Source organism: Cytobacillus firmus (assembly GCF_023715565.1).
Taxonomy (GTDB): domain Bacteria; phylum Bacillota; class Bacilli; order Bacillales; family Cytobacillaceae; genus Cytobacillus; species Cytobacillus firmus_C.
The window spans coordinates 1-57,671 of record NZ_JAMBOJ010000005.1; the positions used below are offsets into that span (position 1 = coordinate 1).

General features: G+C 39.0%; 47 protein-coding genes (1 of these 47 running past the window's edge). 8 read left to right on the forward strand and 39 right to left on the reverse strand.

Translation table 11 applies throughout. From position 1 onward, the window contains the following. Both M3205_RS02820 and M3205_RS02825 read left to right on the forward strand, forming a co-directional pair. The coding region (locus tag M3205_RS02820; protein WP_251168627.1) for a transposase at positions 1-146 on the forward strand (146 nt) is incomplete at its 5' end. 783 nt (positions 147-929) lie between these two features. Beyond that, positions 930-1,727 carry a carbonic anhydrase gene (locus M3205_RS02825; protein WP_251168545.1) on the forward strand — a complete coding sequence of 266 codons (798 nt, stop codon included), beginning with the start codon at positions 930-932 and terminating at the stop codon, positions 1,725-1,727. Between the two features lie 962 nt (positions 1,728-2,689). Here the strand turns inward: M3205_RS02825 and M3205_RS02830 are convergent. The 5 genes from M3205_RS02830 to M3205_RS02850 all read right to left on the reverse strand — a co-directional run bounded on the left by M3205_RS02830 (position 2,690) and on the right by M3205_RS02850 (position 12,022). Beyond that, entirely contained in the window at positions 2,690-6,703 is a 4,014-nt protein-coding gene (locus M3205_RS02830; protein ID WP_251168546.1) for a S8 family serine peptidase, read from the reverse strand. Between the two features lie 414 nt (positions 6,704-7,117). Further along, positions 7,118-8,005 (reverse strand): LysR family transcriptional regulator, encoded by an 888-nt coding sequence (locus M3205_RS02835; protein WP_251168547.1) that lies wholly within the window; start codon positions 8,003-8,005, stop codon positions 7,118-7,120. 286 nt (positions 8,006-8,291) lie between these two features. Then, complete coding sequence (locus M3205_RS02840; RefSeq protein WP_251168548.1) at positions 8,292-9,392, reverse strand: GerAB/ArcD/ProY family transporter; 1,101 nt, start codon at positions 9,390-9,392, stop codon at positions 8,292-8,294. Positions 9,393-9,413: 21 nt separating this feature from the next. After that, entirely contained in the window at positions 9,414-10,580 is a 1,167-nt protein-coding gene (locus tag M3205_RS02845; protein ID WP_251168549.1) for a Ger(x)C family spore germination protein, read from the reverse strand. Next, positions 10,577-12,022, reverse strand: a complete 1,446-nt coding sequence (locus M3205_RS02850) for a spore germination protein (protein ID WP_251168550.1) — start codon at positions 12,020-12,022, stop codon at positions 10,577-10,579. Before M3205_RS02850 ends, M3205_RS02845 begins: the two co-directional genes overlap by 4 nt. Before the next feature lie 255 nt (positions 12,023-12,277). Between M3205_RS02850 and sigJ the strand changes: the two genes are divergently transcribed. After that, entirely contained in the window at positions 12,278-13,135 is an 858-nt protein-coding gene (gene sigJ / locus M3205_RS02855; RefSeq protein ID WP_251168551.1) for an RNA polymerase sigma factor SigJ, read from the forward strand. 136 nt (positions 13,136-13,271) lie between these two features. On the opposite strand, the gene M3205_RS02860 is transcribed toward sigJ, so the two are convergent. After that, positions 13,272-13,748: a carboxymuconolactone decarboxylase family protein gene (locus M3205_RS02860; RefSeq protein ID WP_095245136.1), complete on the reverse strand. Its 477-nt coding sequence runs from the start codon at positions 13,746-13,748 to the stop codon at positions 13,272-13,274. 364 nt (positions 13,749-14,112) lie between these two features. Here M3205_RS02860 and M3205_RS02865 point away from each other — a divergent pair, with 364 nt between their 5' ends. Further along, on the forward strand, positions 14,113-14,577 hold the full coding sequence (locus M3205_RS02865) for a hypothetical protein (protein WP_095245137.1): 465 nt from the start codon (positions 14,113-14,115) through the stop codon (positions 14,575-14,577). 10 nt (positions 14,578-14,587) lie between these two features. Here M3205_RS02865 and M3205_RS02870 read toward each other — a convergent pair whose 3' ends face one another. The 3 genes from M3205_RS02870 to M3205_RS02880 form a co-directional block, all read right to left on the reverse strand. After that, the gene (locus M3205_RS02870) at positions 14,588-15,709 is read right to left on the reverse strand and encodes a hypothetical protein (RefSeq protein ID WP_095245138.1); all 1,122 of its coding nucleotides are present in this window, start codon (positions 15,707-15,709) and stop codon (positions 14,588-14,590) included. A 17-nt stretch (positions 15,710-15,726) separates the two neighbouring features. Continuing rightward, complete coding sequence (locus M3205_RS02875) at positions 15,727-16,749, reverse strand: Nif3-like dinuclear metal center hexameric protein (protein WP_095245139.1); 1,023 nt, start codon at positions 16,747-16,749, stop codon at positions 15,727-15,729. A gap of 377 nt (positions 16,750-17,126) precedes the next feature. Further along, positions 17,127-17,489, reverse strand: coding sequence for a Na-translocating system protein MpsC family protein (locus tag M3205_RS02880; protein WP_095245140.1), 363 nt, complete (start codon positions 17,487-17,489; stop codon positions 17,127-17,129). 318 nt (positions 17,490-17,807) lie between these two features. On the opposite strand from M3205_RS02880, the gene M3205_RS02885 reads away from it, so the two are divergent. Then, positions 17,808-18,278: a DinB family protein gene (locus M3205_RS02885; protein ID WP_095245141.1), complete on the forward strand. Its 471-nt coding sequence runs from the start codon at positions 17,808-17,810 to the stop codon at positions 18,276-18,278. Positions 18,279-18,368: 90 nt separating this feature from the next. Here the strand turns inward: M3205_RS02885 and M3205_RS02890 are convergent, their stop codons facing one another. The 13 genes from M3205_RS02890 to M3205_RS02950 all read right to left on the reverse strand — a co-directional run bounded on the left by M3205_RS02890 (position 18,369) and on the right by M3205_RS02950 (position 33,589). Further along, positions 18,369-18,662, reverse strand: a complete 294-nt coding sequence (locus M3205_RS02890) for a DinB family protein (RefSeq protein WP_251168552.1) — start codon at positions 18,660-18,662, stop codon at positions 18,369-18,371. A gap of 343 nt (positions 18,663-19,005) precedes the next feature. Beyond that, positions 19,006-19,905, reverse strand: a complete 900-nt coding sequence (gene purU, locus M3205_RS02895) for a formyltetrahydrofolate deformylase (RefSeq protein ID WP_095245142.1) — start codon at positions 19,903-19,905, stop codon at positions 19,006-19,008. 622 nt (positions 19,906-20,527) lie between these two features. Continuing rightward, entirely contained in the window at positions 20,528-21,619 is a 1,092-nt protein-coding gene (locus M3205_RS02900; protein ID WP_095245144.1) for a Gfo/Idh/MocA family protein, read from the reverse strand. A 17-nt stretch (positions 21,620-21,636) separates the two neighbouring features. Then, complete coding sequence (locus tag M3205_RS02905) at positions 21,637-22,620, reverse strand: ABC transporter permease (RefSeq protein WP_095245145.1); 984 nt, start codon at positions 22,618-22,620, stop codon at positions 21,637-21,639. Positions 22,621-22,635: 15 nt separating this feature from the next. Further along, positions 22,636-24,138 carry a sugar ABC transporter ATP-binding protein gene (locus M3205_RS02910; RefSeq protein WP_095245146.1) on the reverse strand — a complete coding sequence of 501 codons (1,503 nt, stop codon included), beginning with the start codon at positions 24,136-24,138 and terminating at the stop codon, positions 22,636-22,638. A 39-nt stretch (positions 24,139-24,177) separates the two neighbouring features. Then, on the reverse strand, positions 24,178-25,212 hold the full coding sequence (locus M3205_RS02915; RefSeq protein WP_095245147.1) for a sugar ABC transporter substrate-binding protein: 1,035 nt from the start codon (positions 25,210-25,212) through the stop codon (positions 24,178-24,180). Positions 25,213-25,231: 19 nt separating this feature from the next. Further along, complete coding sequence (locus M3205_RS02920; protein ID WP_251168553.1) at positions 25,232-26,896, reverse strand: IlvD/Edd family dehydratase; 1,665 nt, start codon at positions 26,894-26,896, stop codon at positions 25,232-25,234. After that, on the reverse strand, positions 26,896-28,338 hold the full coding sequence (locus tag M3205_RS02925; protein WP_095245149.1) for an NAD-dependent succinate-semialdehyde dehydrogenase: 1,443 nt from the start codon (positions 28,336-28,338) through the stop codon (positions 26,896-26,898). The genes M3205_RS02920 and M3205_RS02925 overlap by 1 nt, the downstream gene beginning before the upstream one ends. A 30-nt stretch (positions 28,339-28,368) precedes the next feature. Beyond that, positions 28,369-30,183: a thiamine pyrophosphate-binding protein gene (locus M3205_RS02930; protein ID WP_179289057.1), complete on the reverse strand. Its 1,815-nt coding sequence runs from the start codon at positions 30,181-30,183 to the stop codon at positions 28,369-28,371. 84 nt (positions 30,184-30,267) lie between these two features. Beyond that, entirely contained in the window at positions 30,268-31,053 is a 786-nt protein-coding gene (locus M3205_RS02935; RefSeq protein WP_095245151.1) for an IclR family transcriptional regulator, read from the reverse strand. A gap of 302 nt (positions 31,054-31,355) precedes the next feature. Beyond that, positions 31,356-32,360, reverse strand: coding sequence for an HNH endonuclease (locus tag M3205_RS02940; protein WP_251168554.1), 1,005 nt, complete (start codon positions 32,358-32,360; stop codon positions 31,356-31,358). A gap of 36 nt (positions 32,361-32,396) precedes the next feature. Further along, complete coding sequence (locus M3205_RS02945) at positions 32,397-32,720, reverse strand: nucleoside triphosphate pyrophosphohydrolase (protein WP_251168555.1); 324 nt, start codon at positions 32,718-32,720, stop codon at positions 32,397-32,399. A gap of 26 nt (positions 32,721-32,746) precedes the next feature. Then, on the reverse strand, positions 32,747-33,589 hold the full coding sequence (locus tag M3205_RS02950; protein ID WP_251168556.1) for a nuclease-related domain-containing protein: 843 nt from the start codon (positions 33,587-33,589) through the stop codon (positions 32,747-32,749). A 118-nt stretch (positions 33,590-33,707) separates the two neighbouring features. On the opposite strand from M3205_RS02950, the gene M3205_RS02955 reads away from it, so the two are divergent. Then, positions 33,708-34,103 carry a (deoxy)nucleoside triphosphate pyrophosphohydrolase gene (locus M3205_RS02955; protein WP_251168557.1) on the forward strand — a complete coding sequence of 132 codons (396 nt, stop codon included), beginning with the start codon at positions 33,708-33,710 and terminating at the stop codon, positions 34,101-34,103. 40 nt (positions 34,104-34,143) lie between these two features. Here M3205_RS02955 and M3205_RS02960 read toward each other — a convergent pair whose 3' ends face one another. The 3 genes from M3205_RS02960 to M3205_RS02970 all read right to left on the reverse strand — a co-directional run bounded on the left by M3205_RS02960 (position 34,144) and on the right by M3205_RS02970 (position 41,222). After that, positions 34,144-37,296, reverse strand: coding sequence for a DEAD/DEAH box helicase (locus M3205_RS02960; protein WP_251168558.1), 3,153 nt, complete (start codon positions 37,294-37,296; stop codon positions 34,144-34,146). A 445-nt stretch (positions 37,297-37,741) separates the two neighbouring features. Next, a complete protein-coding gene (gene mcrC / locus M3205_RS02965; RefSeq protein WP_251168559.1) occupies positions 37,742-38,779 on the reverse strand; it encodes a 5-methylcytosine-specific restriction endonuclease system specificity protein McrC in 1,038 nt (345 codons plus the stop codon). Then, the gene (locus tag M3205_RS02970) at positions 38,757-41,222 is read right to left on the reverse strand and encodes an AAA family ATPase (RefSeq protein WP_251168560.1); all 2,466 of its coding nucleotides are present in this window, start codon (positions 41,220-41,222) and stop codon (positions 38,757-38,759) included. The genes mcrC and M3205_RS02970 overlap by 23 nt, the downstream gene beginning before the upstream one ends. A 471-nt stretch (positions 41,223-41,693) precedes the next feature. Here M3205_RS02970 and M3205_RS02975 point away from each other — a divergent pair, with 471 nt between their 5' ends. Then, positions 41,694-42,140, forward strand: coding sequence for a YaiI/YqxD family protein (locus tag M3205_RS02975; RefSeq protein ID WP_251168561.1), 447 nt, complete (start codon positions 41,694-41,696; stop codon positions 42,138-42,140). Between the two features lie 35 nt (positions 42,141-42,175). Beyond that, positions 42,176-42,367 carry a hypothetical protein gene (locus M3205_RS02980; RefSeq protein ID WP_251168562.1) on the forward strand — a complete coding sequence of 64 codons (192 nt, stop codon included), beginning with the start codon at positions 42,176-42,178 and terminating at the stop codon, positions 42,365-42,367. 177 nt (positions 42,368-42,544) lie between these two features. Here M3205_RS02980 and M3205_RS02985 read toward each other — a convergent pair whose 3' ends face one another. From M3205_RS02985 to M3205_RS03050, 14 genes are all read right to left on the reverse strand, one after another. After that, on the reverse strand, positions 42,545-43,843 hold the full coding sequence (locus tag M3205_RS02985) for a (Fe-S)-binding protein (protein WP_251168563.1): 1,299 nt from the start codon (positions 43,841-43,843) through the stop codon (positions 42,545-42,547). Further along, positions 43,840-45,240: an FAD-binding oxidoreductase gene (locus tag M3205_RS02990; RefSeq protein ID WP_251168564.1), complete on the reverse strand. Its 1,401-nt coding sequence runs from the start codon at positions 45,238-45,240 to the stop codon at positions 43,840-43,842. The genes M3205_RS02985 and M3205_RS02990 overlap by 4 nt, the downstream gene beginning before the upstream one ends. A 17-nt stretch (positions 45,241-45,257) precedes the next feature. After that, a complete protein-coding gene (locus M3205_RS02995) occupies positions 45,258-46,682 on the reverse strand; it encodes an NAD-dependent succinate-semialdehyde dehydrogenase (RefSeq protein WP_251168565.1) in 1,425 nt (474 codons plus the stop codon). Continuing rightward, a complete protein-coding gene (locus M3205_RS03000; RefSeq protein WP_251168566.1) occupies positions 46,669-47,976 on the reverse strand; it encodes an aspartate aminotransferase family protein in 1,308 nt (435 codons plus the stop codon). Before M3205_RS03000 ends, M3205_RS02995 begins: the two co-directional genes overlap by 14 nt. Next, positions 47,973-48,500: a gamma carbonic anhydrase family protein gene (locus tag M3205_RS03005; RefSeq protein ID WP_251168567.1), complete on the reverse strand. Its 528-nt coding sequence runs from the start codon at positions 48,498-48,500 to the stop codon at positions 47,973-47,975. The genes M3205_RS03000 and M3205_RS03005 overlap by 4 nt, the downstream gene beginning before the upstream one ends. A 38-nt stretch (positions 48,501-48,538) precedes the next feature. Further along, positions 48,539-49,684 carry a CaiB/BaiF CoA transferase family protein gene (locus M3205_RS03010; RefSeq protein WP_251168568.1) on the reverse strand — a complete coding sequence of 382 codons (1,146 nt, stop codon included), beginning with the start codon at positions 49,682-49,684 and terminating at the stop codon, positions 48,539-48,541. Positions 49,685-49,721: 37 nt separating this feature from the next. Continuing rightward, complete coding sequence (locus M3205_RS03015) at positions 49,722-50,717, reverse strand: aminopeptidase (protein ID WP_251168569.1); 996 nt, start codon at positions 50,715-50,717, stop codon at positions 49,722-49,724. A 37-nt stretch (positions 50,718-50,754) separates the two neighbouring features. After that, a complete protein-coding gene (locus M3205_RS03020; protein WP_251168570.1) occupies positions 50,755-51,528 on the reverse strand; it encodes an enoyl-CoA hydratase/isomerase family protein in 774 nt (257 codons plus the stop codon). A 7-nt stretch (positions 51,529-51,535) separates the two neighbouring features. After that, complete coding sequence (locus tag M3205_RS03025) at positions 51,536-52,660, reverse strand: 2-keto-3-deoxygluconate permease (protein WP_251168628.1); 1,125 nt, start codon at positions 52,658-52,660, stop codon at positions 51,536-51,538. A 114-nt stretch (positions 52,661-52,774) separates the two neighbouring features. Further along, the gene (locus M3205_RS03030) at positions 52,775-53,221 is read right to left on the reverse strand and encodes a tripartite tricarboxylate transporter TctB family protein (protein WP_251168571.1); all 447 of its coding nucleotides are present in this window, start codon (positions 53,219-53,221) and stop codon (positions 52,775-52,777) included. A 15-nt stretch (positions 53,222-53,236) separates the two neighbouring features. Further along, positions 53,237-54,280 (reverse strand): tripartite tricarboxylate transporter substrate binding protein, encoded by a 1,044-nt coding sequence (locus tag M3205_RS03035; protein ID WP_251168572.1) that lies wholly within the window; start codon positions 54,278-54,280, stop codon positions 53,237-53,239. After that, positions 54,277-55,794, reverse strand: coding sequence for a tripartite tricarboxylate transporter permease (locus M3205_RS03040; RefSeq protein ID WP_251168573.1), 1,518 nt, complete (start codon positions 55,792-55,794; stop codon positions 54,277-54,279). The genes M3205_RS03035 and M3205_RS03040 overlap by 4 nt, the downstream gene beginning before the upstream one ends. Before the next feature lie 13 nt (positions 55,795-55,807). Then, complete coding sequence (locus M3205_RS03045; protein WP_251168574.1) at positions 55,808-56,788, reverse strand: aminopeptidase; 981 nt, start codon at positions 56,786-56,788, stop codon at positions 55,808-55,810. 243 nt (positions 56,789-57,031) lie between these two features. Beyond that, on the reverse strand, positions 57,032-57,671 hold the 3' portion of the coding sequence (locus M3205_RS03050) for a sigma-54 interaction domain-containing protein (RefSeq protein ID WP_251168575.1). 1,145 nt of this gene lie beyond the right edge of the window; the window shows 640 of its 1,785 coding nt (coding positions 1,146-1,785); its start codon lies off the right edge, out of view — the gene reads right to left on this strand; its stop codon occupies positions 57,032-57,034.

The following is a 57,671-nucleotide window of genomic DNA, read 5'->3' on the forward strand; positions in this document are numbered from 1 at the left end:
AAATCGATGTGGAACCAGTTTTTGGATTCTTGAAGGCTAATTTGCGTTTCACCCGGTTTTCTGTACGCGGAAAATTGAAGGCGGAAAACGAAATGGGTCTCGCGTTAATGGCAGTGAATTTAAGGAAATTCACTGCCAAAAAATAAGAATTTAAAGAATTAATACCCTGAAATAAGAGAAAGGTGAATTTGAGCGCACTCAAATTCACCTTTCTTACTATCTGAAGCTAGTTTTGTCCCAGCCCCATTTATATTAAAGAGTGTCCCCCATCACTTTTTCTGACATATAATCATCGAGAGGATTCGGTTAATTATCCTTATGCGGGATCAGGCCCTGTTTCCATTCACTAGTCCCCCTCAAAAAAAATACTGTCCAACCATGAGAAAAGCTCTAGCTATAGTACTAGAGCTTTTCTCATGTCAGCCAATCCGCCATTAAGTCATTTACTTCCATACGGGCAAAAAACTCCTGCCGCTTTTACGCAAAGGCTCTTTTCGTATAAATTGTTGTTTTTTCGCTTATCAATGTTGTCCGTTGATTGGAGTGAGAGGATGCTCAGCGAACCACGGGGCGGGCGGTGAGCATCCTCGACGCTACGAGTCTGGTGGGGTCTCACCTGTCCCGCTACTCCCGTAGGACGTTGAATAGGCTACCTTGAGTAGACACCGCACGAAGAAAATGCGAATGCATTTTCGAGGATCTCGCACCTTCCACTCCAATCAACTCTGTAAATATAATATAAATAGCAACAAACTTTGCGAAAACAGCCTACGCAAATATATAAAAAGACACCAAGTAGGCATATTGTCATTCAATTAATTATACTGAAAAAATTAAGTATAAAGTAATGTTCCATTTTATTCTAAATTTTACAATAATAAACCTAGGAAATTTTTTAGACGCATACCCGAAATTTGAAAGGAGAATATATGAAAAATAATATATTTACAAAATTATTTCTTGGAACTGTCTTACTATTCATGACTTCCTGTACTTCTGCTACACAAACGCTGCCCGAGAAAAAGGATTCGGATAAGAGTGAGACCCATTGGTCTTACAATGGAGATACAGGTCCGGAACATTGGGGAAGAATCGATGCATTTTCTGCCTGCGCAGACGGTACAGAACAGTCACCAATCGACATTGAACTAACTAATGAACAGACCGGTAAAACTTTAAGTGAAATTAAAATCAACTATAGCCCCACAGCTTTTACACTTATGAACAATGGCCATACTATACAAGCTAATGATGCTTCCGGCAGAAATAACATAATTGTAAATGATGAAGAGTATATACTGAAGCAAATGCACTTTCATAATCCCAGTGAACACCAGCTTAACGGAAATAATTTTGAAATGGAAGGACATTTAGTTCATCAAAACAAAGAAGGACAGTTGGCTGTTCTTGGATTTCTTATTAATGCTGGAAATGAAAATAAAGTACTTGAAGAAATCTGGGCTGCACTTCCACAAGAGAAAACGGAGAAGGATGTTATTTTGGACAAGACTATAAACCTTGAAAACTTATTGCCGAAGGAGAAAAAACTCTTTAGCTATAACGGATCATTAACTACACCGCCTTGTTCTGAGGGAGTAAAATGGTTCGTTTTAGAGCAGTCTATTGAGCTGTCGAAAGAACAAATTAATGATTTTGGTTCTATCTTCCCTAATAATAGCAGGCCAATTCAGCCTCTTAATGAAAGAACAGTTTCTGAATTAGAGTGAAAGGTTTGCCTTGCACCGGTTAAAAGCGAGGAACGTAAATTTGCCTGAAATACTCATCAATCTGCACATTGGACGAGAATCTTTGAATAATGGTTTTTTCGATAAATCTAGCTACGAGCTCCAGTCAGTCCATCATTAAAAAGAACAGATAACAATTTTAAGGGTGTCAATCCGTTTATCGGAGGTTAATGCTGCCATGACAAAACACGCATGGATTCCTTTACCCATGCGTGTTTCCATTCAGCCAATATTTGTATTTTTATTCAGTATTGTCTCAATACTATCTCCTTGCAAAACCAAACGACTATTTTGGAGTTCCTCGTAAAATAGGCAATAACTTTTTTCTGTATTATTACACCACACCCATACGATTACGATAACTGTATACAATTGTTGAGCCGCAGCTCAGAAATTTACAATAATAGGATTATTAGTCACTTATCCAAAAGGTAACATTGAATAATTATAAAAAATAAATCGTTTTTATACATTTTTGTGTTTAATTTATATTTTGAATCAGTTATAATGAAATTGGTCGAACTATTCAAACAGTTGACCCCCTATTTTTGAGCTTAGAGCAATCTAAGCTCTCTTTTTTCCAAATACAGTCTACAATAAAATAAGAAGGACTTAGTCAGTTTTATATCGCGAAGAGGCAACTGTAATTGAGTCTTTTCATTCGAATCATAATCAGAGGAATTTCAGTATGTTAGTCTTTAGATGAAGTAAGAGAACGTGTACATCAATTTGTGATGTTTTATAACAGAGAGTATCCGATGAAAATTAGGCTACCGCACACCAATAGAATTTGGTGATATGGCAGCCTAAGCTTATGTCTTATTATTACTGTCTCGTATAACTAGGTCAGTCTAGGAATATAGTTTTTCATTTCATACACACTCTTACTTACAGCGAGCACTTTTTGCACTTATTTGGCTTGCTCTGCTTTTCTTTCATCAAGACTATTTGGCTTTAATGGTAATTATTTTACTTGCCGTGTTATCAGCTTTATCAGCAGCCTGAACGATAATTGTATTAATTCCTTTTTTTAATTCAACTTGATGATGGAAATTTCCTTTTGAATCTACTTCAACATTTTCTCCTTGTAAGAGGACTTCCTCCAGATAATCGTCTTTTACGGTACCCTGAATAGTCACACTTTGACCTATTTCTTTCTTGCCGTTAACTTTAACATCTCTTATTATAGGATTTTTTTCATCTAAAATAATGTTAACCGGTGAGGAAACATCCGTGCTTCCATCTTTTGTCCATCCTGTTGCAGTTATCCTATTCCCTCCATCCTTTAATTTGAGGGATAGATGGAAGGTACCATCCTTTTTGCTTGCCCCAGATGCTGCTTCTTTGCCATTGTTTTGTATTTTCACAGTGTGTGAAGAGAAGACAGTTCCTTTTACCTGTACAGTTGCTTTATTGGTAAACGTATTATCTAACGGCGTCTCGATTACAGGAGCTGGAATCGCATTGTTCACGATCGCTCTTATCATCATATTCCCATATTCAGGTTCCAAATTATTCGTCCATTTTCCATTAAACAGATCCCAATTCCGGTCATGAAAAGGACCATCATGGTCACTATAAAGACTTGGCGAGGTACCTGCGGACGATGCATCAGGCTGTATATAGACTAGAAAGAAATCTCCTGTAACAAAAATATTTTTATCCGTTAAATCTACATGCGTCCACTCTCCATCTGTCCGTGCATCAGCATTAAATGGGCCTGCGATTCTTATTCCAGGAGCTCCATTTGGACCAGAGGAATCGTATACAGCAACTTGAAACCGAGTTGATCCTTCAGAAGGAAAATTGGTATTAATTTTGAATAGTCCACCTGTTACCCACGATTTTGTAATTCCTTTTTCCAGAGACATTCTAATACCAAAGCCATTATTAGCACCTCTCCAAAACCAGGAATTTTCTCCAGTTCCATCATCATAACCGACTTCTCCAGGAAAGCCTATATATCTCTTCAGTTCAATATTCTTTTTCGTTTTTTTCCTAGGCGATATTGTAACAGAAAGCTCTTTATATACATAATTGTTTTTGAACACATGTAACGTATAGCTGCCTTCAAAAGCAGTCAGCGTAAATCGGCCTTTACTGTCTGTTTTCACCGGGGTGATGGATGCATCCTCAACTAATGAAAGAACAGCGTCCTTAAGAGGCTTCCCAGTAGCTATGTCTTTGACAATCCCCTGGATCGTTCCGTTTGCTAAGGGCTGCAAATTGAAGTCTGATTGGACGATACCATTCTCTGGAATTGAAACGAGCTGTTCTTTGGAATGAAAACCATATGCTTCTGCACGTATCTTGAAATCCCCTGGATTATGCATCATTACATACGTGCCATTAGCGGGATTAGTCGCTACAGAATACCCTGAATCTAGTAGTGTTACTTTTCCCCCGATTGGCAATACATTGGAATGAATTGTTGTATTTTCAACATATGCAGCATTCGGGGCCAATACAGTGTTGTCAGCACTCTCTTTCACATGGACCTCAATATTTTTGTTATTTTCATCTATCGTCTGTTCTTCGGTTATTATGCCTGTTTTTTCAGATAACCCGATATCATCTAAATACCAACCTAAATACTCTCTTGTTTCAAAGCCTGTTAGGATAGCATTCATATAAAAACTGATATAAATCCGCTTTCCAGCGTAAGCAGTAAGATCTACCTCCGCATCAGTCCAGTCTTCTGTTGAGTACTCTATCGGAATCTCATGATGAGACTTAGTTGGTTCCGTTCTATAAAGCCTTTCCCAATTCTCACCATCTAAAGAGACTAGAACTGCACCAAAGTCTGTAGATTCTCCCACTCCATCCGGACTAAAGTCATACCATTGCTTAAACTGCAAGTATGAATTCTTGCCATCCGGGAGGTCTATTGGAGGCATGTGAAGAAGAGAAGCCGAATTAATCGCATGCGCTCCATCCACATTTGTACCATATACCCTTTGTCCGGAATAAGCCTTATCTGGTCGTTCTACAGGAGCTCCCCATTCCCAATCGTTATGAATCCCCTCAGAATACCAGCCTTCTGGAAAGGATTCAAAATCATGAGAATACCCAATGGTGATTGCAGGCTTAACTTCTATTTCATAGGTGGAGGAGGTGACTTCATTTTCTCCATAATCTACTATTCTCCATTTATACAAAAATGTACCATTCCTTATATCTTCACCTGGTATAACTGCCTGATAGGTTCCCTTTCTATAGTCTCCAGCCGTTCTATCCGCTATTATTTTTTTCCACTTCTGATCTACTAAATACTGAATTTCTACAGACCTTACACTTATGTTATCTTGCGCTTCAATAGTTAATGGTAAATCGACCTGGTCGAATATAAATTCTCGTGATGTATGCTGATAAGTAGGATTGACTGCATCTTTTCCGTCATAGACAACTTCGCCTTGAATCATTCCGGTTCCAGAATTTATTGATGTAATTGCATTATATGCATTGACAAATCCGTGCCCAAATCCATAGTTTGGAGAAGCGGAATAATCTGAGTCTGTTAATGGTATTGCTGTTTCCATCATAATTTTTTCTAGCTGCTCAATTGTCAGAGAGGCATTTGCTTGTTTTAATAATGCCACAACTCCTGCAATATGAGGCGTCGCCATAGATGTACCACTCATAAGCTCGTAGTCATTAGTAGGTACAGCTGAACGAATAGACACACCTGGAGCAGAAACATCCGGTTTAATATCGTCATATGGAGATGGCCCTCGAGATGAAAACCAAGCAAGTGAATTCTGTTCATCTGTTGCTGCAACAGCAAAAGACTCGGGATAATTTGCTGGATTGGAAATCGTCCCCTCAACTGGACCGCTATTGCCAGCCGCAAATACTGGGAATATATTAGCAGACCTCCAATTTTGCACCATAGGAAGATACCATTCATCCAGATTTGCCCCTCCACCCCATGAGTTGTTTACTATATCTGGGGCCAATTCAGGATGTGGATTACCTTCCGCATCTTTTGGAGCCAATATCCATTCCCCAGCCTCGAGCAAGTCGATATCTTTACCGCCTACCTCAGAGAATGCTTTAACCGCAATCCATTTTGCAGCAGGCGCAACACCAATTTGGTTGCTTCCATCAGATTCCGAACCAAGAATTGTCCCAACCGTATGGGTACCATGTTTTAAATCATCATATGGAGCTTCTTCTCCATCAATAGCATCAAACCAGTTCACTTGATGTTCCGGCTGACTTGGCTGCATTGAATTATAACCCCGGTACTTTTCCTTTAATGCGGGATGATCCCATTGAACTCCTGTATCAATGCTCGCGACCACAATGCCAGAGCCGTCGATTCCCATATCCCATACTTGTGGTGCACCGACTCTTTTCACTCCCCATTCCACAGTGGATGCGGTTTTATTGGAAGGTATCACCTTAGGAGTAATAGGTGCGAACAGTTGACGTGTTTCATTTGGGAGCACTTTTGCTACCTCAGGATACTTTGCGAGTTTCTCCATCACATTTTCCGTTGCTGTCACTGCGATAGCATTCACAATATAGAAGGATTGGAAGTTATTTACATTGCCTTCTGATTTTGATTGCTCCAGGAAATTCATGATCTCAGCCTGTGTCTCTGTTGCCTTATTTCTTAATGAGGATACAATGGCAGAGCGAACATGAAGGGTTGCAGCTGCAGGGGTTTGTTTCTGTTTATTCGCTTTTTCAGCTTCAATCATTGCAACCTTATTCGTATCCACTTGATCCTTTAACTTAATTAGGAAGGTCACTTTATCTTGTTCCTGAAATTGTTTGGTTACTTTTGAATTAATCTTATTAGTCTCTGAAGTAATATCAAAAGCAGACCTTGGTAATCTTTCTTCATATTTAACTCCTGCTTTTGTGTTAGTTGGTAGAGCAAGGTTTAATAAAAGAATGAAAGATAATAGGGAAATTAAAGTGATTTGAATTATGCGGAATCGTCTTTTCAAAATGACTGATTCTCCTCTCAATATTTTTTAGTTGCAAAATCTGCTAAAGTAACAGGCTCAATAAAAAAACCATGATTCATTCCTCCTTTAGATACACTCAAACACTAGACATAATAGTAGATAAATTCTGAAATTTAAACAATACAATATTTTTAATGAAAATCATTCAAAAATTAGATGATTCCCTATAATTAGCCATAAAAAAAGAATGGATTTGACACATCTGGTGATAAATTAACATGAAATACAGAAATCCCCTGACATTAGTTGTCAGGGGTAAGTATTTTTTCCTTGCATAGTATTAAGACGCTTCTAGGAGCTCAGCTTACCGAGTCTGAGATGCCCTCCTACTACTCTAGGGACAATTGAACGAACAACTACTCATATAATGAGAAATGCTGCCGCGCTAGATTTTCATGACGGATTTTTTTCCTTAATATACTTCATAAATAATTCGATAAAACCTCTTGCAGCTGTACCTAAATACTTTTGTTTATGGTGAACAATAGTGATTTCTCTTTTAATCGTAGGATTGATAATTTTTATTACTTTTAGTCCTTCATCTTCCTGAGAGATGAGGGTACATGAAATAATAGCGGCACCAATTCCTCGCTTCACTACACTTAACATCGATCCTGAGTCGGTTGATTCAATGACTGGCCTGAGTTCCATTCCAAAAGATATACAATCATCCTCAAGGGATTGCCTAAACAAGTGACTTTTAGGGTTTAAAATGAGGGGGATATCTTTTAACTCCCTAAAATCTATTTCTTTTTTTTCATTCCACTCATGGCCTGCCCGGACTGCTAAAAAATACTCATCCTCATATAATGGAATATATGTCAAGCTTTCATCTGAGGATTGCTTCAGAGTCAGAGCCAGGTCTAATTCGTTTTGTTTTACCCTCTCCGTCACATCATTAAATGAAATTATTTTAACCCGAATGTCCGGATACTTGGCATGAAATGCGATTGCAACCATTGATGCAAGGTGATTTAAATCTCCTGGAAGGGTACCGATAACTAATTTTCCTCTTTTATTTTTTTGAAGCTCTTCTATCTGTTCATTCGCACAATTTAAATTCTGGAATACTTTTATACAATGTTCATGAAGGATTTTACCTGCTTCTGTAATTGCGATTTTTTTCCCCAAACGGTCAAATAATCGAACACCCAATTCATTTTCCAAAGCTTTAATTTGATAGCTTAAAGTAGGTTGTCCAATTCGAAGTTTATCAGCAGTCCTAGTAAAATGCATTTCTTCACAAATTGCCATAAAGTATTCTAATTGCCTTAATTCCAAAATATTTTCACCAACTTTGCGCTAGCAATTTTATCGGGGTATTAATGTAAAACTGATCGGAAGCAAGACTAAAATTCTTGCATAACTCAAGTTGTATTCCATTTAATCTATAAATAAATTGGGATCAGTCTTTGTTGCTGTTGTTGTATGTATTCATCCCTCGCACTTACGATTTTTATCTGCATATCATCTCCTCATCTGCAAACTTAACGCCAATATAACGACTTCATGCTTCCTTTTGTGACAAGGAAGCATGAAAAATAAAATAAATTTAAATCCAACTGGCTTACTTGACGCTGGAAAGTTTTCGGAGATGCTTTATACTTCCTAACACCCATAACAAAATCGGAACGAAAATATAGATCATTGGATAAAGGAAACCAATTAAATACATTGTTTTAAATTCGTATCCAATGCGAATATCATATGTACTATAAATAACAAATGCCATCAATACCAGCACCGTGACGCAAGCGATGAGCTTCCAATTCCTATATCCGGTCCACTCGGCTAATCCATAGCTAAGGATGAACAAGACTACTGATAACTTTATAAATGCACCCAAGACCCAGAAGGTAATATAAAGGGCATCGATATTTTGAATAAAATCCAGAATGGATACAAGCTTCGTAATCGAGTATACTGGAACGACCATTTCAGCGGTAATATTTGGTCCGGTTATAAACAGGAGAGACAGTGTGGTCAGTAACCCCCAAAGCATAGCCACCGCAGTTCCCCAAAAAATCCCTCTTGCTGCAGTGCGTTTATTTTCAGCAAAGAAAAAGAGCATGAGAATGATCGAAGGATCGATCATATAGTTGAATGAATATAAAGTACCCTTCAAAATATTTCCCCAGCCCGAATCCACAAAGACTGGCAATATTCGATTTAAGTCCATCTCCTGTGGACTTAATATTAACTGGATGAAATACAAAAAGATAAAAAAAGGGCCAATCACCTCTGCGCAGCGGCTAATCGCTATAATCCCACCCTTAAACATGACATAGACAATCAAAAACAACATGCACAGTAAAATAATGGTCATCGGCATCTCGTGCAGCAGTACTAGGTTTTGAAATTCAGTGATACCTCTTGTTATGGTAGACATTTGTATAAACCAATGTATGAAATAAAAAGTGACTAGTGTTTTTCCAAGGAAGGTGCCTAAAAGATCCTTCATAAACTCTACTAACGTTTTGTCTTTATTTTGATTGCATACTTGAAGCATGATCCATGTAATAGCCATCATAATCATGCCTCCAAGGAAAATGGAAATCCATGCATCCTGGAACGTATGTTCAGCAGCCAGCTTGATAGGGACATAGGAAAATAAGATGATGGAAGAGATACTAATCATCCAAAATAATTGATAACCGGATACCTTCATCCTTCTATTCCCTCCGTATACTCATTTACTGAATCTTTTTCCACTCGTTCCAAGCGACCTTATCCTAATTTTTGCCTTTACTGTAACGTTCGTTTCCTTAAAGTTATCATCCCATTCGTCCTTTTGTGATTTCCACCAATATGGAAATTCACGATGCAGGTGTTCTCCTATACCAAAAACATCAGGCCCTAATTCCTGCACTTTATCTACAGTTTGCTGTAATTCCTTTTGAACTTGCTCGTTAAGGTACTTCTGTACTTCTACAATGTTTTCTACTTCGTACAAATCCAATGGTGTTGTATTTTCAAGCAGATAGGCCTGCGCCTTTACGGTTAAAATAATGTGATTCGGATCTTCGCCTTTTACAGAATGTATTTGCCGTTTGAGCCTGCTAAACCTAAATGATAAAGCGCCTTTTCCGTCCTTCCAGGGAATCGTGATGCCCTGAAATGTTCTTTTCCCTGCCATCCAGGCCGCTTCTGAACCTTCCACATCATCCAGAATTCCACTGACTTTAAGATCCTTGTTCATAACAGCAAAGCCTGACAGTAATCCTATTGACTGCTTCTTATTACTGCTCACTTGAATTTCTTCAACATTGAATACCGGAATCAAGGGTCTGTATCCATCTGAAAGTATGTCAATAGCAAGCTGTTTGGATGTGAATTTACTCATTCTGCTCAACTTCATTTCTTTACCAGCTGCGACGCTGGACAGATGATCCATCGGGTGTCCTTGCATAAGAAAGTCCCTTGCATTTCCGCCTTTTATCATAATCGTAATGTCTCTTAGATTGTTTGCAGGATCCCTGTTTAGCTTATCAAATAATTGGCTTACATCATGCTTTTCAAATAGTTCTTCACTAAGAGCAATAAGGATGCGATGATTTTCCATTAATCTGCGGGACATCTTTCTCTGAATCTTCCGGTTGGCTTCAATAATATCTTTGCCTTTGGCCGATAAGACAATAAAACTTTCTGAGCCGCTGGAACTGCCTCCCCCTTCACTTCCACTGATCTGTGAAGGAATGACAATTTGATGGCTAACCTCGATTACACCGCTTTCATCATGGTCCAATGCCGTGCCGATAACGAAAGCTAATTGGTTCGGTTCAACAAAATTCTCACAGCCAGAGGCTAAAATGAGTAGAAAAAACGATATAAAAGTGAATATAATCCGTCGTCTCATTTTACACTCTCTTTCTTCTGTCTGTTCTTACTCCATAGTGGTGAGCGGATTACGAGGTTTTTAATTTTTTTGCCATCAAACGGGGCTACCGGACTGAAATAGGGAGTTCCAAAAGACTCAAGTGTAACAAGATGAATCAATAAGATAATAATGCCAAAGGCAAATCCGAAGAAACCGAGTGCACCTGTAATAAACAACATAAGGTAGCGAATGATTCGAAAAGGAAGTGTCGCACTATATCTAGCAATAGTGTATCCCGCTACGCCCGTTAAAGAAATCACAATGATAATTGGCGTCGATATGATGCCAGCTTCTACAGCTGCCTGTCCAATAATGAGAGCCCCTATTATGCTCATTACGGGACCGAGCCGGTTTGGAAGATGAACGCCGGCCTCTTGCAATCCGTCAAATACGACCATCATAAGAAATACCTCAAAGAAGGTCGGGAAGGGTGAATTCTCTCTGGCTGCAGCAATACTGAACATTAGCTGTCGCGGTACCATCTCAGGGTGGAATGTCGTTAGCGCGACATAAATAGCAGGTAAAGCGAAAGAAATGAAGGTCATCAAGTACCGTATGATTCTCGTCAAAGTAATGAACACAAATCTCTCAAAAAAGTCGTCTGCTGATTGCAGTCCCTCCCAAAAAGTAAAGGGAAGAATAAGGACAAATGGCGTTCCATTTGTAATGATGGCGACCTTTCCTTCTAATAAACAAGCTGTAACAATATCCGGCCTTTCCGTATTCTGAATTTGTGAGAACATGGATAAAGGATTATTTTCAATCCACTCCTCTATATAAGCTGAGTCGATTACTCCGTCAGCATCAATCTTTTCAAGCCTGGTTCTAACTTGTGATATGACACTCTCATCGGCGTGCCCTTGTATGTAGGCAAGGACAACTTCCGTTTGCGTATAAGTTCCTATCGTAGAGGATTCCATCTTTAATTGCGGATGAATGATCCTTCGCCTAATCAGTGAAGTATTTGTTCGAATACTCTCGACGAAAGCCTCCTTTGTTCCGCGCAAGGTTGATTCCTTTTGTGATTCTTGAATGCTTCTCTTCTCGAAATCCTGAACCTGAGCGATGACCGCAGAAGTTTCACCATCAGCCAATATAACAAGACTTCCCTTCAGTACATGCTGCACTAATTCCTCCAAGGACCTCTCAGACTTAACATTTGTAAGTGGAACCCATTCGCGTCTAAGCATCTCAGACAGTGATTCAATTACATCAATCCCTGACGGCAATCCGCTGAAAATGAGAGGTTTTAGAATATTTTCCTCTACACTCTGCACCTTGGTCAGTCCTTCTAAATAAATAAATAAAAGAATGGTTTCATTCTTTAATACCAGCGTGCGTATTACAATGTCTGACGAACGGTTAAATTTTTCTTTCAGGTATTTCTCATTCTCTTGGATAGATTTGCTAATGAAACGCACGACTGATCACTCCAGCTGCTTCGGATTCCTTGGGTATTATAACCATTCCCCCCAGAAATATGCGGGAGTTGTGCTATTTAGATATAACAGCAGCATAGTGTGAAACAAGCACATATTAGCAGCAAAACAGGAAATGTTATGTACTAATTTCACAAGCTCTCCTATCTTTGTCACAAAATCTGTTCTCTGCTCGTTCTATAGTTGTAGCCTCTGCTATGAATCAGCAATTTATAGATAAAGAATGGAAGTGAAACAATGCTAGAGATGTACAAGCAATATAAACCATTGCTGTTTAAGCTTGCCTATCAGCTGACAGGAACTGCTTCAGACGCAGAAGACGTTGTGCATGATGTTTTTTTGAAATTATATGAGGTACCAAAGGAGAAGCTCACTGAGCCTAAAGCCTATCTTTGCAAGATGGTTACAAATCGCTGTCGTGATATACAAAAATCAGCCCGAAAAAAAAGAGAGCATTATTTTGGAGAATGGCTGCCGGAACCCCTCCTGAATTCGACTATAGATTCAATGGAATCCGTCGAGCGTGACGATCTTCTGTCTTACGCTATGATAGTACTGCTTGAAAGACTGACGCCAACAGAGCGTGTTGTCTTTGTCCTTCGTGAGGCACTTGGATTCGACTATCCGGAAATTGCAGAGACCATTGAAAAAAGTGAGGTGAACTGCCGGAAGCTCTTTAGTCGTGCCCGTTCAAAAATGGGGATTACCTCTGAAGAACTTATGCAAACTGAGATAACTTCTAAAGAGCTAATTGATGATTTTCTGGAAGCACTAAAACAGGGAAACATGAAACAGATGGTATCAGTGCTGGACCAAAACATTGTACTTGTATCAGATGGCGGCGGGAAGGCAAGGGCTGCCGAATATCCAATTAAAACACAAGATCTCGTAGCCCAATTTCTTCTTGGACCTTTACGCAATGTGTCAATGATTGAGGGGACTCCATATATTGAAACCGCACAAGTTAACGAGCAACCTGCTTTCATTCTTCGATCCAATGAGGGTATTCATACTTTGGGGATCATACACGCAGAGGGAAATCTAATACGCAATATCTATATAATTCGAAACCCTGATAAACTACAGAAATTATGATCTAGAGGATTAATAGAATTATTATACAAGACCCGTAAGATAGCCATTTCAAATGGATTATCTACGGGTCTTGTTGATTTTTTATTATTTCATTGAGTCTATTAAAGCACCTGACCCGTACTGACGTAGTTAAGAATTAAAGTCCAGCTTTTGTCAATCCAAATGCAGTGTCAGCTGATCCAGGAACCGTTTTGAAAGCAACGTTAATGCGGTTCCACGCATTAATTGCCATTACCGAGAAGGTAAGATCTGATATTTCCTTTTTTGAAAACTGCTCTCGAACATATTCATAAATACTATCAGACACTCCGTGTTCAGGCATCTTTGTTAAAATCTCTGTCCATTCCAGCGCAGCTCGTTCGCGTTGGCTAAACAAGTTGGATTCCCGCCAAATAGGAGTATGATATAGGCGAAGCTCCGTCTCACCATGGATTTTTGCCTGCTTGATATGCATATCCAGGCAGAAGCCGCACCCATTCAATTGTGAAGCTCTAATATGAACGAGATGAAGGGTTTTTTCTTCAATAGAACTTTCCTTTTCTGCGTTGCTCAGTGCCATCATTTTATGAAAGAATTCTGGTGATTGCTGCATATAATTAATTCGCTGTGTCATATCTGATATACCCCTATTCTTTATTATTAATTGATATTCTACTGGAATAAAATCTAGTTTAAGGAAAAATCGACCCATTCATGATGTCTTTATACAAAACAATATTATTAATTCTAGTTCATTAATTACTATATAATCGCTACTTTTCATCTTTCACCTGCCTCTCTTAATCTAGCTCATATATATAACGATTCTGTGATTTCTTTTGTGACACTTAATTCTTTAAAAATGCGCGCACTATAAAGGGCACCTATTTTCATTTAACATTTATTACCGTTTGCTGAGAGTATACTTAAGAACCCAGTTATTTTTAGATTTTTAGTGCATAAACATCAGTATCGAGCAACAGGAAAGAGGGATAGCCATGTCCTTTATCGGATTTGAACTGATAGCCAAGAGAGCATGGACGATTTTGCCTGGCCACACTTTTTCGATGTCCATTTTATGGAACAAAAAAAAGATCCCTTCCTCAATCGGAAGAGATATCTATCATGAATCAGGACTGATCCTCCCTGATAAAAGAATTACAGCTACCGGGAGAATCCATTATCTATCTGATCATACAAGAAATCACTATGAACCCCTCCAAACAGCACCTTGTAAGCTTATTAGCCGTCCTGATTTTCCCTTGGATGATCTTAAGATTGAATTGCTTGCGCCGATGAAAGGGATTATGGAACCCATTCATCAAACGGCCGTTCTTTTCTTGTGGGGCGAGGAAAACAATCTGTTAAGAAAAACAGAGCTCCACCTGGATCCCCAATCAATTAAAAAGATCCCTCCTGATCAATATTTGATCGATCTCTCATTTTTGCTGGGAAAAATTTAATCTTGGAGCATTAAACCAATATCGGCGTTAAGAAATAAACTATTAAAAAGGCTGTCAAAATACGCATGACGATTCCTAATAAAGCCGCTCCCATTGCCTCCTTTTCACTAAGGTCAGAATTAGCTGCCCATATAACCGGAATTTGACCAAAGATAGTAGCCAAAGGCAAACCGGATGAAGCTAATACGAAGGAGCCGATGACCAAACGCGGATCCAAAGAACCCGCAACTTCCGAAAGCTGGGCCATTGCCAGCGCCGGGCTAGCCAATATGGAGAGAATTCCGGTCTCAGGATGAATATTTAGAGCTAACAAAACGGCTGATAAGCCGGATTCAAATTTTGACCATATGCCAATGTAATCCAAAACCCCAATTGCAGCAAACACGACAGCGGCAGCCGGTATAATGAGAAGGAATAAAAGCTCTGCCCCCTCCCTGGCTCCATTAAACAAAGTCGGGAGAAATCCAGTCTTCGGTGTAAATTGGGGCAGTTTTGCAATTTGGACAGCTTTCGTATCCCGGTAAATGGTTTTAGAAAGCAGAAACGGGACAACAATGACAGGCATGAAAACAGCCAGCACGACCACGATAAAGGCATTGGCCCCTACTGCCGTTAGTGCAACCATGCCTAACATAAATGTAGCAAATGACTGTTGGGATTGAACCATGGTGGCTACCGCTATTTTCTGCTCTGCTTTTGTTGCTCCTGAACGGATCAAGATCGGTCCGGCAATTTTCCCGGCAGCATTAATATCACCAAGAATATTATATATACTTGGAATGATAACCGCTGAATTGACTTTCATCAGTTTTGTAACAGGAATGAAGATCCGAATTAGCGCATCCGTAAATCCCAGCCTTTCCAGTACCCGGCCAATAATGACACTAACAATAATGGAAACCCCTACCGTACCGGTTAAAAATATCCCTACGATAACCGGGAAAACTTGATCGACAATGGAAGTAAATAACCCGGCTAATGTACCTGGCGTGATTAACAATACGAGCAGTGAGAGGATGACTAAACCAAGACCGACTGCTTCAACCCTTGTCCATTTTCTCGTTAAAGGAATCGGGACACTGTTCTCCTCTATTTCTAAATTCTCTTGGACTAACGATTTAACCTCGCTCATTTACCTTCACTCCTTTTTTATAGTGTATGGACAGCCGTTTTTTTCAATAGATACCCCTCAGCCATTTCCTCTGCATATTTCTTTAACTGAGGAGCTCCCATTTCATTTAGGGATATGCTTGTCACACGTTCCCGAAAAACAACTACTTCAACATCAGGCAGCAGCCTATCCAAGGCGTAAGCTAAAGGTAATCCATTTTCGAGTATTTCTAATACATGGCAATTTCCGATAATAAAATTAAGACCTAACTCCTTAGCTGTTTCGATAAGCGGATGTCCATCATAAACCCGGCTAATGCTAGCGAGAACTGTGTCAGCCTCCGGGTGTTCCTGGATTGCTAGGCGCAAATGTTCAGGGGAAAATCCGGTATGCGGGAAAATATGCACAATATTGTTCACGGGGCTTGTCTCTTCTCCATGAGCAATTCTCCCGCGTGTCACTATACTCGTTTCAGACAAAGATGGACTATTGCGTATTTCCTTTTCAGTATGTAACAGTTCCTCTTCAACTTTCAGACCCATAAAATTGTCCAGCCGAGTTAACATATCACCCAGCGTTTTCACCTCGGGGAGTACTTTCCCTGCATAAAAAATGTTTCCGTGTACTCCTCCATAAGAAACCTCAGTCCGGTATACCTGATGGCCGTGCAAAAAAGGAATGCCGGGATGTAATCCATGGAAAGCTTCATGCAATTCAAATGCGGCGACATTATACAAATCCAGATAGTTTTTTAAGATTACTCCACCTGAATTAGCCGCTTCCGCTATCGGATGATGAGCAACAATGGCATCGACACCAGTAGCGCCGGCAAGTTCGATGCATCCTTCTGTCATGGTCATAGCAACTGCTACTTTTTTGACTTCTTTTTTCATATCACCATAGACAAGACCAGGCGTTTCAATGATCTCTTTTCCGGGAATGTTGGAAGACTTCATAATGACAAAGGGATGCTCACCTCTCGTAATGTCATTTAGAGATTTAACCACTCTTCCTCCTGTCAACTCATCCAGCGCAATCAATACATCTTCTACTGTTTTCATAATGTTGGTTCCTCCTCTATTTTTTTATAAAAAGGCTCTTTTCGTATAAATTGTTGTTTTTCGCTTATCAATGTTGTCCGTTGATTGCAGTGAGAGGATGCTCAGCGAACCACGGGGCGGGCGGTGAGCCTCCTCGACGCTACGCGTCTGTGGGGTCTCACCTGTCCCGCTACTCCCGTAGGACGTTGAATAGGCTACCTTGAGTAAACCTTCCACTACAATCAACTCAGTAAATATAATATAAATAGCAACAAACTTTGCGAAAACAGCCTATAAAAAAACCGTCAGCACAAAACAAACAGACGGTAGTCTGAAAGCTTGCACTGACGGTTTTAATGCACTCTTAAGAGTTCAATGGACCAGTCACCAGTATTTAGTTACCTGGAAATATAGGCACTTGTATCGCGATCCAGGGTAATGATAGTACCCGAAAGTTCAGTTAAGGGATCATAGTCCTTTAATATAGAAAGTACCTTCATCCCATATTTTTCTTCAAGGACATTTCTTAAATGTTCCTTATAGCTATCTATGATGGCAATGTCAGTCATTCGGGTTACAAAGCGATTAATCTCGTCCAAATGTTTAAGAGATGGAATTCTCTTATGATTGGCGAAAATTAATATCTTATCCCCCAAAAACTCGACTCTTTGACTTTTGACACCGATGTTAAACAAAAGAAGATTGATATTGTTATAGTCCTTGATCAGTTCCTGTTTAAATGGGCCAGCAGTCCAACTCATTCACTCACACCATCTTTTTGAAATTTCAGAATCCTTAGATAAATAGAATTTAACATAGTTAATTCTATCTGTAAAGTGTTTATATTAAAAATTGCTAGCTAAAATCAACCTGGAGGGCTTAGCACATTAGTCAGCTGGACCTATTATTTCTCCCGCTTTACCCAATCGCGCAAGACGGTGCTAGGCTGGATGTAACACTGCCATAAAAAAATCGCCACTAAAAAAATAAAAAGAAATCAATTCAGTCCATTGACCCTCCTAACCTTTACAAATTTTTGTTATATTAACAGATGAGAATATTTGGAAGGGGAGAAAGAAATGAATGAACTAGTGTTTAAACAGTTTGAGAAGACAAGAGGTTATTTTATTAATAAGAGCGGGTCAATATCAAAGGATGTAGCCAGGATACAGCCAGACGGTTTTAACAACACGATCCATTGGCATATTGGCCATGTATTAACGGTCTGTGAACAGTTTATGTTTGGCTTTCCCCGCAAAACAACCCACCTCCCTGCAAACTATATTGAATTATTTGGGAACGGTACTAAGCCGGCAGATTGGAAAGGTGATATTCCTGAAACAGATGAGCTCATTATACAGTTGAAGGATCAATTGGCCCGAATACAGCAAATTCCAGCTGAACAGTTAAATGAAAAGCTGGATAAACCATTTTTGGGACTTGAAACCTTTGGTGAATTAGCTGAATTTGCGCTATTTCATGAGGCAAACCATTTGGGGCATATTCAAGCGATGGAACGGGTTATTAATCATTTAGAAGTAAAGAACTAAAATAAATGATTTTAATTTCGTCATAAACGAAACAAAGGATGCCTCTCGACAGTAAGAACTGCACCATGGGGCATCCTTTCATATTTTAATCTAATTTCTCGTTACCAGAACATCTGTATTTGGCGGTTCATACCCCAACTGGCGGGCCATCGCCATAATCTGTCCTTTGTGGTGGTATTCGTGAATGACCGTATGCATGAACAGTTTTCGTGGAGTCATGGTTATCTCATCAGTGGATTCTCTCCAAAGAATAGACTGCACGATTGCCTCATCCATTTTTTGAGAAAACGACTCAAGAACTTCATACACATAAGCATCTGTCTGTTCAAAACTCTTTACTTTGCCTGGAACTCTGAACTTTTTGAATATAGAAGATCTGTCCAATTTGATAAGTGTTATGTCTGCTCAATTTGATCACTCCCCCCCAAAGCTCATCTAAAGGAAAATGGGGGATTTGTTCATGCAATTTTAATTCCATGGCTGCCTCATTCTCATTTGCCTCTAAGCTAATCCCTATTTTAATCGTAGTACAAGTTCTTCCCATTACATTACGGTAAAATCTTCAGCAGTAAACCAAAAACACTTAAAAGGCCTTAGCCCTATGGGATATAGAGCTAAAGCTGCCTATGGCTTTTTTATTATTTACACTCTCTTCTTTACAGGGGGCAGATCACATGAAAATGCATTACTTAACTGAGAGACAGGCGCTCATTACAGATCCTTTTTCTTAAAAAACAATTGTTTTATTTTCATGAACAATAATCCGGTCTTCTAAATGCCATTTAACCGCTCTGGCAAGAACACTTCTTTCAATAGAACGTCCGCTCTTTTTTAGATCATCTATATGATCCCGGTGGTCGACACGCTTGATATCTTGTTCAATGATTGGTCCTTCGTCAAGATCGTTTGTAACATAATGAGACGTTGCCCCAATTATTTTTACTCCGCGCTGATGGGCTCGATCATATGGCCTCGCACCAACAAATGCAGGAAGGAAAGAGTGATGAATATTAATGATCTTGAACGGATGAGCCCCAACAAAGGCTGGCGTCAAAATTTGCATATATCTGGCTAAGATGATTAAGTCAATATCAAATTCTTTTAAAAGCTGCAGCTGTCTTTCTTCCACTTCCTCTCTATTTTCTTTGCTTGCTGGTATGTAAAAGAATGGAATATGCATGGATTCTGCAATTTGTCTTGCTTCCTCGTGATTGCTTACAATAAGAGCGATGTCGGTAAGCAAATCACCACTTTGCCATTCCCATAACAGCTCACGTAAACAATGAAGTTCTTTTGATACGAAAATAGCTGTCTTCTTCAATTCATAAACAAATGCTAATTTCCATTCCATTGAAAATGTTTCTGCGATTTCCTTAAATTGACTCTTCAACTCTTCTTCCTTCGACTGTAAACCCGGACATTCAAACTCGATTCGGATAAAAAAGGTGCCACCCTCTGGATTCGTCGAATATTGACTCGATTCGATAATATTAGCATCATGCTGGAACAGAAACTGGGATACAGCAGCCACAATACCCGGTTGATCAGGACAATTGATAAGCAGCCGCCCCCTGTTTTTTTGACTTTCTCTAAATACTTGAAGTTGATCTTGAATAGATGAAATCATATGAATCTCCTTTTTTAATTTTAATTACTATAATAGACTTATTGTTCAGGATTTAAAAGCATATTTTTTATAAAGTTATTTATTTGGGTTTATGGGATAGTTTTACATGGAGGAATGCTGAAAAGCATCTAGGCCACTGTCCACTCACCTGCATTTAATCAAGTGGCATTTGGTGATATCAACCCGAAAAAAATATGTGCGTCTCCCTTAACTCTTAAAATTATTCATATAATACTTCCAAACCATTCAGCTTACAAGTGAATACCTTTTGTAGATAAAAGAAAGAACCGATCACACATGATCGATTCTTTCATAGAAAAGTCTCCTCTACGATTCAAATTTTATTTAATGTTTTAATATCTTAATATAACTAGTAGTAAGTACAATCACCCCAGAAAGCAGTATAGACACACCTAGTGAAAAGAGGATTGGGAAGTAAGGGGTCTTAAGTAGAAATAGTAACCCCATAAAAACAATTGAGATTATTATTAATGTTAAGCCTGGTATATGTTTTTTATTTACTCTATTCTGTGAATATGGAATAAAAATAAAGCATAATGTAATCGGAATAAAGTACAATATGAACAATACAAAATGATTCATATATTTACTCCTCTACAAATTAATTTTTAATTGGAGTAAACAATTGATCGATATTAATTTCTTGTTTTCTCTTAGAGGATTCAATAGCCGCTAAAGCGAACTTTAATACTTCCCTTCCCTCTTCCCCATTGAGTAATGGCTCTGTGTCATTTTTTATAGCCTCGATAAAGTTCTTTGTAGAATCAATGAAGGAATCGGCCCAGTCGTCTCTTAAATCTTCGTAGTTTATAGTTTTTCCATCACGGTAAACAATAAGAGTAGGAATTTGTAACATTTTAGCAGTACATCTGGTTATCCAAAGCACGCCTTTTGATCCGGTAACTTCTACTCGTTCGTCACAAGCATAATAATCTGTATTAATGTGTAGATCTTTTGAATAGGTAACGTCCATTATTCCATATTTTTTACTATTTTTATATTTCCACATAATCATTGCAGGAGCGTCTTCATAGAATTCTCCTGGTATAACATCTGTTCGATCAATCCAGGCGGAAACCTTTTCTATATCTCCCATTAGATATCTGGCTAAAGAGAATTTATGGTAGCCATCATCAAAAACCAAAGGACCTCCACCGCATATTTCTTCGTTCATTCTCCATGACCAAGTATCTTTAGTAACTTCCCACCCTGTATCCTGTTTTCCTGCGTTCAGTTTAATTCTTATCGAAATTGGATCACCAATCTCCCCCGCATCAATTAATTCTTTTGCTTTTACATAAGGTGGGTAACTAACAAAGTTTTCATAAACTTTCAATTTGACCTTGTTTTTTCGTGCAGCTTCAACCATTTGATCGGCTTCTTCGATTGTTAAAGCCATTGGTTTCTGCACAGACACGTGCTTACCAGCTTCACATGCCTTTACAGTCATGGAGCAATGAAGATGGTGAGGAACTAATAACTCTACTGCATCAATATTTGGATCGTTTAGAACTTCATAGTAATCAGAATATATCTTTTCTGCCCCCCATTCTTTAGCTTTTTCCATGGCTTTCTCTTCATCCAAATCACATACAGCATATATTTTTGCATCTGGATGATCTAAATACCCCAGTGAGTTTAGAGTAGAAATCCGTCCGCAGCCTACAATACATACATTAATAGTTTTCAACATTGGCACCCCTATCCTGTTTATTTAGCTCTATTCTTATCCAACAACACTGCAGCAACAATTATGAGCCCTTTAATAATCTGTTGATAATAAGTTGGAACATTCATCAGGTCAAGGCCATTATTAATAACCCCGATAATTAGAGTACCTAGTAAAGCGCCTAATGGGTGTCCAATCCCCCCTGAAAAGCTTACACCGCCAATAACAACAGCTGCAATGGCATCTAGTTCATACCCGACAGCAGCATTTGGCTGACCTGCTCCAACCCTTGCAGCCAGAACTACTCCGGCCAGACCAGTCAATAATCCCCCTATAACATAAACCCAAACTTTTACTTTAGTAATATTAATACCCGACACCAATGCTGCTTGTTCATTTCCACCAATCGCATATAGGTGTCTCCCAAACCTCGTCTTTTTCAATAAAATGGTTGTCACGAAAATCATTAAGAAAAAAATATAGACCGGTAAAGGGAGACCAAGGAAAACCGTGCTTCCCAATGTGAAAAATGTCTCCGGCAATCCCGAAACCGGCATACCATTACTAATTATTAAAGCAATTCCCCTTGCAACCGTCATCATTCCAAGCGTAACAATAAATGGGGAAATTGCTCCTTTTGCTGTTACATATCCGTTAATCATTCCTGCAAGTCCGCCTACAGCAATAGCAATTAGTATACACAAGATAAGAGGTATGCTATTTTGGGCACATACTGCTACTACTACAGAAGTAAGGGCTAGAATTGATCCTACTGATAGGTCAATTCCGCCGCTAATAATGATCATCGTCATACCCATGGAAACAATCCCAATAATAGAGACTTGTTTTAGGATATTAATTAAATTAGCAGAGGTTAAAAATACTGGTGAAGCAAATGATAAAAAGATACAGATCGCAATAAAACCAATTAAAATACCGTATTTACCTGCATAACCTTTAATCTTCAATCGACTTTGCGACCATATATTTTTGGTTTGACTTTCCAAATGTGTATTAGCCTTCAACTTAGTCCCTCCTTCTTATGAAACGTTCCTACCCATGGCCAATTGAAGTATTTTTTCTTGAGTAGCATCTTTTTTCAAGAGTTCTCCGGTAATTTGACCCTGGTGGAGGACGAGGATTCTATCACTAAGCCCCAATATTTCCGGCATTTCTGATGAAATCATTATAATGCCTTTTCCTTGCTGAGCAAGTTCGTTTATAATCTTGTATATTTCAGATTTTGCTTTAATATCAATCCCTCTTGTAGGCTCATCAAGAATAATAATTTCCGGGTCTGATAGAAGACACTTAGCTAGAACCACTTTTTGCTGATTTCCTCCACTTAAAGAAGAAGCTGATTGCTCCATGTTACTTACCTTTATCCTGAGTTTTTCGATAATTCTCTCTACTACGCTTCTTTCCTTTTTGGCTTTAATCAAGCCTTTTTGTGTATAATTTCCAATGGTTGTAAGGCTGATATTTTGACGTATTGAATGATTTAGGACCAGGCCTGAATTTTTTCTGTCTTCCGGCACTAAAATTATTTTGTTTTTAACTGCATCTTGCGGATGTTTGAATATGACTTTTTTACCTTTGTAGATCAATTCTCCTTTGTCTAATTTACGTAAGCCGAAAATAGCTTCCATAATTTCAGTCCTGCCTGCGCCCATAAGTCCAGCAAATCCTAAGATTTCCCCTTTCTTAAGCTGAAAGCTAATATTTTGAAAGAGACCTTTTGATTCGAGGTTATTGGCTTTCAATATAACCTCTCCAGTGTTATGAGTTACTTGAGGAAACACATCTTCAATTTTTCTTCCTACCATCATAGAAACCAGTTGATTCATATTAATTTCACGAATACTCTCTGTGCCAATGAAAGACCCATCCCTGAGAACAGTTACATCATCACATATCGAAAAAACCTCTTCCATTTTGTGTGAAATATATATAACTGTTACACCATTAGTTTTGAGCTTTTGGATGATTTGAAATAATTTATCCACTTCTTTATTGCTAATAGCTGAAGTTGGTTCGTCCATCACAACAATTTGAGCTTGATAAGATATTGCTTTTGCAATTTCAATAAGCTGTATTTTAGCTACACTTAAGTTTGCTACCAGCTCAGTCGGTGCGACCTGTAAATCCAGTTCTTTAAGTAAATGACTGGTTTCTTCGTTCATCCTTTTATAGTCAATAAAGCCTGTTCTTTTATTAATTGGCTCCCTGCCCAGAAAAATATTTTCAGCAATACTTAGATGCGGAACAGGATTCAATTCTTGGTGGATCATAGATATTCCAGCAGCTAAAGCATCCGATGGTTTGTCCCATGTTACTTCCTTATTATCAATACAAATCGTCCCTTGATCGGGCTTATTGATACCTAACAATATTTTCATAAGAGTTGACTTACCCGCTCCGTTTTCACCCATCAAAGCATGGACAGAACCCTTTTTTACATTAAATGAAACATTATCTAGGGCAATTACCCCTCCAAATGCTTTATGGATATTTTGCATTTGGAGGATATTTTGACCTGTCATTGAAACCACCGCCTTTATGTGGATGACATCTCCCGTTAATTAATTGTACTTTTCTGATAATTCATCGCGTTCTTCGGCCATTTTTTTATATTTATCGATGTTTTCCTTCGTGATTAACTCATAAGGAATTAAATAGTCATCAATCGTTTCACCCTTTGCTGCTTTAACAGCTAGATCTAAAGAATATTTACCTTGGCCAATTCCATCTTGCCAAATTGTCCCACTAATTTGTCCATTTTCTATACCTTTAAGCATATTTGGGATTGCGTCCATACCAAGAACAAGAATGTCATTAGATTTCCCCACTGCATCAATTGCAGACTTGGCCCCTAGTGCCATTGTGTCGCTGTTCGCTGCTATGGCATCTATATTTTTCCCTGTGACCAGCCAGTTTTCAACTATAGATAATGCTTTATCTGTTTGCCATTCTGCTGTGTTTTCAAAAATAATTTGCATATTAGGATTTTCTTCTAAGATTGATTTATAGCCTTCATATCTTCCGATTTGAGCAGAATGCCCCATCGCCCCATGTAAGATGGCAACGTTGCCTTTCCCGCCTAATTCCTTAGCGATGAAATCCATTTGTATTTTTCCAGCTTCAAAATCATCAGATCCTACAAATGCGCTTGCTTTGCTTTGATTGTCTGTTTGAGTATTAACAGTAATGATCGGTATGCCTGCTTTTACTGCTGCATCCACAGCTGGTGCAGATGCAATTCTATCTACCGGGTTTAAAATAATAGCATCTGCCCCCTGGCTAATAAAATTTTCAATTTGACCAATCTGCTTATCAGCTCTGTCCTCAGCATCTACAACAACAACATTCACACTTTTCCCATGCTTTTTTGCTTCTTCCATTATTCCGGCTCGAATATAGTTCGTAAACATCCCTTTAAATCCTTGGATACTTACCCCGATTGAAATGGTATCTTCTGAATCAGAGAGGTTTTCGCTTTTGTTACTTGCCGTTGCTTCTTCGCTTTGCTGGTTGGCACAACCTGATATAAATAGCAATACTAATAGACTAATGACGAACAAACTAGACAAATTCCACTTCTTTATCAAGAAACCCATTTTAATTTCCCCCTAGCTTTTATAAAAAATTAAAGTCGCATCCCTCATCAGCCTGTAGAACATGTTGTTGATATAATTTCGTATACCCTCTTTCAACCAATTCCGGTGGCGCCCATTCTTTTCTTCTGCTCTCTAATACTTCCGTTTCTACATGAAGAGTTAGTTGTTTCTCTTCAATATTTAATTCAATTTCATCCCCTTCCCTAACCAGTGCTAATGGCCCGCCCACTGCAGCTTCTGGGGCTACATGTAAAATAACGGTTCCAAATGCTGTGCCGCTCATACGACAGTCTGAAATTCTCACCATATCCCTTACACCTATTTCAAGCAACTTTCGAGGAATTGGAATCATTCCAGCCTCTGGCATTCCCGGTGCTCCTTTTGGACCTGCATTTTGCAAAACAAGGACACTATCCTCTGTAACTTCCAAGTTCGGATCATTAATTCGTTGTTCCATATCGGCAATTGATTGGAATACAACTGCTTTTCCCCTGTGCTTTAACAACTTCTTTGTCGCAGCTTTAGGTTTAACAATACAGCCGTTTGGAGATAAATTTCCTTTTAATACAACGATTCCACCATCCTTATATAAAGGGTTGTGGACTGGCTTTATTATATGGCGGTAGACTTCATCCACCTTATGATCTTTTATATTTTCAGCAATTGTTTTACCGGTAACGGTCATTTCATCTTTACTCATCAATGACAAGAGTTCTTTTATTATTGAATTGACACCACCAGCATAATAAAAGTCTTCCATTTGATACTCGCCGGCAGGACGGATATTTCCTATAAAAGGGGTAGTATTACTAAGACGATCAAAATCTTCAAGCTTTAGTGTAATACCTCGCCTTCTTGCAATTGCTATCAAATGAATAACAGCATTTGTTGAACCCCCAATTGCCATTAAAACTCTGATTGCATTTTCAAAAGATTGCTTAGTTAATAGTTTGGATGGCCTTTGATCTTCATTTACAAGTCTTACAATTGCTCTACCTGTTTCCTGGGCATGAGATAGTCTTTCGTTATGAGTTGCCGGTATTGCCGCACCTCCCGGAAGCATCATTCCCATCGCTTCCGTACAGGCAGCCATAGTACTTGCAGTCCCCATAACCATGCAATGTCCGGCAGTTGGTGCCAATCTTGAATTGATTTCATTCAGTTCTTCTTCACTGACCGTTCCAGCCTTATATTCTTGCCAGAAATGTCTGCAGTCAGAACAGGCACCAAGTATTTTGCCCTTATATTCTCCATTATTCATAGGACCACCAGTAAACATAATCGCTGGTTTATCTGCACTAACAGCTCCCATAAGCAAAGCTGGTGTAACTTTATCACAACCTCCAATTAACACAACACCATCAATTGGTTGGGCCCTTATCATTTCTTCTGCATCCATTGCAAGCAAATTTCTGTATAACATTGTTGTTGGGCTAGTAAACATTTCGCCTAATGATATGACTGGAAACTCCAGTGGAGTTCCTCCCGCCATAATTACTCCCCTTTTAATTGCTTCTATCATTGGTTTAAGGTGGTTATGACAACGATTCACTTCACTTGAGGTATTACATATACCAATTACCGGCTTTTGAAAATCATCAGGATGATGTCCCAGTTGTCTTTGAAATGCAGTTACTAAAAACTCGCTGAACCCCTTGTCTCCATAAGATGTTCTGTTTTTCATTATTGCTCACACTCATTCTTAAATTTCATAGATATATATTTAGTTTCCAGGAAATCCAGCAAACCTTCCTTTCCTCCTTCACGTCCAACACCAGATTCCTTCATCCCTCCAAATGGAGCCTGCGCAACCGCTGGAATAGCATCGTTAAGCCCGATTATGCCATACTCCAGTTTTTCAGAAACACGTATTGAGCGACTGTAATCGTTGGTATAAAAGTATGCAGCGAGTCCATATGGAACATTATTTGCACGCTCTATAACTTCGTTCTCTGTCTTAAACGTAAGGATGGGTGCAACAGGACCAAACGTTTCTTCCTGACAAATATACATATCTTCAGCTACGTCTAATAAAATGGTAGGTTCAAAAAAATTACCTTCTCCATTAATTTGTTTGCCGCCTGTAATAAGTTTCGCACCCTTGTTCAGAGCGTCCTCAATGTGATTTTTGGATTTTTGGATGGCGTCCTTATCGATAAGTGGTCCAATATCCACTTCACTTTTGAAGCCTTCACCAACAGAAAATGCATTAACTTTTTCAGCAAACAAACTGATGAACTCATCCATTATTGACTCCTGAACATATATGCGATTTGCACAAACACATGTCTGACCAGCATTTCTGAATTTACTTGCTATTACGCCATTTACAGCATCTTCTATATCAGCATCATCAAATACTATAAAAGGTGCATGACCTCCAAGTTCCATTGATACACGTTTCATCTGATTTGAAGCTTCTTTTGTTAAATACTTGCCAACGTCTGTTGAACCAGTAAATGTAATCTTTTTTACAGCAGGATTGTGTAGCAGTTCTTCTCCAACGTCTCTAGGTTGTGAAGTCGTGATGAGGTTTATTACACCGGGAGGTAAATTGCATTCTTCTAACACTTTAAACAACGTTACAGCATTTAAAGGTGTTTGTTCTGCAGGTTTTACAACTACAGTACACCCTGCTGCTAAAGCTGGTGCTATCTTTCTAGTAATCATAGCTAGCGGGAAATTCCAAGGGGTGATCGCAGCAACAACTCCTACAGGCTGTCTAGATATTACGATTCTCTTATCGGCAGCATTTGAAGGAAGGGTCTCTCCATAGATTCTTCTGGCTTCCTCTGCATACCATCTGAAAAAACTTGCTGCATATCCTACCTCATTTATTGCTTCTTTCAGTGGTTTCCCCTGTTCTCTCGTAATCATTTCGGCTAATAGATCCTGATTCTTAATCATCGAGTCATAACAAGCCATTAAGTAATCAGAGCGTTGAATAGCCGGCACAACTGACCACTTTTTAAAGGCTTCTTCTGCAGCGTGGATAGCATTAGCGGTATCTTCTCGATTGCCATCTGCTACACTATCTAAAAGAGACCCATTAGCAGGATTATAACTATTAAATTCCCTCCCAGTTTCCGATGCACTCCATCTTCCATTAATGTAAAGCTTACTCAAACTGTTCTCCTCCTTATTTGGTTAATGATTTTAAAGTACACTTTCTTCTGCTTTTTCTTTTTCGTAAACCTTTCGTTTATCTGAAAGATAAGTTGGTACTGGCACATCCCACCATCCTGTTGAGATTCCACCTGAATATGGATATTCACGATTTACTGTAATTTCGATAAGCGATGGTCCATTTTGTTTGAAAGCATTTTTTAAAGCAGACTTAATCTCATTAGGATTGGAGATGTGTTGAGAATGAACACCAAATCCTGCTGCTACCTGAGCGAAATTAGGGGTATAAAGTTCCCCCTCATTATCCATCCTGAATTCTGTTGCCATAATTCGCTCCTTACCAAACGCAGAAATTTGCAGGTCTGTAATAGCTTGCCAGCCTGAGTTATTGAGAACAATAACTACAATTGGAATATTGTATTGTACAGCTGTGGCAAGTTCTTGCAGGGTCATCGAAAAATCCCCATCCCCCACTACTGCACAAACCTGTTTGTCTGGAGCAGCTAACTTTGCCCCTAAAGCTGCAGGGAATGCATATCCCATGGTAGAAAATCCTCCTGTTGTGACATTAGTTCCCGGGGCAAGGAAAGGGAACTCTTGTAAAATTTGTGCCTGGCTATTACCTGAGGATGTCACAACTATCGCATCTCTATCTAAGTATTCTCTTAATTCCTTATAAAAACGAGAAATAGTTGCAGGTGAGCGATTATCATTCTGAATCTTATGCATATATGCAAACCATTCGTTTTTCTTACGTTGTATTTCATGATAATAATCAGAATCCTGCCAGTCCTTCATTAATTGATTCTCATGAATGTATCGAATCATATTGGCTAGAACATCTTTTGCATTGCCAACAATTCCAATTTCCACAGGATAATTTTTACCTATTTCGTGTGGATCAATATCTACATGAATTAATTTCGTATCAGGAAAATTAAATGAAACCCCTTTTCGGTAGGAGGATGTTGTCTCATCTGCAAACCTGCAGCCTACTGCAAGAATAACATCAGCCTCTTTAGCAATACTGTTTCCACAGTGGGTACCTTTGGATCCGGCAATCCAACCATATAAAGAATGATCTTCTTCTATAGCACTTTTGCCACTGAAAGTGCATAAAACTGCAGAACCTGTTGCTTCTGCTAAATTTTTCAACTCTTCATAAGCACTTGATGCATGGATCCCTCCCCCTGCTAAAATCACAGGACGCTTAGCATTTAGCAATATATTTACAGCTTTCTCAATCCCGGGTATAGCCATAATTTCTGTATAGTCATCTGAAACTCTTCTTTTCCTGGAATCATCTAATGTGACGTCTATCGAATCTGCTTGAACATCCATTGGTAAATTTAGTAGAACAGGGCCTCTTCTGCCTGTCATCATCTCATTAAATGCACTATTCATAATTCTGGGTAATTGTTCGACTCTTGTAGCCTGCCAGCTCTTTTTGGTAATAGGTTCAAATACTCGAACGGAATTTGCCCAATTGTATTTTTGGATTTCCTGGAGTACCCCTCTGCCAAACATATGTGTATGGGTTTCCCCTACTACAGTAAAGACAGGGACAGAATCTACGAAACTAGTTGCAAGACCAACTGCTGTATTAATCGCCCCTGGACCTATCGACGCATATGTTGCAAGCGGTTTCTTTTTTACCCTGTAATAACCATCTGCCATATGGATGGAACTCTGTTCATGTCTTGGCATAATACTTTTAATTTTATCTTTCCGTTTAACAAAGGAATCAACAAAACTTAATATTCCGTGACCAGGTATACCAATAATGTAAGGAACCTCTTCTTGGATCAAGTGTTCTAAAATAATTTCACTGCCAGTTAATCGCACAAATACCACCTCTTTTTATATTATAAAAACTCTTTCTTTATATATTTCAAAAAAATATAAGAGATAAAACTCTTATATTTTTTGTTATACAGATTCTTGTTGATATCCTAATTGTTGAGATATTTTCTGCGCAGTCTTTATTACATTGTTTGTGATACGCTCTTGCTCATGAGGACTAAATCTAAGGGAGGGAACGGAAACGCTTATGGAAGAAATTACATCTGAGTTGTAGTTATAAATAGGGGCACCTATACAAAAAACCCCTTGCTGATACTCCATAAAGTCACGAGTATAGCCTCTGGCTTTACTATTAGCCAGTTCTTCTTTAATCTTTTCTATGTCTGTAATGGTATGTTCAGTAAAAGGCAATATATCTATCCTGTTAAGAAAACAATCTAGCTCACTTTCTGGTAAACTTAATAATAATGCCCTTCCTGTGGCTGTACAATATAGTGGTCCTTTATTACCAACGTACTCACTATCCACACGAATTGCATGTTTCGCTTCTAATCGGTGAACAGGAACTACATGACTGCCTACTCTAATACTTAAATGGATTGTCTCTGCGATTTCCTTATGCAATTCATCGAGATACGGGGCAGCAACCTTCTGAATATCTAAATTGTTTGTATAGGTATTTTTCAAACTCATGATTTTAACACCTATAAAATATTTTTTTGTTTCAATATCTTGATAAACATAATCTCTCATTTTCAAGGTATTTAACAGGTTATATGTAGTACTTATTTGCAGGTTTAATCTTTTTGCTATTTCGCTAACAGTAATACCATTCTTCTCCTGTGCTATTTCTTCTAATATATCAAGCACTCGGTCAACAGACTGTATCCTGAGCTTTTTTTCAACTGCCATCAAAAGACTCCTTTTCTTTTTATATTATTGAAACTGTTTCTATGATGTTTGTTTATGTAATTATAATAAACTTGCCCTTATTTATTTGTCAATCTTATTTATTAAAATTTTCAAATATTCTGTTATATATGAATTTATAGCTTGTGGTGAGAATGTCTGGTTAGCGTATTATAAGTTACTATATTCTTTCTTTTCCCCTTTATAAAAAAATAGACAAATTGAGACAGTGTCTCGATTTGTCTACTTTTGGTTCTATTTGTGAAAAGAGTGCATAAGAGATGATACTAATCATATTTATACACTTAACCATCTGCATGATTCTTCTTCGGTACCCATATATCCGTATATCCGTTATCAATCGTATGTTCATATAAATCCATCAGTTTTTTGTTTGTGTATACTTTCATGTCTTCTCTTCCATTAAGCTCCGGCATAATAAGGAAGGTTCCATTCCGATCAATCAGAGTTTCTAAAAATATATTGGTTGCCAGCTTATCATTTTTTGCGAGATTGCAGGCTGTGCAAGCAATCACTAAATTCCATAGTTGATCCGCTTGAACAAAGCTCCAGGGGATAAAATGATCGACATGGGCTTGTTCCTTCTTCTTGATAGTTTTACCGCAATAAAAGCATTTCCCCCCATAGAAAGAAGCAAGCACTTGATAAAAAGGATCTAATGATGAACGTTTGGAGACATTTTCAACCTTAAGTAAAAGCCGAGAAGTATCTCCTTGTTCATTGAACTTTTCCAGAAAAAGAGCCAATTGATAGTTGGACATATACTTCAACACGCGCTGATAGCGCTGCATAAAAGAAAAGAAAGCAGGATTAAAGCGGAGGACTTCCTGTTCATTATCAAAATCATAAATAGTTCCGGAGGTATCTCCATAAATCGCTCCCATTACATTGACCTTGCATTTCTTTTTTACTTTATTCACGATAAAGATTTGCAATTCGTTTGATAGCTTATCGAAAACAAAGGTGTTCGGGATTTGATGCTTTGATTGCACGTTAAGCAAAATGCTCTGAACCTCTGCTTTCTTGCCCATCATATTAATCTGATTAAGATCATGATGAATGACGAGATTCCAATAAATCCTTGAAAAACTGTTAAATAAAGAATCATAATGTAGCTCCAATTTTTCATTCGCATTGTAGAGATTCTCGATTAAAGACTTAATCAAAACGAATTTATATGTTGTTGAGTTTCGCGATCTTGATGAAAAGATATAATTAAAGTGCCCCCATATTTCTTTGTCGGTTAAATAGGCAGCGTTCATTTCACCCACTTGCAGTTTATGGCTCATAACTTTCTCTTTCCCCGATCCATTATAATTTCATGATTAATCTTCAACCTCAATTAGGAATACTTTATCTCGAAATCCACCTCTTTTTTCCACTTTACTTTTACGGATATCATCCACATCCCGAATAGTAGAACCATGAACTTTGGCCAATGCATGAAGGATTTCCAGAATATCTGCAAGTTCCTCCATTGCTTCCTCATCAGTTTGTGCTTTAACGTATTCCTCTAGCTCTTCGAAGCTCTTTTTCTTTAATTCTTCTATGTATTCTTCATTATCTAATATTCTTGTTGAACACGTTTTTCCATTACGAGTAATAACCTCTGGGATGCGGTCTCGGACAAGTTTGTTGTAGATAGGCACATTCGACTCCCTTTAAGTAATTATTTTTATAAATCTTTTTGATGCTCAAAACAAAAGATCTTCCCATTAAACCTTTTGTTCGACAAACAAAATGCTTTCACTTTGTCCGAAACAGTTATGTTGCATACGCAGCATTTTTCCGACTGATTCTTCTTAGTAACTGTCTCTTTTTTATTAGACTTACTTTCTTTTAGCATTTGCACATGCTTCTCTCTAATAGATGGATCTGTTATATTTGCTGCATAAATTGCGTCATAAATCATTAAAACCTCACTATCATTAAGCAAAGGCTCTTTATGCTGCAGTTTTAGAACCGATACTTTCCTATGTATGTAATCGAATAATTCCACGTCATATACAATTAAGTCATTAGAAGCAATTTTTCTAAGTTCGAGGTCATCAATTTTAAACGTGCAGCGTTTCGTAAAGGAAACCATTGAAATAAATAGATGATGGTATTTTTGATCAAGGAAGTTTTTTAATGCTTGTATATGTCCATAATTTTGAATAAATGGATTCATCATTTTAAACTTGCCATTTACGGACCATGTTTTTCTATCTTTTCCTCCATAAATGGTTCCTTGATAATTTTTAGTTTCTATTACAAAGACACCAAACGGAGTAATCACTATATGATCAAGCTGTGAATAACCTGTCTTTGCTTTTGGGTTTTCAACTAGCAAATCGCTCAGATGCTTAAAATCTTTCGGAAGCTGATGTAATTGAATATCGATTTTGTATTCTCCTAACTCACCTATACGGGTAGCAACCTTTTCAGTCTTTTTCTCTTCTATTTGATCTAATGTTATTTTTGGATTTTGCTGTTCTTCATCTTTTCTCTTTTTAAAAAAGCTAATTAATGGTATCACTATGCTCTCCTTACTAATTGATAGCTTATTTAGTATAGTATTAATATACCAGTTAGATGGAAGAATTGTACTATTTGGAGAAAATAATTAACTACAATTTTGAATAGGAGGACATCCATTGAAAAAAATAATAAAGGTTGTCGCAGGAATAATTGAAAATGAGAATAATGAGATCTTATGTGCTCTAAGGGCCCCTGAAATGACATTGTCAAATCTGTGGGAGTTTCCTGGCGGTAAAGTGGAGAAAAAAGAGGATATCTATACTGCTGTAGAGAGAGAAATATTTGAAGAGTTAAATTGTAGAATTGAAGCAAAGGAATTATTTCATAATAACTCTCATGAATACGATTCATTTATCATTAACCTTTTTACAATATCTTGCAATATTATAGATGGAACGCCAATTCCAAATGAACATTCAAAACTTATTTGGCTAAAAAAAGAAAACCTCGAGTCTTTAAAGTGGGCTCCTGCTGATATACCAGTTGTTGAGCACTTAATCGTAGAGAAATAGTCTTCCCAAATTAGAGAAGACTATTTTCTACCTTCCTAAATCACAGTATATTCTTATTCGCTTTTGGCACCAAGTAAGCTGGCATTTCTTCTCTAAGATTCCAAATAAAATTCATCGGCTTACTTCCTGAGTGATTTACATAATCAGCTGTTCCTAAAAAGATAAATGGTGCTGTATAGCCATATTCTTTTTTATATTCCCTTACAAATAAAGCAATCTTATGATTATTTTTTCGATGTTGAATATACCTTTTCGCTGTTTCACTGCTTTCAGAAACCCGGCTTTGAGTTTGCCAGTGAATAAGTTTTTCATTAATCGCATAGTCATTGTACATGGTGGAAGGGGAGAAATCTTTTTCTGATTTATTTAAGGTAATAAAAAAGATATCCAAGTCCTTCTCTCTAAAATACTTCACACCTTCACGAAACTCAGGACTCTGGTTTTCATTATAATAGTCAAGTGATGCCAGGATCTGAGAGGTAGAGTATTTACAATGGACACGCAATGGACATGTAAAATGGAAGTCGTGGCTCATTTCCAAAGTCGTCAAAGATTGGATTAGGTAGGTTAAAATATCCGCAATCTCCTGTTTAAACTCTGGTATTGAAATAATCTGATTTATGCCATCTTCAATTGTTGAGTATCCCTCTTTCTCAGGATGCGCCTTATAAAAAGAATAATAAAAGAGATTTAACATTAACCTCTCCTCTTCATTATGAACTTCCTGCTTCTCTATGTATTTCATAAGAAATTGGAGAAGCGATGGTGAATTGAGGAAGAATAAATTCGGAAGTTTGCTCGTAATCATCTTTTCGTTTTCACATTGAAAATCCTCCCGTATACCTGCCTCCACCTTCATTCTTACAAAACTCCTATCTCCGTTTTTCCCATAAAAGTCATAAATGGATAGGTGATAGTGGTTAATGAAATTATATAAATTGAGTTCCAAACCGGTATCCTGTTCAAAAAATTTCATTTTGGCTATAAGGTTACCTCTTGTATTAGTACTTGAATTAATATTTTTTAATATATACTCCTTAGCTTGTTTCTCAAGCTGAATGAAAGACCCCTTTGGTAGATTGAAAAATCCATTTTCGACATAATGTTTAATGGAATGTTTGGTTTTGCCTATGAGAGCCCGAAACTTTTCTTCGAAATTGTAATTTTTATGGGCCTGGCCGACAAAATCTAAAACCGTTAAGCATTCTTTACCTTCAGATAATCTTAATCCTCTTCCAAGCTGCTGTAGGAATACCGTTAAGCTTTCTGTTGGTCTTAAGAAAAGGATGGTATTCACCTCAGGAATATCAATTCCTTCATTGTAAAGATCTACAACAAAAATCATCTTTATTTCTCCGCTAACCAATTGCCTCTGGGCATCTCTACGAACATTGGATTCCATATTATTATATAAGGCAATAGAGGGGACTCCCACTTGATTAAAATAGTCAGCCATATACTTTGCATGTGCGATGGATACACAAAAGCCTAATCCTTTTACTTCGTCTATGTCCGTTACATATTTCTTGAGACTTTGAACAATTTGGTTACTTCTTATAGAGTTAGACGTATAAACGTTTTCTAATTCTTTAATTTCATAACCCTTTCTACTCCATTTTAACTTAGAAAGATCTACTGTATCACTTACACAAAAATATTGAAATGGGCTTAATAACTTTTGGTTGATCGCTTCCGTTAACCTCATTTCTGCTGCAATTGAATCGTCAAAATACGTTAAAATATTTTTACCATCCATTCTTTCTGGGGTAGCGGTTAATCCTACAAGGATGTTTGGTTTATAATAATCTAAAAGTGTTTGATAAGAATTAGCAGCAGCATGGTGAAATTCATCCACAATAATAAAATCATAGAAATCTGCTGTTGTATTTTCATATAATTTTTTACTATTGAAGCTTTGGATACTTACAAATAAATGATCAAGAGAACTAGGCTGATGGTTACCTACTAGTAAATCGCCAAAATTGGCATCCTTTAATATAGCACGAAATGTATCTAGACTTTGTTTTAATATTTCCTCACGATGAGCAACAAATAATAATTTTGCTGCATGACGATTTTGGTTATAGTAATTCTTATAATCAAAAGCAGAAATAACTGTTTTTCCTACACCTGTAGCTGCAACAATTAAGTTTTTTCTTCTTCCAAAAACCTTACGTTCGACCTGTAACTTTTCTAATATTTCCTTTTGATAATAATAAGGTTGAATATCGAATACAAAATGATACCTATCGTCATTTGAGCTTTTACTTTTAGAAAGGGCAAGCTTTAATCTTTCCTTATCATGTTCCTTTTCATGATCAAAAAGCACAAATTCTTTATCATTCCAATAGCTTTCGAACGTTGCTTCAAATTTTTTAATAATATCATAGGAATCTTTTTCAGTTACTTTTAGATTCCACTCTAAGCCAGAAGTTAATGCTGGATTGGAAAGATTAGATGAACCGATATAAGCTGTACTGAAACCTGTCTCTCTCTTAAATAAATATGCCTTTGCATGAAGCCTTGTCCTATCAATATCGAAAGAGATTTTTAATTCGGTATTTGGTAGCTGACTTAATTCAAGAACCGCTTTATAATCTGTAGCTTCCATATAAGATGTCGTAATAACATTAAGTTTACCACCTCTATTAGTAAAAACCCTTAATTCATCAAGAATACATCTTAACCCGCTCCATTTAATAAAAGAAACTAGCATATCGATTGAATCTGCTGATAATATTTCTTTTTTGATCTCTCCAAGCATATTCGGTTCGTAATTAGAACCAGTGAATAATGAACTTTGTGAAATAGATGTCACTGGTCGAGCGATATTCTGTTTCCGTATACTTTTCACCGAGTTTATCTTTGAATAGATATGTGTTAAAACTTCGCCATCCTCTTCAATTTTTAGCGATTGAAATTCTTCCTCGTCTAGACATTCACTTAATGTTTTGATGATTGAATTACAAGTTTTAATCTGTTCAAGTAATGCCAACTTATCATCTTTTTCAGTTTCTCGAACAAATCTTAAAGCTTTTCGTGTTACAGATGAAATATAAGTTGATAAGAGCTTTCTAGCCTCTTCTACATCAATAGTTTCTTTTCCTATATCATATGTATCTAGCTCGAGACTACTAAGCTCTCTTTTTAATTGACTATTGATAATTTCTTCATAGATTCCTTCTTTAACCATACTCCACCTCGTTTGGACATTACCTATTTTAAATACAAAAAAAAGAACTTATTACGTAAATTCTAACAAAAACCACTATCCCGTTGTTATTTATTATATTTTCATTATTAGTGAAGAAAGTACCAGGGCAACCTCATTAAAAAAGAAGTATGCTTCCAAGGATACATGAAGTCATACTTCTTTTTTAATATAGTCACACATAAAATTGAAGCTTGCTTAATCTTTTGTTAAGAGTTTGGGCTATCCTTTAACTTATTAACCTTCTTTAATTGCTCAATTTTTAATATGAACTGTAAATTCAATTTCCTTGTTTACCATTACTTGAGATACGGTTCACCACAATTAATTCTAAAATAAACCAAAAAAACTTTTAAATTTGGTTTAATAGTTTTAAACTCATCGGATTTCTCTTTGATTTAATATAAACAAAAATTAATTTAACTATTTATATAGAAATAATGTCTTTCAATCTATTATTAATAAATACCCAATCACGCCCTAAATCCACAGTCATTATTTTAACTGGATAAGCATTAATATTGTAAGAAAGATCTAAATCCTTCCCTGTTTTAGGATAAAGCAGCATGCCTATAGTTTCCTTCCCCTCGGCTTTCCGGCAATTGCTAAGATATGCAAAAATTTGATACAAATTCCCACTTATTATCTTCTGTGAACCGAAATTTTGTGTCAATGCATGTTGATAGTATTTCGTATCTATGATTATTTTCCGATTGGTGTTTTCCAGAGAAATATCGGTTTGCATCAAAGGAAGATAATTTGTGTCTTCCCCCTCAGCATCCCAATAAATATTTTCACGATACACCTTATATTGTTGCATTTCCTTTTTGTAGAAGTTACGCACAAATTCCTCAAATAATCGAGCCATTGCCTTGGGATCCCGTTCAAAATCAGCAAATTGGGATTCGCCATTATCCTCGTTTAATAGCAATGATTCATAAAGAAAACGGCAGATATCTAGCACAAAACGATAGTGCTGATTGCTTCTGTGCAACTTGATCTCCTGAAAGATCCTTAGGTTTAACTTTATGACTGCAACTTCAGCAAAGTAAGGATACAATTGCTGGATCTCTTCTTTCAATTGTTTATCTAGCTGCTGGTTTTGCAGTAGTGAGAATAAAATTGACTTAATAACCTGGTTATGAACGATATCATGGGTCATTTCTTCGAATTCACAGTGCATTTTACCTCTTTTAAAAGAAAACGTTTTGATTGATTCCTGGAAGTGAATCCTCCCTTTTAAAGTTCCTGTTTCCTCCTGATAGGATTTATATTCCCGGTAAAAGCCCCGCTTGATGAGCGAGCGGAGCTTTACAAGAAGTATTCTTGTTAAAAGGTGTTTAATGTCCTTTTCATCTTCACGGGCTACATCGGCCATGTCTTTCTCTGCAAGATGCCCCCATGCATAGCAAAGCATATAGTATAGGTTTCTAATCGGTATTTTAGAGTCTGTCAAGGAGTTCATCGACTTTGTCCTCCTGATCAAACCAGTATTCCCTTAAGAGTGGAGCGATTTCCAGACGAATGATTCGCTCATACCATTTTTGTTCATCATCTACCTGTTCTGTTGCTGGACAGAAATAGCTATGACCGATTTCATAACCTTTACCTAGATTAATCGTGTCATTTGTAATTGCTTGATTAATGTCCGTAATGCCAGCTATAAGCTTGTCAATAAATCCCTGGCTAATTCCCTTGTTGATTAAATAATCATGAAATTGCTCTGTATGGAAAGCTGGTTCTAAATTGATAAAGGAAAATCTTCTTCTTAATGCATAATCAACCAAAGCCAAAGATCTGTCCGCCGTGTTCATGGTTCCAATGAGGTAAAGGTTTTTGGGAATGTAGAAGGTTTCTTCTCCCTCGCTGTATGCAAGCTTAACCGCGAATTTATTACCTCGTTTGTCTGCCTCGGTTAACATCATAAGCTCACCAAAGATTTTGGATAAATTTCCCCTGTTGATTTCATCAATAATCATATAGTAATTGTTATCCTGATCTTCTATCGCTTTCTTACAGAATGAATAGAAAATACCATCTTTTAGAGTGAAATGCCCTTGTGTATTAGGCTTATATCCACGAATGAAGTCTTCGTATGAATAAGATTGGTGGAATTGCAGCATTTCCACTTTGCTGTCATCTTTTGTTCCCATATGAAGATAAGCAAGGCGCTTGGCTACAAATGTTTTTCCAACACCTGGTGGGCCTTGTAGGATAATGTTCTTTTTATAATCCAATGTTTCGAGGATATCCTCAACTTTATCTTGTGTCATGAATACCTCACTGAGAAGCTGTTCATGTGTGTAAGGAATCGTTACCTTCTCACTTTCCTTTACTAATGTGGAATTATCCTCTGAGGTTGGATAAACCGTTTTTCCTTCTTTACCAATAGAAGCAAGCAACCTTTCCAAGTACTCATCATATGGTGTGATGTTTGTTAAGGTTTTACTATGAAGTGTTGTTTCTACATCCCACTCTCCTTGTGATATCCACTCAACTTTACGTAATGATTTGAAAGATTCTCTTGCAGGATCAAATTTGTATTCCGATACAATTTTACCGTATCCTATAAGCTTGTGTGTCCCTCGTTTAACAAGTACATAATCACCTGCACTTATTTCGTTGGCAAACTGATAGTTAGCGAGTGCATCATTACTTGGGTTATAGTCAACTTCATAGAGCTCCTTCAGAGCCTCCATTATTTCTCGTTTGCTTCCATAAGCTTTTAAATCACCTAATTCATCCCACCCAATTGCAATATGCTCATTTTCCTTGAAATCCTCCCACATGAAGTCTCCTTCTCCAGCAGCCAAGAGCCAGTATTGAGGAATCGTTTCTTCTTCTGCAATAACAGTTTCTTTCTTGCCGAAATTTTCAAAAAGATAGCTAAAAAATTGATCTATTTCATAGAAAATTGGAAGGGTGGTTTGTTTGCCGACTACCTCCACGTACTTTTCCACTATTCCATTTTCCTTTAGGCATTCCTGAAATTTGATGAACTTATCACCGAAGGTATCTCCTCGTGCATATCCAGGAGTTAGTTCGAGTATATTTTCTGCCGCTACTCGGTCTCTCTGGTTGTAAAAGCAAAATTCTTCCGGAAAAATATTTCCTATAAGCTCACTGACAACGCTATACCCAAAGCCAAATAGCTTATAATCTTCATGATGGACAAATTGGTCCATTCTTCTTTTAAGCGGTTCGGTTCCATGAATTAAATAGTTGAAACTATTGCGGTAATGCTCAATGGATGCATTAGGATTTCCTAGAGCTCTTTTTTTAGCGAGTGCCATCCTGAAAGCATTGATGTGCTCACCAAGCTCCTGCACATCCTCCCACTTTATTTTGTTTAAATGGTCTTTTTGCTTGAAGTGACTGAAAAATTGATAACTTTCTTGTAAGTAATCCGAGTTGTTTTCAAACCAATTTTCAGCCTGATCCTTAAAGGAATGTAGATATTTTTCAACAATTGTCATATTTAGTTTTTCAGCCAATTTCTCTGGTGATACCCATAGTTGGTAGAGGCGCTCAAATTCTTCGTCCGTTAGTCTGTAGTTCGTGTTTTGCGGCATTCTAAAGATCATTAAATTCGTGATTTCAGGAAGTTCTTTTAATTCATGGCGCAAAAGCATACCAGTCTCAGGAGCCAGTCGCTTCTCAAGAATTCTGAGATCAACCTTATCATTTTCATCATCTTCATAGGGCTCGGAAACAATTTCACAAAAGGCAATAACACCTCCAGTGTTTTTATTGCCACCATCCGATCTCCAAATGAACACCTTATCCCCAGCTTGTACCTCATCCAAAAATTGCTTTTGCCGAATATTCCAATCTACGATTTCATTTTTTTCTATATATGTATCAACATCAAATTGTTTCGGATTGCCTTGAAAAATCCAGTTCCCCATTTGCCATTTCCTCCCTGAAAAATCTCAACTTACCATTCATATGGTAATAGTATACCAGTTAAACAGTTCAAAAATTAAGAGGGGTAAAAAACTTCCCCTTTAAAAAAAGAAGAATGATTCTTATCTACTATGTTCTGTCACACAAAAGAAAAAGCCCCAATCAATGGGCTGTTTTCCTATGAATAATAACCGTAGCTATACAATCAGACCCTCTCCACTCACCTGCAAAATTAATCAATATACTATGGATATTGAGAACACAGAAGACTTTGCGATTTAATAAAAGCAGAGGATATAGCAACTATTTTGTGCGCAATTGAACCTCCATTTGCCAACACAATCTATAAAGTATAATATGAGGAAAGAAAATTATAGCAAAAGGAAGAACTTTTGATCATTTTTTAACAAAGTCACAAATCCCTTTGAAAAGGTAAAGTTTTATTGAGTAGAACTTCTTAACAGGAGGGAAAGATGAAAATTTATGTGGATGCAGATGCTTGTCCGGTGAAAGAAATTATTATTTCTGAAGCAAGGACTTTTGAAATTCCGGTTATCCTTGTTACAAGCTTTTCTCATTTTTCTAATGCAAAACAGCCATCCGGAGTGGAAACCATTTATGTTGATTCTGGAGCAGAAGCTGCAGATTATCGAATTGTGAAGTTAGTGGAAAAAGGAGATATTATCGTCACGCAAGATTATGGTCTTGCTTCACTAGGTTTAGCAAAAGGAGTGATCGTACTTCACCATAAAGGATTTAGATATACAAATGAAAATATAGACCAATTATTACAAACACGTTATTTAAGTGCAATGGCTAGAAAGGGCGGACAGCGAACAAAGGGACCAAAGCCTTTTACAGCAGAAGACCGGGAGCAATTTAGGGATCTTTTTAGACAGGTTATTTCTAATAATAGCTAGGCTAAACTCAGAGATTCAGAAAGGATGTAAATACCTTGAAGTATTTAAAATCTCAAATGCAACAACTAATTAAGGAAAACAAAGAATTGCATACACGCTTTAAAGAACTGAAGGTTGAGCATGGTCTTGAAAAAAACAATGCCCTCAAGGCCTTGTACCATTCAGAAGTTACGGATGGAGGAAAGTATCAGGCAGCTTACCAAGCACTTGATCAGCCCAAGAAGTAGTCACTTATATCTTATTTAGACTACTAAAAATTCCTCGAAAAGAGGGGCTGCCCCCCTCTCAATAAAATTTTATTCAAAAAACCGCACAGTATTCTCACTGTGCGGATAGCGCCATCAAATTTCAAAAGTACCAGGTAAATCTATTTAAGCTGCTACTTCAATTTCTATATTTATAAATTATTTAGAAACCGCCCCAGCCTCAATCAGCAAATCCACAAAATGAATAGCCCTTACACTCTTCTCAAGCCCTTCCCTTTGAATCCCTAATTTCATTTGCAGCAGACAGCCTGGATTGGAAGTAACAATTATAGATGCATTTGTGTCTTTCGCATTTTTCATTTTACTATCCAATATTTCCATGGAATCCTCATAGTTAACAATATTGTAGATGCCAGCCGATCCACAGCACCGTTCTTTGTCTTTCATTTCACGGTACCCTTTGCTTTTTACTTGCTTTAATAAAGATATTGGCTCATCTTTCACCTTTTGAACATTAATCATATGACAGGATGGCTGAAGGGTTATGGTTCCATTCACTTCCTTTGTAAAGTTCAGACCATCTAATTCAGCTAGCACCTGTGAAATATCTCTTACTTTATTAGAAAAAGCTTGTGCACGGCTTTCCCATTCGATGTTTCCCTTAAATAGTTCGCCATATTCCAAAAGCGTCGCGCCGCATCCTCCAGCATTGTTAACGATATAGTCTGCTTCCTCCTTTTCAAATGCCTCAATATTTCGTTTGGCAAGAGCTTTAGCGTCCGCAATTTTCCCTGCATGTGCATGCAGCGCTCCACAGCAAGTCTGACTCTCAGGAATAAGTATGTCAGCTCCAGCCTTTGTCAGAAGGTCAATTGTGTTCCTGTTCGTCTCATAGAAAATGGCATCCATTACACAGCCGGTAATAAATCCAACAGTGATTTTTCTGGAACCAATGGCTTTGTAAAGGCGGGCCCTGTTTTTCCGTTCTGCCGGAGATGGAAGATCAGGGAGAACAGACTCAAATGTCCCCATGTGAAGCGGAGCAAGCTGAGTGATCCCTGTTCTTTGTGCCATTTTCTGCAGCCCGGACTTTTGATAAAACCATGAAAGATTACCTATTGTATTCATCCATCTCTTTGATGAAAACATTTGATCAAAAATCAATGATTCACTTATTTTTTGCGCTCTCGATTTTTGCTCTGCAAATTCTAGAACCTCTTTTGCTCCTTCTAGTATCTTCCCGTACTGAACACTGGTGGGGCAGGCAGTTTCGCAGGCGCGGCATCCAAGGCACTTTTCGATGGGTTCCCGCAGATCCTCTGCCTTGATCTTGTCTTCTGCCAGCATTTTGACAAGATTAATGCGGCCACGCGGCGAATGCACCTCGCTCTTCATCGTTTCGTAAGTGGGGCAAACCGGCAGGCAATATCCGCATTGGACACAATTAAACGTCTCCTTATAATGTAATCTGTCTTTTAGAGCGGCTCCTGTACTCATTCCCTAAGCACCAGCTTCTGGCCTTCTTCTGGAAAGATTTTACCTGGATTTAAAATGTTATTCGGGTCCCATATTTGTTTAATTCTCTTCATCATATCAAGACCGGCTGCACCCAATTCCATCTCCATAAAAGGAGCTTTCAATGTTCCGATTCCATGTTCACCGGATAGTGTCCCTCCCAGTTCAACAGCCGCTTTAAAGATTTCCTCTACGGCTTTTTCAACCCGGATCATTTCCTCCGTATCTCTTTTATCACAGATAATATTAGGATGAAGGTTCCCGTCACCCGCATGCCCAAACACGACTAGGTGAATATCGTATTTCTCACGGATTTCTTTTAGTTTTTGGAACATATCGGGAATCTTACTGCGGGGCACTGTGGCATCTTCAGAAACTTTCGTCGGTTTTATCTTTACAATAGCCGGGGAAACCAGCTTCCTTGCTCTCCAGTAACTCTGTGCTTCGTCCTGATTTTCTGCAATTTTCACTTTCACAGATTCAAAGTCTGTAAAAATCTCTTCTATTGTTTTCATTTCTTCTTCAATAGCCAGAGGGTGGCCATCAAGTTCTATTAAAAGAATGGCTTCTGCGTCAATAGGAAGCCCCAGCGGCTGATAGTTCTCCACAGCTATTATGGAGGACTGATCCATTATTTCCATTTTGGCCGGAAGGATTCCGGAAGTTAATATTTTCGAAATCGCTTGTCCTGACTGTACAAGATCATCAAAGACAGCCATCATGGTCTTTGATGCCGGAGGCTTTGGCACTAATTTCAGTGTTGCTTCCGTAATGATGCCAAGCGTGCCTTCCGATCCAACGATCAATTTTGTTAAGTCATATCCAGTTACATTTTTTATTGTCTTTCCGCCTGTTTTGATTATTTCTCCCTCAGGTGTCACCACTTCCAAACCAATAACATAATCCTTCGTTACTCCATATTTTAAGCCCCTTGGTCCGCCGGAGTTTTCCGCTAAATTCCCTCCAATTGTTGATACATGGGCACTGCTGGGATCTGGGGGGTACATGAGTCCAAACTTTTCTGCTTCTTGATTGATGTCCGCTGTCAGTACACCCGGTGATACGACTGCCACCAAATCATCAGGGTAAATTTTTAAATCACCATTCCATTGGGACATGTCTAAAACCATCCCCCCCTTAACAGGGAGAGGACCTCCACTTAAGGAAGTTCCCTGACCTCTGGGGTATACCGGTATGTTAAATGAATTGGCCAGCTTCAGAAGGGAAGAAATCTCTTCCTTATTTTTCACCTGGATGACCACTTCAGGAAGATAGCTGCCGAATGAAGCATCATAACTATAACTATATCGATCAGCCAAACTCGTAAAAATTTGGTCTGAAGGTATCATGCTTCTTATTTCCTTCATTAATAATTCCATTCTGATGGCCCCTTTGATTATCCAATATTCAATGACACAAACTTCTCTTCCAGATACTCCATCATTCCGTACTTGCCGCCTTCCCTTCCTACACCGCTTTCCTTCATTCCTCCGAACGGGGCTTGTGCTGTTGTCGGCATCGCATCATTAATGCCAATAATGCCATATTCGAGAGATTCCATTACCCGGAAGGCGCGATTTAAATCCGAAGTGAAGCAGTAAGATGCAAGTCCGTATTCTGGATGATTTGCCCGTTCGATTGCTTCTTCTTCCGTTTCAAAGGTGAAAATCGGCACCACTGGGCCAAAAGTTTCTTCTCTTGCAATCTTCATCGACTCATTTGCATGTTGAATAACAGTAGGCTGATAGAATACACCTTTAGCATCCATATCTGCCAGTGATCCGCCGCAAATCACCACACCGCCTTTTTCTTTGGCATCTTCCACATGTTCAACAACTTTATCAAGGCTTTCTTCATTAATTAATGGCCCAATATCTGTATCATCATCCATGCCATTCCCGATTTGCAGACGATTTACCTTTTCTGCAAACAAGCGGGTAAATTCCTCTGCTGCTTCCTTCTGAACATAAATCCGGTTTGTGCATACACACGTTTGTCCTGCATTCCTGAACTTGCTCGCAACCGCTGCTTCTGCTGCTTTCTCTAAATCAGCATCCTCAAATACGATAAAGGGGGCATGACCGCCTAATTCCATTGAAACTTTTTTGACCGTATTGGATGCGTCTCTCATCAGCTTTTTCCCAACTGCCGTTGAACCTGTGAAAGTCAGTTTTCGCACCTGCTTGCTGTCTAATAACGTTTGGGCAATCTCATTAGAAGGTCCAATAATCAAATTGGCTACTCCTTTTGGCAGACCAGCCTGATGAATGGCTTCGAATATCTTCACTGCCGTTAAGGGAGTAGCTGAAGCTGGTTTTAGGATGACAGGACACCCGGCAGCTAACGCTGGGGCAATTTTGCGGGTAACCATGGCGGCTGGAAAGTTCCATGGTGTAATCGCACCCGTCACCCCAACTGGCTCCTGCAGTACCAGTATGCGCTTATCACGGCTGGAAGCTGGAATCGTCTCTCCATAAATACGCTTCGCTTCCTCTGCATACCAATCCATATAGGAAATCGCCAGTTTGACTTCACCAATGGATTCTTTCAGGGGTTTACCCATCTCTTTCGTAATGGTTACTGCCAGTTCTTCTTCTCTGTCTCTTAGACAATCGGCAATCTTTCTCAGATATTGCGATTTTTCAACTGCGCTTGTTTTCTTCCAGTCTTGAAAGGCAGCGGATGCTGCCTGGATGGCTTCCTCGGCTTCTTCCTTTCCTCCATAAGCGACCGTACCGAATTTTTCTAAAGTAGCAGGATTATACACAGTTATCGATTTATTTTTATTAGAAGATTTCCATTCTCCATTAATATATAGCATGACCGTTCTCCTTTTTTGCGAGCTGCTGCAATCCTTCTTTCAGTACAGAAACTGCTTGATCAAGTTCCTCTTTTAATACCGTTACAGGCGGGATAAACCGCAAAACATTCTTCTCAGTGCCGCAGGTTAAAAGAATGACTCCGTTTTCTAAAGCAAAATTCTTCAGCCAATTTACTGTACTGGCATCCGGGCAGCCTTTTTCATCCGTGAACTCAATGCCAATCATCAGGCCCAGACCTCTAACATCACCAATAACGGAATATTCTGACTGTAAATCATATAATTGCTGCTTTAAATATCCCCCTAAAGTTTGGGCATTATCTATCCCTTCCCGTTTTAAAATTTCAATGGAAGCCAAGGCAGCCGCACACGAGACAGGATTTCCGCCATAAGTGCCTCCATGTGTTCCCGGCTCCCATTTCTCCATAATTTCTTTCTTGGCAATGATGGCACTTAAAGGGAAGCCTGAAGCAATTCCCTTTCCTAAGGTAAGAATGTCCGGCTCAACTCCAAAATGTTCATAAGCAAACATTTTCCCTGTTCTTCCGAATCCGGTCTGTACTTCATCAAAAATAAGCAATATCCCATGCTGATTACATATTTCTCTTATTTGTTTCAAAAATTCTTTCGGGGGTACAATATACCCTCCCTCTCCCTGTACTGGTTCAAGGATTATGGCTGCTACCTGGGATGGAGCAACTTGATACTGGAATACTTCATGGATGCTTTGAATACATCGTTTCGTCTCTTCTTCATAACTAAGCCCGGTTCTAAAAGGATATGGATATTCACAAGCATATACGCTTGGAAGAAGGCCTTCATAATCCTGACGATAAGCTGAGCTTGAGAAAGTGATCGATGTCGCTGCGAGTGTCCGTCCATGGAATCCCCGTTTGAATGATAAAATGGCTGGACGCTTTGTCGCTTTTTTTGCTAATTTTATTGCTCCCTCATTCGCTTCTGCTCCGCTATTTGAAAAGTACACCATCTTCTCTTTTCCGGTTAATTCGTTTAACTTCTCCGCCAGTTGAATATAGGATGGATAGTAGGCCACATTATGGCCAATATGAATCATCGTATCCAGCTGCTGCTTTACCGCTTCAATTACCTCGGGATGGCAGTGTCCAACATTATTTACTCCTACACCGCTGGCAAAATCGAGATATTTTTTTCCGTTTTCATCCTCTACGGTTGATCCAAATGCTTTCGTTACACCTATCCTCGTTACTCTGTTGGCAGCCGGGGGCAGAACACTGTCTCCTCTTTCTGCTAAACTTTTATTCTCATTAATCATAATGACTCCTCACTCTCTTCACGATAATCGCGTTTCCATAGCTCAATGTATTCTTCTGCATTTTTTTCCAGGTCATGTCTTTCATTCTCTGTTAGTTCACGCACAATTTTGGCAGGAACTCCAACAGCCAAGCTGCCTTTTGGAATCACTTTCCCTGGAGGAACTAATGCACCCGCTCCCACTTGTGCTCCTTTTTCAATGACCGCTCCATCTAAGATAATAGAACCGATGCCAATCAATGCTCCATCCTCGACCGTACAGGCATGTAAAATGGCACCATGCCCTACCGTTACCATTCTCCCTATCCTTAATGGAGCCTCTGGTGTCACATGACAGATACACCCGTCCTGAATATTGCTTCCTTCACCAATTTCGATAAAATTATCATCATCTGCCCGTAAGACTGATTGAGGCCATACACTCACATTCTTGGCTATTCTGACGTCTCCTATCACTTGTGCCGAGCCGTGTACCATGGTTTCGGCATGAATGGATGGAACACGTCCTTTTAAAGGTTTAATCATGTATATCCTTCTCCTTACTGAGTAGCAGGATTTAAATGTTATTTAGCTGCGAGCCCTAATTCTTTTAAAATCTCTTCCTTATGTTCTCCCAGTACAGGCGCAGCTTTTGCAACCTTTCCAGGTGTTTTTGATAGTTTAACAGGAATCCCTAATGCTTTTATTTTCCCGGCAACAGGGTGTACAACCTCTTCTACCATTCTTCTGGATAGTGTGTGCTGGTCATTTAAAGATTCAGGATAGGTATTGATCGGGCCTGCGGGAATCCCCGCTTTCTCGAATTTTTCCAGCCAGTAGTGTCTTGGATTCAGACTTGTTTTCTCTTCAATTAATCTGACAAATTCATTTAAGTGCTGAATTCGGGAGGCATCATCAACAAATCGGTCATCCGATAAGAATTCAGGTCTGCCGATGATCTGGCAGAACACGGGCCAATGATGCGGTGTATCTGCACCAACAGTAAAATAACCATCACTGGCACGAAATGCCTGGTAAGGAGCAGACAAGCGGTGTCCGCTTCCAGTAGGTGCAGGTGTTTCTCCCGTAAACCAATATTGAGTGCTTTCCCAAACCGACAATGCGATTCCCGTATCATATAAAGATGCGTCAATATACTGCCCCTCATTGGAATGAACCCTTGCATACAATGCGGATAAAATACCATAGACAGAAAACAGGCCAGAACCCAAATCGATAATCGGAAGTCCGCATTTCACCGGGTTGCCATTCCGTTCACCTGTCACACTCATAATGCCGGTCATTCCCTGTGCGATTAAGTCATAACCGCCACGGGAGGAATATGGGCCATACTGGCCAAATCCGGAAATAGAGCAATAGATGAGTTTCGGATTTATCTGATTGAGGGTTTCATAGTCAACTCCCAGTCGCTTTACAACCCCGGGGCGGAAATTTTCTATCAAAATATCCGCAGTTTCAATTAACTTGTAAAACACCTTCTGATCTTCACTGCTTTTTAAATCAAGCGTTATGCTGCGCTTGTTGCGATTTATCGCCATAAACGCACCGCTCTCCCCTTCCTTATATGGGGACCATCTTCTGGTACTCTCACCTTTTGGCGGTTCCACTTTTATAACATCAGCACCCATATCAGCCAGCAGCATACCGCAATATGGCCCTGCCATGACCTGGCTCAAGTCAATTACTCTAATGCCTTCCAATGCACCCATTCAAATCATCTCCTTCTATAAAATGAATTCCACTGTTTCAAAGTCTATTTAAGGCTTTATCTTCAATTAAATAGAGTTCCTGATTGTCCAGAATAAGTCTCCCGTCAATTTCTACCCGGGGATCCTTAACGACCATATCGTAATGCCCTTTGGCCTTAACAGTTCCCCCAATATATGCATTCGTACCTAAAGCAATATGGATGGTTCCAAAAACACCTTCATCACTTAGCATGCTGTTTTCCAATTCACATTCCGGATTCATGCCTATGCCAAACTCACCAGCAAAATAGATATTTCCTTCTTCATCATTCTTCTCCATTAATATCTTCCTGAATTGCTCCGCTTCTCTGCCTCCCGTAATCGAAACGGCCTTTCCTTCCTTAAATACCACTTCAACCGGAGTCTCCATTAAACCAACTCCCGGAATACTTCCATCCACCACTAAAATACCTTCAGCGGTTCCTTCAACAGGGGCAATGCTGGATTCTATACAGTGCGCTGCCGAAACATCCGTGCTATTTGCAAACCCTGTTAAGGCTCTGCCTGACCTGCCTTTGATGGAGAATCTTAAATCTGTTCCAAGGGATGTTGTAATGCGGACAGATTCTCCATTGGTCAATAGGTCTGCCAGTTTCTCAACTTGAGGTCTTAGTGCAGCAAAGTCAGCACGCAGCCCCTTGCTTAATAAAATGTCTTCATGTGCTTCAGGTAAGATTAATACGCGGGCCCCGGCCTTTTGCGCATCATGGCGTGCTTTTGTATGGGCAATATTATAAGTTGTCGGTGCGATGATCACATCTGCCTCTTTCATAGCCGCTGCCACTGCATCCGGCAATGCATCTCCATGCCCTTTCCTTGGCGGCATGGAGATCGTGATGGGCTCTGCGTCGAGTGAACAAACAACAGATGCCAGAACTTTTGTGATTCCATCCGTTAAAAAATCTGTTAAGATGACAACCTTTTCCCCGCTCTCAACACCTGCCAGAACTTTTACTAGTGCAGTAGCAGCCGGGTACATTAGTGCTTCTTTCATTTTTAAAACAACTCCCTGATTCAATTTTTATAACTAACTATATCCCTTTAAATACTGGCGGCTTTTTGTTAAAGAACGATTCAATCGCATGCTTGTGATCCCATGTATCCTGACATTCAATAAACGCATCCAATTCCTGTTTCATTGCTTCCTGCCACTCTGCATCCATGGTCTTCTGAATTGTGTTCTTAGCATGTCTTACTGCGATTGGAGCACGGGAAGCAATCAGCTGTGCCCATTCCTGCGCTTCTGCCAGCAGCTTGTCATGAGATACCACTCTGCTGGCCAGCCCTCTTTGAAATGCTTCCTCAGCTGTTATGGTTCTGCCTGTCAAAATCACTTCTTTGGCATATGCTTCACCCAGCAGTCTTACTAACCGGGTTGGTCCCACAACCAGTCCAACCTTTACCCCTGCTGCACATAGCTTCGCACGTTCCGAAATGATACGGATATCACAGGCTAAGGCAAGCTCGAACCCTCCGCCAAACGCATAGCCATTAACTGCGGCAATGACAGGCTGGGGCATTTCATTGACAATATCGTAAATTCTGCAATCTTCTTCTAAGAAGTGCCTGACGGATTCAGGTGTCAGCTCTCCTTCTTCGTTTAAATCGGCTCCTGCGCAAAATGCCCGATCCCCTTCTCCAGTAAGGACAATAACCCTGACATCCGAAGAGGTTTTAAGCTCCTCCATATAAGGAACAAACTCCTGCCGAAACTCTTTCGTCAAAATATTCATTGGCGGGTTTTTAATGGTAATGGTGCAAATAAAATCTGATATCTCAGCATGAATTTTTTCCAAATTTTTCATCACCCTTCTATGATTCCTGTTCAAGCTCTGCAGAGATTCTTATTTCTTTACTGGGTATATCCTCCAGGCGTCCATCAATGCCTTTGCTTCGTTGATACTTATCCCACAAAATAACGGCTACCGGGCATAATATTGAAGTCGTAATAGTAGAAATTGAAATTTGGATTGTTGCTAAATTAGCAATCTCCTGAAAACTTTGAGCCTTCTCAACCGTCATCAATCCTGCACCCGCTGCCACTGATGCTGCTGCTGCGATCGCAGCTGGTGTACCCACTGCGTTCCCTGCTGTAGATGCTTCTGCAACAGGGCCAATTGTACTCTTTTCTCCAAACATCCTATAAACCAGAATTCCGGTTAATGCTGTAAATATGACTGTGGCAAACCCGAGAGCCAGACCGCCCCAAACAGCTTCAGCATTAAAGAAACTCATGAAGTTCATTCCTGCGCCAAGACAGAAAGCAAAGAATGGTACAAGGAGCGTTTCACCAGGCTTTAGAAACTCCCGTATGTCTTCATCCAGATTACCTAAAAGCATTCCTAAAGCAATTGGCAGCAAGACAGCGATGAATGCAATTAAAGGAAAATTAACGCCAACCATCCCTAAAGCCAGCATGGTGAAAAATGGACCATCATTCAGAGTAAGAACGGAAATGGCTCCAACATCTGACCGATTCCCATATTGTCCTGTCAACACTGCATACATTCCTTCATTTCCATTGGTCATGGCAGCAATAATTGCCAGAGTAGATAATCCCAACAGACCGTCCATTGGGTCAAAAAACAGCCCAAACAAAATACCGAATGCAATCCCGGTCAAACACTTGCTACTTGTTAATAGAATTCCTTTCTTAAGGGCCTTTCCGCCTACCCGCAAATTCATCTGGCTGCCTGCACAGAATAAGAACAAGCCAATGAGGGTCAGGGTTCCAGTTTTAAATAGTGCTTCCGAAAACCCGCCGATTCTCATAAACTCATATATTCCTTCTTCAACCGGCGAAACCCCTAAACTCTTAAGGAAATTCATCACAATTGGAATGTGGAGCTGGTCAATCGTATTAAATAAAGCACCAAGCATCAGAGGGATAACCATCAGACCTCCAGGCACTTTTTCAATTGTTTGCTTTATCCTCATATAATTCACCGCCATATCTATTATTTGATATCCTTTTACATCAATAACTCTGATTCCCTGGCTAGCATTGGTTATTTCAATCATTTAGGAGAGTAATAACAATTCCGATTTTTTTTACGGTAATCGAATATACATGAGTTTTTCAAACACCACATAAATGAAACCAATCATCCCTATGGATACTAATGTCGCCGTATACCAGCGGACTTCCTTGTAATACAGCATGCCAATGAGTAAAAAAATTAAGGTAGAAAATAGAAAGCCGATAAAAGGTATTAACAAAAAGATATAAACAACTGTAAATAGCAGATATAGTATTCCTCTTTTAACTTCCTGAATGGAGGGAGAACCTGTTTCCCCTTCTTCCTCTTTAGTCTTTCTGATGGTTTGGATAAGCTGCCAGATTGATAGACCTATCAAACTATAGCCGAGGAGCATGGGAAATGACCGGGATGAATTTAAGAAGTGTTCTCCTGGCGGAAAATCATAGCTCCCTATGACGAAAAAGAGTCCAATCGCAAAAACAATGCCCGCCAAAAGATAATCTTTATTTATTCTCATCTTTTCTCCTTTCTATCACTCTTTTGGCCGGCTAATTCCTACTTCCTCTGGTGACCGATTTCCAACACCAATATCCCAAAGCAGCCAGCTTGTTTTTTCGGTGATTTCTTTTGTATATTCCTGACTATCCTCAATATCTGTGAGAACAATTGCCCTTTTCTTTGCAAAGGCCTGAAATTCATCACTCTTGATTGCTTTGTTGTACGCGTCTCTAATTTTAATGACGATTTCTTCAGGTGTTCCATGCTTTACAGCCGGTCCCCACCAGGTTCCCTCCGGTACATATTTATCCAAATCAGAAACAAAGTCAGTGACCGGTGGGATTGATTCAAGTCCATCTACTTCAAACGCTTTATTATCCATAACAGCCAGTGAACGTAGATCTCCTGCCCGAAGCAAATCCACTACCTCATTAACCCCGCTGATTGAAAAATCGACCTCCCCTTTCATCGCAGCCATGGCAGCATTTGAACCGGAATCGTATGTGATAATTTCGGCATCTCCACCCACAACACTATTCAAAATCTCCAGAGTGAGGTGCCATGGATCCCCAATCGCTGCCACACCAACCTTTGCATTTCCATCCTTCAGTAGCTGAACCACATCATCAAATGTCTTCAGGTCAGATTTGGCTTTGACTGTAAGATTGGCAATCCCCATGGCGCCAATTCCTATTTGCTCGAAATCCTTATATGTTAAATCTGTCATGCCCATTGTTGGAAAGACTCGGACCAGATCCGTTTGAAAAAGAATGGTATGTCCGTCAGACTCTTGTTCGTTAACATATTCAAGGGCTAATGCACTAGAGGCTCCAGGCATATTTCTAACCGCAATGGATTCTCCTAATTCTTCCTGAAGGATTGGCTGCAGGGTCCGGGCCATCGTGTCAGTACCGCCCCCTTCACCAAAACCGACAATAATTTCAATTGGCTGTGAAGGGTAATCATTGGCTGTTTCCTTGCTGTTTCCAGCTGCCTTTTTAGTTGATTGGTTGCCTGCACAAGCCCCTAATATCAGAACCACTGAAAACAGAACCAGAAACATCATTTTTATTTTCATACGTTTGCCCCCTTAGGCTTTATTTTCCTCCATAAGTGTTTTAAGCGTTTTGTCAGGAATCCATTTTGATTTAAAAGTAGAAATACAATACAGACCAGCAGGAAAAGACTAATTGGCCGCGTAAAGAATGGCCCGAACGAATAATCGGCACTAACCATGGCCCTGCGGAAATTCTGTTCCGCCATTAAACCAAGGATTAACCCTAACACTAAAGGAGGGGCAGCGAGCCCAACTTTACGCATAAGAAAACCGACGATCCCAAAAAGAAACATAATTCCAATATCAAATGGCCGGTTGTTTACTGCAAATGTCCCTACCACACTAAAAACCGTCACAATCAGCAAAACTATACTCCTGGGAACAGTTAGGATTTTCTGAAACAAATAAGAGAAAAATAATCCAAATACCAGCATAAACGCAGCAGATATCGTTAAAATGATGAAAAATTGATTTAATATATCAGGGTTTTGTGTAAGTAAAAGCGGACCCGGCTGCAATCCGTGGAGCAAAAGCCCTCCTATAATAACTGCCGTAACTGCATCACCAGGGATGCCAAGTATTAACATCGGTATATATGTACCTGGCACACAAGCGTTATTCGCTGTTTCTGCAGCAACGATTCCTTCTGGATTTCCCTTGCCAAAGGTCTCAGGCTTCTTACTTCTTCGGCGGGCCACATCGTAGGAAACCCAGGCTGCAACATCTGCGCCAACACCTGGAATCGCTCCAATAGATGCTCCAATTATTGAAGATCTTCCGCCGGCTGGCAAAAACTTCACTAACATTTTCCACGGTGGAATACTGGATTGGAATTTCTCCGCTTTTAAAGGCTTCTTCAGCTGCATAATAGAGTCGATTACCTCAGCTATTCCGAAGACCCCAATTAATACAGCAATTAGGCTAAAACCATCCATGAGAGCGCTTTCTCCAAAAGTAAAACGCTGGGCACCAGTGATCTTATCCATTCCTACAGTGGCAAAAGCTAATCCTAATATCCCGGAAATAAGCCCTTTCGATAGTGATGCAGCCGTTAGGTTTGCACTGAGAATAATTCCAAACATGGCAAGCAGAAAATACTCCCATGATCCGAAATTCATACTTATATCCAAAAGAAGCGGCGCCCCTATTAGAAACAATACAGCTGCCAGAATTGTGCCTAAAAAGCTTTGGAAGGTAGCAAGTCCTCTTGCCAGTCCTCCCTCCCCCCGCTGAGCCATTGGATAGCCATCCATAGCCGTTGCAGCGGAGGCAGGTGTACCTGGAATATTTAAGAAGATGGCTGGCGTGGATCCGCCATAGGTTCCTCCTATATGAACAGACACAATTAAAACCATTGCTTCTATCCATTCCATCCCCCAGGTAAATGAAATCAGCAAGGATACTCCCATAGTAGTGGTCAGACCCGGAAGTGCACCTACTGCCATCCCCGCAACTGTGCCAATAAGAAATAAAAGCATGATCTTAAATGTAAAGAAACTGGCCAGCGATTCGCCGATTAAACTTATTTCTCCCAAATAAACCTCCTCCCTAATCTATATAGAGTTCTCCATCTTTCATAAGGATTTTCCCATCCACTATGATAGTCGGTTTTCGAATCACTAAATCACAATGCCCCGGGGCTCTGATACTGCTTCCAAATGTGATCCCATTGCCAATTCCAATATGCATGGTCCCGAACTCTGCCTCGTCTTCCAGCTGTCCTCCTCTGCCAATTTTCGCTTTTGGATTCATGCCGATTCCCATTTCCACTGCGCAATATACATTGGGATGATTATAACTTTCCAGCGTTTGCTTAAGCTTTTCAGCATCTTCTTTTCCTTCGATGGAGATGATTTTCCCTTCTCTAAAGACGACTTTAACCGGCTCTTCACACGCCCTGCCCGGCACAATGGCCCCATCAATGTACATGACTCCTTCTGTAGTTCCTTCTAGTGGTGCCACAGCTGTTTCAATACATGGGGGAGGAGAAATACTTCCAGGCTCATGACAAATTCCTGTTTGAGGGACGGCATGCCGTCCGGTTATAGACATAGAAAGCTCCGTTCCTAAACGGGTAGTGATGCTTAACTGTTCCCCTTCTTCAAGAATGGCGGAAACTTTATCGATTATTTTCTTCTGGGCAAAATAATCGATATCCAGTGAACCATCTAAGAAAACCTCTTCATTAGCATCAGGCATAAATATTAATCTGGCACCTGCATTACTGGCTTCTTTTCTGGCAGTAGAATGATTAATAGAAAAGGTTGTCGGGGCAACGATGGCATCAGCTGCTTTCATTGCCTCTGCAATGATTCTTGGCGGTTCATCCCCATGCCTTGTAGTGGGATTCATGATGGTCATCACCACTTTTGCTCCCATGCCTTCACCAACAAGTGCGAAAACTTCCCCGATTTCAGTCGTATTTGTATCCGTTAAAATCAATAGGTTTTCTCCCGGCTTTACATTTAGACATGTCTTCAATAATGTCTGGACGGATTTCACCATAAACATTTTATTTATGATTTTCATTGCACTCCCCCTCGTTTTTTCCTTCAACTAGTTAGAATGCAATTACCGTGCCAAGTTGTGATTTATATATATATTTTAATAAAAGCCCCCTGTTTATAAGGGATATACAGGACAACTTCTCTTTTGCAAAAAACATCACTAAGATCCATTGTTCGCAATTTGCAAAAAAAACATAGAAGATCTGTCCAAATTATAAAAAAAAGACAAATCTGCTATGTTTCTAGGGTAATCGCAATTTGCGAACTATAATTGCATTTTGCGATTAATCTCGTATTTATTAATTTTCCTGTAAAGCGTTGCTACATTTATACCTAGTTCATCTGCTGCTTGTTTTTTTCCATTCAATGTATCACCGTATTTTTTTAATGCATCCTTTATCATTCTTTCTTCCATTTCTGCTAGAGTAATATTTTCTTTAACATCGTTCAGCGGATCATGATGACGGATTCTTGGAGGCAGGTTTTCTACTCTAATCCAGTGGTCAGTTGCCATGTTTATGGCATATTCCACTGCATTTTGGAGTTCACGAATATTACCTGGCCAATTATACGAACACAGCCTATTCTCCGCTTCAGGAGTGAAACCTCTCACTTTTTTTCCAGTAATTTTGTCATAGTGCTGTACAAAATACTGAAGGAGGACTGGAATATCACCCTCTCTTTCCCTCAGTGGCGGGATATGCAGCGGAATAACGCTTAACCTAAAAAATAAATCCTGTCGGAATTCCCCATCTGCTACCATCTTTTCTAAGTTTTTATGGGTTGCTGCAACCACTCTTATATCAATATCTATAGAAGTATTAGATCCAATTCGTTCAATTTTTCTTTCTTCCAGCACTCTCAACAGCTTCACTTGTAAATGCAATGGCATATCACCTATTTCA

Excerpts from the sequence above, each read along its gene's own strand:
- M3205_RS03005 (WP_251168567.1), bottom strand. The coding sequence starts at position 48,500 with ATGATTAAACCTTTAAAAGGACGTGTTCCATCCATTCATGCCGAAACC.
- M3205_RS02975 (WP_251168561.1), top strand. The coding sequence starts at position 41,694 with ATGAAAATTTATGTGGATGCAGATGCTTGTCCGGTGAAAGAAATTATT.
- M3205_RS03000 (WP_251168566.1), bottom strand. The coding sequence starts at position 47,976 with ATGATTAATGAGAATAAAAGTTTAGCAGAAAGAGGAGACAGTGTTCTG.
- M3205_RS02840 (WP_251168548.1), bottom strand. The coding sequence starts at position 9,392 with ATGAAGGTATCCGGTTATCAATTATTTTGGATGATTAGTATCTCTTCC.
- M3205_RS02875 (WP_095245139.1), bottom strand. The coding sequence starts at position 16,749 with ATGAAAACAGTAGAAGATGTATTGATTGCGCTGGATGAGTTGACAGGA.
- M3205_RS02825 (WP_251168545.1), top strand. The coding sequence starts at position 930 with ATGAAAAATAATATATTTACAAAATTATTTCTTGGAACTGTCTTACTA.
- M3205_RS02885 (WP_095245141.1), top strand. The coding sequence starts at position 17,808 with ATGAATGAACTAGTGTTTAAACAGTTTGAGAAGACAAGAGGTTATTTT.
- M3205_RS03045 (WP_251168574.1), bottom strand. The coding sequence starts at position 56,788 with ATGAAAATCATAAATAAAATGTTTATGGTGAAATCCGTCCAGACATTA.
- M3205_RS02915 (WP_095245147.1), bottom strand. The coding sequence starts at position 25,212 with ATGGGTTTCTTGATAAAGAAGTGGAATTTGTCTAGTTTGTTCGTCATT.
- M3205_RS02880 (WP_095245140.1), bottom strand. The coding sequence starts at position 17,489 with ATGAGTTGGACTGCTGGCCCATTTAAACAGGAACTGATCAAGGACTAT.
- M3205_RS03010 (WP_251168568.1), bottom strand. The coding sequence starts at position 49,684 with ATGGGTGCATTGGAAGGCATTAGAGTAATTGACTTGAGCCAGGTCATG.
- M3205_RS02935 (WP_095245151.1), bottom strand. The coding sequence starts at position 31,053 with ATGGCAGTTGAAAAAAAGCTCAGGATACAGTCTGTTGACCGAGTGCTT.
- M3205_RS02995 (WP_251168565.1), bottom strand. The coding sequence starts at position 46,682 with ATGCTATATATTAATGGAGAATGGAAATCTTCTAATAAAAATAAATCG.
- M3205_RS02865 (WP_095245137.1), top strand. The coding sequence starts at position 14,113 with ATGTCCTTTATCGGATTTGAACTGATAGCCAAGAGAGCATGGACGATT.
- M3205_RS02985 (WP_251168563.1), bottom strand. The coding sequence starts at position 43,843 with ATGAGTACAGGAGCCGCTCTAAAAGACAGATTACATTATAAGGAGACG.
- M3205_RS03020 (WP_251168570.1), bottom strand. The coding sequence starts at position 51,528 with ATGAAAAATTTGGAAAAAATTCATGCTGAGATATCAGATTTTATTTGC.
- M3205_RS02970 (WP_251168560.1), bottom strand. The coding sequence starts at position 41,222 with ATGGGGAACTGGATTTTTCAAGGCAATCCGAAACAATTTGATGTTGAT.
- purU (WP_095245142.1), bottom strand. The coding sequence starts at position 19,905 with ATGATTTCATCTATTCAAGATCAACTTCAAGTATTTAGAGAAAGTCAA.
- mcrC (WP_251168559.1), bottom strand. The coding sequence starts at position 38,779 with ATGAACTCCTTGACAGACTCTAAAATACCGATTAGAAACCTATACTAT.
- M3205_RS02910 (WP_095245146.1), bottom strand. The coding sequence starts at position 24,138 with ATGACAGGTCAAAATATCCTCCAAATGCAAAATATCCATAAAGCATTT.
- M3205_RS02845 (WP_251168549.1), bottom strand. The coding sequence starts at position 10,580 with ATGAGACGACGGATTATATTCACTTTTATATCGTTTTTTCTACTCATT.
- M3205_RS02920 (WP_251168553.1), bottom strand. The coding sequence starts at position 26,896 with ATGAAAAACAGAACATCTTATGGAGACAAGGGGTTCAGCGAGTTTTTA.
- M3205_RS03025 (WP_251168628.1), bottom strand. The coding sequence starts at position 52,660 with ATGAGGATAAAGCAAACAATTGAAAAAGTGCCTGGAGGTCTGATGGTT.
- M3205_RS02960 (WP_251168558.1), bottom strand. The coding sequence starts at position 37,296 with ATGGTTAAAGAAGGAATCTATGAAGAAATTATCAATAGTCAATTAAAA.
- M3205_RS03015 (WP_251168569.1), bottom strand. The coding sequence starts at position 50,717 with ATGAAAGAAGCACTAATGTACCCGGCTGCTACTGCACTAGTAAAAGTT.
- M3205_RS03030 (WP_251168571.1), bottom strand. The coding sequence starts at position 53,221 with ATGAGAATAAATAAAGATTATCTTTTGGCGGGCATTGTTTTTGCGATT.
- M3205_RS03035 (WP_251168572.1), bottom strand. The coding sequence starts at position 54,280 with ATGAAAATAAAAATGATGTTTCTGGTTCTGTTTTCAGTGGTTCTGATA.
- M3205_RS02990 (WP_251168564.1), bottom strand. The coding sequence starts at position 45,240 with ATGGAATTATTAATGAAGGAAATAAGAAGCATGATACCTTCAGACCAA.
- M3205_RS02900 (WP_095245144.1), bottom strand. The coding sequence starts at position 21,619 with ATGTTGAAAACTATTAATGTATGTATTGTAGGCTGCGGACGGATTTCT.
- M3205_RS02870 (WP_095245138.1), bottom strand. The coding sequence starts at position 15,709 with ATGAGCGAGGTTAAATCGTTAGTCCAAGAGAATTTAGAAATAGAGGAG.
- M3205_RS02860 (WP_095245136.1), bottom strand. The coding sequence starts at position 13,748 with ATGACACAGCGAATTAATTATATGCAGCAATCACCAGAATTCTTTCAT.
- M3205_RS02940 (WP_251168554.1), bottom strand. The coding sequence starts at position 32,360 with ATGAGCCATAAACTGCAAGTGGGTGAAATGAACGCTGCCTATTTAACC.
- sigJ (WP_251168551.1), top strand. The coding sequence starts at position 12,278 with ATGCTAGAGATGTACAAGCAATATAAACCATTGCTGTTTAAGCTTGCC.